Origin of the sequence: Streptomyces chromofuscus (genome assembly GCF_015160875.1) — a bacterium.
In the GTDB taxonomy this organism is placed as follows: domain Bacteria; phylum Actinomycetota; class Actinomycetes; order Streptomycetales; family Streptomycetaceae; genus Streptomyces; species Streptomyces chromofuscus.
The window spans coordinates 2,689,365-2,747,035 of record NZ_CP063374.1 but is presented as its reverse complement, the minus strand read 5'-3'; the positions used below and the strand labels follow the sequence as shown (position 1 = coordinate 2,747,035).

Below are 57,671 nucleotides of genomic sequence, written 5' to 3'. Positions count from 1 at the left end.
GCGCTAGCGTTGCGGGAGCGGATGCCGCTGTGGTTGCAGGCACGCTGCGGCCTGGAGCGCAGGAGCGTGGTGGCGCTCGCCGTGCTGCTCGTCGTCGTCACGGGGTTCGCCGTGCAGCACTTCTGGGCCGGGCGGGCGCAGTCCGTGCGGGCACCCGAGGTGGTCCGCGCGGCGGCGCCGTACGCGTCCGACGCGGCCGAGCCACCGCCCGTGTCGGGCGCGGCGGCCCCTCCGATCGGCGCCGCCGCACGGACGCCGGTCGCCGAGATCGTCGTGGACGTCAGCGGGAAGGTGCGCGAACCCGGTGTTCACCGTCTGCCGGCCGGATCGCGGGTCGCCGACGCGTTGAAGGCGGCCGGTGGAGTGCGGCCGGGCACGGACATCGACGGTCTGAACCGGGCCCGGTTCCTGGTGGACGGGGAGCAGGTGGTCGTCGGGGGCCCCGCGCCCGCCGCGGTCCCGGCTCCCGCCGGGGGAGTCCCGGCCGGCGGGGCGGCCGGGCCCACCGCCCCTGTCTCCCTCAGCACCGCCACCGTCGAGCAGCTCGACACCCTCCCCGGCGTGGGTCCCGTGCTGGCGCAGCACATCATCGACTACCGCACCCGGCACGGCGGTTTCCGCTCCGTGGACGAACTGCGGGAGGTCAACGGCATCGGTGAACGGCGGTTCGCCGACCTGCGGAACCTCGTCCGGCCATGACGCGCACCCCGGACGTCGCGCCCTCGGGTGAGCGCCCCGCCGTGCACAGGGCCTCGGGGGGCCGCCTCGGAGCGGCCCATCCACGGCAGGAGGGGCCGGCGGACCTGCGGCTCGTACCTCTCGCCCTGGCCGCCTGGGCGACGGCGGCGCGGGCGCTGGACGCCTCACCGGGGCTGCTGACCGGCGTGGTCGTGGCATGCCTGGCCGTCGCCTGCGGCCTGCTGCTCGGTGCCGTTCGCCCGGCAGTCCCGGCAGCGCGCGTCGGCGCGGGCTTCTCCGCCGCCGCCGTGTTCCTCTGCGTCGCCGCGGCCGCCACCTCGGCGGGGCTGCACGGGGCCGATCTGCGGCGTGGCCCGGTTCCCGGCCTGGCGGAGCGGTTCGCCATGGTCACTGCCGAGGTGCAGGTCACCTCCGATCCCCGGCTCACCCGGCCGAGAGTCACGGGCAACCACCTGGCGCCGGTGTCCGTGCTGACGAAGGGCGAGGTCCTGGGCGTGGAGGAGGCCTCCGGGGCGAGAACCGTGACGCGCACGCCGGTCCTGGTGATCGTCGACGCGGGGGCGACCGGGCGGCGGGAGTGGCTCGGGCTGCTGCCGTCCACCCGGGTCAGGGTGACCGGGCGGCTCGTCCCCGCCCTGGTGGGCGGGGACCGGATCGCGGCCGTGCTGCGGGTGCGGGACCGGGCCGGGCCGCAGGTGGTGGGGGAACCGTCGGGCGCCCAGCGCTTCGCGGGACGGTTGCGCGCGGGCCTGCGGGGAGCCACCGACGGGCTTCGGGCGGACGCGCGGGCACTGCTGCCGGGGCTCGTCGTCGGTGACACCTCGCGGATCACACCGGACCTGGACGAGGCCTTCAAGGAGACCGACCTCGCGCACACGCTCGCCGTGTCCGGCAGCAACCTCACCATCGTGCTCGCCCTGCTGCTGGGCCCGCCCGGCCTCGCGCAGCGCAGTGAGCGGCGCGGCCTCGCACCCCGGCTCGGTGTCTCGCTGCGGACGACGGCCGTGCTCGGCGGCGCGCTCACCCTGGCGTTCGTGGTCGTGTGCAGACCGGACCCGAGCGTGCTGCGGGCCGCGGCCTGCGGCACCGTCGCGCTGCTCGCCCTCGCGACCGGCCGCCGCAAGTCGCTGATCCCGGCGCTGGCGACCGCGGTGCTGCTGCTGGTGCTCTACGACCCGTGGCTGGCCCGCAGCTACGGCTTTTCGCTCTCGGTCCTGGCCACGGGCGCGCTGCTCACCGTCGCGCCCCGCTGGAGCGGTGCGCTGCGCCGGCGCGGGGTGCCGCCGCGGCTCGCGGAGGCACTGGCGGCGGCGGGCGCGGCACAGGCGCTGTGCGCGCCGGTGGTGGCCGTGCTGTCGTCGCGGGTGAGTCTGGTGGCGGTGCCGTGCAATCTGCTCGTGGAGGTCGCGGTCGCGCCGGCCACCGTGCTGGGCTTCGCGGCGCTGGCGGTGGCGCCGGTGGCGATGCCGGTCGCCAAGGGCCTGGCGTGGTGCGCCGGTTGGCCGGCCGGGTGGATCGCGGACGTCGCCCGGGCCGGGGCGGCGCTGCCCGGTGCCGGGGTGGACTGGCCGGGCGGCTGGGGCGGGGCGGCTCTCCTCGCCCTCGTCACGGTGGTCGTCCTGGTCGCCGGCCGGCGGCTGCTCGGGCACCCGTGGCTGTGCGCGGGCTGCGGGGTGCTGCTCGTGCTGGCGGTGGTGCAGCCCCCGCCGCTGGCCAGAGTGGTCACGGGCTGGCCGCCGCCCGGTTGGCGGCTGGCGATGTGCGACGTGGGACAGGGTGACGCGACGGTGCTCGCGGCGGGCGAGGGCACGGGGGTCGTCGTGGACGCCGGACCCGACCCGGAACTGGTCGACCGGTGCCTGCGCGACCTCGGCATCACCCGCGTGCCGCTGGTGGTCCTGACCCACTTCCACGCCGACCATGTGGCGGGGCTGCCCGGTGTACTGCGGGGCCGTGCCGTGGGGGCGATCGAGACGACCGGCTACGAAGAACCGGCGGACCAGGCGGAGTTCGTCCGCAGGCAGGCCGCCGCCCGGGGGATCGGGGTCACGCACGCCCGGGCCGGGGAGCAGCGGCGCACCGGGGACCTGACCTGGCAGGTGCTGTGGCCTCCCCCGAGCCCTCCGCCGCGTTCCGACGGGGAGGTGTCGCCGCCCGGACCGGTACCGGCGCCGGAGGGCCCGAACGACGCCAGCGTCGCGCTGCTCGTCCGCTCGGCGGGCGTGCGGATGCTGCTGCTCGGGGACCTGGAACCCCCGGCACAGCGGGCACTGTTGCGGACACCGGCGGCCGCGCTGATGGGCGGCGTGGACGTGCTGAAGGTGGCCCACCACGGCTCCGCCTACCAGGACCCGGAGCTGATACGCCGGGCCGCGCCGCGCCTCGCGCTGATCTCCTGCGGTGCGGACAACCCGTACGGTCACCCGGCTCCCGCCACGGTCGCGGCGTTGCGGGACGGGGGCGCGACCGTGCTGCGGACGGATGTGGACGGGGCACTGGCTGTCGTCGGTGCGGGCGCGGGCTTGCGCGTGGCGCGAGACTGAAGGCATGAAAGCCGCACAGGTCGATGCCTACCTCCGCCGCATGGGCGTCCCACAACCCGCCTGGCCCACCGTCGACGTCCTGCGCGAACTGCAGCTGCGCCATCTGCAGACGATCCCCTTCGAGAACCTCTCGATCCACCTCGGCGAGGAGATCGTGCTGGAGGAGAAGCGGCTGCTGGACAAGGTGGTGGGGGCGCGGCGTGGCGGCTTCTGCTACGAACTGAACGGGGCCTTCGGCGCGCTGCTCGCCGCGCTGGGGTACGACGTCTCGTTGCTGGCGGCGCGCGTCTACGGGGAGGGCGGGCGGCTGGGCATACCGTACGACCACCTCGCGCTGCGGGTGCGGACGGTGGACGCGGGCGAGTGGCTGGCCGACGTCGGCTTCGGCGCGCTCAGCCACTACCCGCTGGCCTTCCAGGAGCGGCGCGAACAGCTCGATCCGGGGGGAGTGTTCCGCATCGCCGAGGCGGGGCCGGACGCGGCGGGCGTGCGGGGTGCGCCGGCGTCCGGGGGCGGGACCGGCGTGCCCGACCTGGACCTGGTCAGGGACGGCAAGCCCGTGTACCGGCTGGACCAGCGGCCGCGGGTGCTCGGGGACTTCGTGAGCGGGGCCTGGTGGCACAGCACCTCGGCGGAGTCGCACTTCGTGCAGTCGCTGGTGTGCTCCCGGATCACGGAGGACGGCGGGCGGATCACGCTCAGCGGGCGGCAGCTGAAGGTGACGGCGGCGGACGGGACGCGGGACCAGCGGGAGCTGGGGACGGACGAGGAGGTGCTGGAGGTGTACCGCAAGCGGTTCGGGATCGAGCTGGACCGCGTGCCGGTCGTGCGGGGAGCCGCGGGGTGGGCCGGGGCCGCGGGTGAGGTCGGCTGACCTGCTGGGTCGCCGGCCGGGACGGTGCCGGAAAATGGCGCCGTGAGCGAAGTGAGACATGTACTGGTGCTGCCCGACCGCGACGCGGCGGAGGAGGTCGCGGAAGCGCTCGGGGAGCGGTTCGGGCTGGACGAGGAGCCGCGATTGGTGCGGGACGCGCTGGCCGGTGAGGACGACGCCGAGGACGCGCAGTGGCTGGTCGTGCTGCGGGACGACGACGGGCGGCTGGACGCGGGCGCGCTGGACGAGTTCGTGGCGGAGTGGGAGGGGTGGCGGGAGGACCCGTAGGGGAGGTGTCCGTGTCGGCGGGAGGGTCCGTAGGGGAGGTGTCCGTGTCGGCGGGAGGGCCCGTAGGGGAGGTGTCCGTGTCGGCGGGAGGGCCCGTAGGGGAGGTGTCCGTGTCGGCGGGAGGGTCCGTGGGGGTGCGTTCGTGTCGGCGGGAGGGTCCGTGGGGGTGCGTTCGTGTCGGCGGGAGGGGTCCGTAAGGGAGGTGCCCGTGTCGGCGGGGACGGCCCGTAAGGGAGGTGCCCGTGTCGGCGGGGACGGCCCGTAAGGGGGCGTCCATGCGGCGAGAGGTTCCGAAGGGGACGTCCGTGCGGCGGGCACTTCGCTCGACGAGCTGCGTCTGTGCAGGCGGGAGGCGCTATTTGGGGCGGGGCGGAGGCGGTGACGGGGGGCCTTGTCAGTGCTCCATGGGATGCTGTCCGGGATGGCCAGGAAGACTGCTCAAGACGACCCTCTCGCCCCCGTGACGCTTGCCGTGGGCCAGGAGGATCTCCTGCTCGACCGTGCCGTGCGGGAGGTGGTGGTCGCCGCCAGGGCCGCCGACGCCGACACGGACGTGCGCGACCTCACGCCGGACCAGCTCCAGCCGGGCACGCTCGCGGAGTTGACCAGCCCGTCGCTGTTCGCGGAGCGCAAGGTCGTCGTCGTGCGCAACGCGCAAGACCTGTCGGCCGACACGATCAAGGACGTGAAGGCGTATCTGGGGGCGCCCGCCGAGGAGATCACGCTCGTGCTGCTGCACGCGGGCGGGGCCAAGGGCAAGGGGCTGCTGGATGCCGCGCGCAAGGCGGGGGCGCGGGAGGTGGCGTGCCCGAAGATGACGAAGCCGGCGGACCGGCTGGCGTTCGTCCGGGGAGAGTTCCGCACGCTGGGGCGGTCGGCCACACCGGAGGCCTGCCAGGCGCTGTGCGACGCCATCGGAAGCGACCTGCGGGAGCTGGCGTCGGCGGTGTCCCAGTTGTGCGCGGACGTCGAGGGCACCGTCGACGAGGCGGTCGTCGGGCGGTACTACACCGGGCGGGCCGAGGCGTCGAGCTTCACGGTCGCCGACCGGGCGGTCGAGGGGCGGGCGGCGGAGGCGCTGGAGGCGCTGCGGTGGTCGCTGGCGACCGGGGTGGCGCCGGTGCTGATCACCAGTGCGCTGGCGCAGGGCGTGCGGGCGATCGGGAAGCTGTCCGCCGCGCGGGGCGGGCGGCCGGCCGATCTGGCGCGGGAGCTGGGGATGCCGCCGTGGAAGATCGACCGGGTGCGGCAGCAGATGCGTGGGTGGACACCGGACGGGGTGGCCGTGGCGTTGCGGGCGGTCGCCGAGGCCGACGCGGGCGTGAAGGGCGGCGGGGACGACGCCGAGTACGCCCTGGAGAAGGCGGTCGTGACCATCGCGCGGGCGGCGCGGTCCCGCGGGCGGGGTTAGCGCGTCGAAGCGCCGGACGGACCGTCGGCCACCGGCCTGAGTCGAAGCGGCGAGCGCATGCCGAAGGCCCCGGCGTCCGCCCTGGGGAAGGGCGGGGCGCCGGGGCCTTCGGTTGAGGCTGTTGGACTCGCACCCGCGTGGCGAACGCAGGCCGCGTGCGAATCCGGGGTGCCGGTCGGGAGCGGATGAGAGAGGGCCCGCTCGGGGTCCTTCCGGCGGCTGGATCCGGCGGGCCGGATCCGGTCAGACCAGACAGGGGGTTCAGCCCTGGAGGGAAGCGACCTTCGCAGCCAGCGCCGACTTCTTGTTGGCGGCCTGGTTCTTGTGGATGACGCCCTTGGAGACGGCCTTGTCGAGCTGACGCGCGGCAGCGCGCTGGTACTCGGTGGCCTTCTCGACGTCACCCGCGGCAGCAGCCTCGCGGGCCTTGCGGATCGCGGTCTTCAGGGAGGACTTGACGGCCTTGTTGCGCAGCCGAGCCTTCTCGTTGGTCTTGATCCGCTTGATCTGGGACTTGATGTTCGCCACGAATGAGCCTTTTCAGGTTCAGGCACGGGGCCAGAAGGGATTCCGGGTCCCGTACCAGGTGATTTCTTGAAGGCGCGCCTCGCGCTGAGAGGGCATGAGGCACAGCCACCCAGGCTACCAGTGGCGCTCCAGGTGGCCCAAACCGGTCCCCGGTCGCCGCCCGTGGGACCATGGAGGCTACGTAACGATCCGACCCGAGGCATAAGGCGCCTCAAGAGACAGGACCCTGCGTGCCCGCGACCCCTAACCATGTGCCCGAGCCGAGCCGTACCGACCCGGCTCTGATCCGCAATTTCTGCATCATCGCGCACATCGACCACGGCAAGTCCACGCTCGCCGACCGGATGCTCCAGCTGACCGGTGTGGTCGAGCAGCGGCAGATGCGTGCTCAGTACCTCGACCGGATGGACATCGAGCGCGAGCGCGGCATCACGATCAAGTCCCAGGCCGTGCGCCTGCCCTGGGCTCCCACCCAGGACCCGGGCAACACGCACATCCTCAACATGATCGACACCCCGGGGCACGTCGACTTCACCTACGAGGTCTCGAGGTCGCTCGCCGCCTGCGAGGGGACCATCCTCCTCGTCGACGCCGCCCAGGGCATTGAGGCCCAGACCCTCGCCAACCTGTACCTGGCGATGGAGAACGACCTCACCATCATTCCCGTGCTGAACAAGATCGACCTGCCGGCCGCGCAGCCGGAGAAGTTCGCCGAGGAACTGGCGAACCTGGTCGGGTGTGAGCCGGACGACGTGCTGAAGGTGTCCGCGAAGACCGGACTCGGCGTGGAGGCCCTGCTCGACAAGGTCGTCGCCGAGATCCCGCCGCCGGTCGGCGTGAAGGACGCGCCCGCGCGCGCCATGATCTTCGACTCCGTCTACGACTCCTACCGCGGCGTCGTGACGTACGTCCGTGTCATCGACGGCCAGCTCAACAAGCGTGAGCGGATCCGGATGATGTCCACGAACGCGACGCACGAGCTGCTGGAGATCGGCTGCAACTCGCCCGAGATGCTCCCCGCCGACGGGCTCGGCGTCGGTGAGGTGGGCTACCTGATCACCGGTGTGAAGGACGTCCGGCAGTCCAAGGTCGGTGACACGATCACCAGCCAGGCCAAGGGGGCCACGGAGGCGCTCGGCGGGTACAAGGACCCCAAGCCCATGGTCTTCTCCGGGCTGTATCCGCTGGACGGCTCCGACTATCCGGAACTGCGCGAGGCGCTGGACAAGCTCCAGCTCAACGACGCCGCGCTGGTGTACGAGCCGGAGACCTCCGCCGCCCTCGGCTTCGGTTTCCGCGTCGGCTTCCTCGGCCTGCTCCACCTCGACGTGGTGCGGGAGCGGCTGGAGCGGGAGTTCGGGCTCGACCTGATCGCCACCGCGCCCAACGTGGTCTACCGCGTGATCATGGAGGACGGCATCGAGCACACCGTCACCAACCCGAGCGAGTTCCCCGAGGGCAAGCTCGCCGAGGTGTACGAGCCGGTGGTGCGGGCGACGATCCTGGCGCCCACCGAGTTCATCGGCGCGATCATGGAGCTGTGCCAGACCCGGCGCGGCACCCTGCTCGGCATGGACTACCTCTCCGAGGACCGCGTCGAGATCCGCTACACCCTGCCGCTCGCCGAGATCGTCTTCGACTTCTTCGACCAGCTGAAGTCCAAGACCCGCGGCTACGCCTCGCTGGACTACGAGCCCACCGGCGAGCAGTCCTCCAGCCTGGTCAAGGTCGACATCCTGCTGCACGGCGACAAGGTGGACGCCTTCTCGGCGATCACGCACAAGGACCAGGCGTACGCGTACGGCGTGCGGCTCGTCGCCAAGCTCAAGGAACTGATCCCGCGGCAGAACTTCGAGGTGCCGGTGCAGGCCGCCATCGGCTCCCGGGTGATCGCCCGCGAGACCATCCGCGCCATCCGCAAGGACGTCCTCGCCAAGTGCTACGGCGGTGACATCTCCCGTAAGCGGAAGCTGCTGGAGAAGCAGAAGGAAGGCAAGAAGCGGATGAAGATGGTGGGTTCCGTGGAGGTTCCGCAGGAGGCCTTCATCGCGGTGCTGTCCAGCGACGACAGCGCGGGGCCGGCCAAGGGCAAGAAGTAGCCGCGGCCTACCGGGGGTAACTTCGCGAATCGTGCCCAACAGGGGCCTGCCGTCCAGGACGGCAGGCCCCTGTCGCATGCGTAGGGCCGCCCTTATCGAGGAAGTGACACAGCACGAAGTCTTACGCAGTGGCCGGTCGGCCTCTACCCTGATCCCTGCTCGATAGTTACTCGCGAGTTAAGCAACGGCGCGCGAGTGCACCCTGCCGCACTGAAGGCGCAAGACGCCCTGAGCCAGCCGCACCGTCGCGGGCCCCGGAGGATGTCGTGACCGACACACAGACTTTGATCGAGAACCGTCCGCCGTCCGTCGCGGGCCTCTTCCTGGAGCGCGTTTCGGCCACCCCGGACGCCGAGGCGTTCCGTCACCCCGTCCCGTCGGCCTCGGGGCAGGGCCCGGACGAGTGGAAGTCGCTGAGCTGGGCGCAGACCGCCGAGCGGGTGAACGCCATCGCGGCCGGCCTGATCGAGCTGGGGGTCGAGCCGGAGCAGCGGGTCGCGCTGGCCTCCGCCACCCGGATCGAGTGGATCCTCGCCGACCTCGGCATCATGTGCGCCGGCGCCGCCACCACCACGATCTACCCGCAGACCAACGCCGACGAGTCGGCGTACATCCTCGCCGACTCGGGCAGCCGCGTGCTCATCGCGGAGGACGCCGAGCAGCTGGCCAAGGCGCTGGAGAAGCGCGCGGAGCTGCCCGACCTGACGCATGTCGTCGTCATCGACGCCACGGGCGTGGAGACCGACGACCGGGTGCTCAGCCTCACCGAGCTGGAGGAGCGCGGCGCGGCCCGGCTCAAGACGGAGCCGGGTCTGGTCAAGGAGCGGGTCGGTGCGATCACCAAGGACCAGCTGGCCACCCTGATCTACACCTCCGGCACGACCGGCCGTCCCAAGGGTGTCCGGCTCCCGCACGACAACTGGTCGTACATGGCGAAGGCGATCGCCGCGACCGGGCTGCTCGGCCCGGACGACGTGCAGTACCTGTGGCTGCCGCTCGCGCACGTCTTCGGCAAGGTGCTGATCTCCGGGCACCTCGAGGTCGGTCACATCACCGCCGTCGACGGCCGGGTGGACAAGATCATCGAGAATCTGCCGGTGGTGCAGCCGACGTACATGGCGGCCGTGCCGCGGATCTTCGAGAAGGTCTACAACGGCGTCGCCGCCAAGGCCCGTGCCGGTGGCCCCGCCAAGTACAAGATCTTCCAGTGGGCGGCGGGCGTCGCGCGCGAGTACGCCAAGGTCACCCAGGACAACTTCCGGCGCACCGGGACCGCCTCGGCGCCGTTCGGGCTGGCCGTGCAGCACAAGGCGGCCGACGCGCTCGTGTACTCCAAGCTGCGCGAGGCCTTCGGCGGGCGCCTGCGGGCCTGCGTGTCCGGGTCGGTGGCGCTGGCCCCCGAGATCGGATACTTCTTCTCCGGCGCCGGCATCCACATCCTGGAGGGGTACGGGCTGACCGAGTCCTCCGCGGCGTCGTTCGTCAACCCCGGTGAGGCGTACCGGACCGGCACGGTCGGCAAGCCGCTGCCCGGGACCGAGGTGCGGATCGCGGAGGACGGCGAGATCCTGCTGCGCGGGCCCGGGATCATGGAGGGGTACCACGGGCTGCCCGAGAAGACCGCCGAGGTGCTGGAGCCGGACGGCTGGTTCCACACCGGGGACATCGGGGAACTGTCGCCCGACGGGTACCTGCGGATCACCGACCGGAAGAAGGACCTGTTCAAGACCTCGGGCGGCAAGTACGTCGCGCCGACCGAGATCGAGGGCGCGTTCAAGTCGGTGTGCCCGTACGTGTCCAACATCCTGGTGCACGGGGCCGACCGGAACTTCTGCACCGCGCTCATCGCGCTCGACGAGCCGTCGATCATGCAGTGGGCGAAGGAGAACGGGCTGGACGGCAAGCCGTACGCCGACGTGGTGGCGGCGCCGGCGACCGTGGAGATGGTCCAGGGGTACGTGCAGGAGCTGAACGCGGGGCTCCAGCGGTGGCAGACGATCAAGAAGTTCCGGCTGCTGCCCCGGGACCTCGACGTGGAGCACGGGGAGATCACGCCGAGTCTGAAGCTGAAGCGGCCCGTGGTGGAGCGGGAGTACCAGCACCTGCTGGACGAGATGTACGCCGGGGCGCGGGAGGCCTAGGGAGGCCGGGGCCGGGGCCCGGGGAGCGCGGGCGGCTGCGGGTTCGCAGCAGTCGCTCGCGCAGTTCCCCGTGCCCCGTCGGTCGGTGCAGGCATCCTGCGTCGACTACTTGGCGTTTTCCGGTCGAGTTTGGCCACTTCGGTAACTCACCGCTTATGTGTGGGGTCTGTCTGTCACCCTGTCGGACGTGATCGAGGCGTACTGGTCCGAGCCGCTCGGAGAGCTGGACATCGGGGCCCTACCGGCGCAGAGGGAGTCCCCGCCCCTGGCCCCCGTGCCCCCCGGTGCACAGGTGCGCGCCGCCCTCAGTGGAAGCCCTCTCGCTCCGGGTGCCGCCCGGGGACTGCTGCGCTCGGCGTTCCAGGAGTGGACCGCCCTCGCGGTGCCCGGCGCCGAGCGGCTCACCGGCCGGCTGGCCCACGACGCCATGGTCGTCCTGAGCGAGCTGGTCACGAACGCCGTCGTGCACGCCGGCACCGACGTCGAGCTGGCCTGCCGGCTGGAGCCCGAGTCCGGTGCGGTCGTCGTCGAGGTCTGCGACCACCATCCCTCGCGGCCACCCCGGAACGGGGAGAGCGAGGCGGCGCGGGAGACGCCGGAGTACGGGCGCGGGCTGCGGCTGGTCGCCGCGCTCTCCGAGTCCTGGGGCGTGACCTACCGGCGGGGCGCCAAGACCGTCTGGGCGCGGGTGACCGCCGAGGTGTGCCCGGGCGCCGAGGGGCACGACCTCGAGCGCACGGGTTTCCCCGGCGCCGAGCTGCTCGCCCCCGAACCTTCCTCCGACGCGCCCGAGCGGGGGCGGCTCCCTCGGTCCGTGCGCGACCGGGACTGGCTCGGCCGGGGCGCGCTGTCCTTCCTCGCCGAGGCCTCCGACCTGCTCGCCGGGCAGCTCGACGAGGACCTGGTCGCCGCGCTCACCGGCCAGCTGATCGTGCCGAGGCTTGCCGACTGGTGCGCGGTGTGGCTGGAGGACGAGGCCCTGGGCGGCCGGGCCGGGTGGGGCGAGGGCGGCGGGGCGGGCGGGCCGCGGCCGGCGCGGGTGTGGCACACGAACGAGGAGCGGACCGAGGAGCTGCGGCGGTGCCTGGAGAAGGAGCCGCCGCGGGTGGGGGACGGGCTGACGGCCTCCGGCCCGGTGCCGTACCCGTGGCCCGGCGACGCGTGGCACCCGGAGGCGTGGCCCGACGACTCGTGCCCCGGGGGCTCGCCGGCGGGCGATGCGCTGCCCACCGGTCCGTCGCCCGACGATGGGCTGCCCCAGGACTCATCGCAGGCTCAGAAGGGCGACGGCACGGGCCCCGGCGCCCCCGCCACGCAAGGCGCCTCCGCCGGGCCCGGCGGCCCCACCGCGTCCGCCGCCCCCGCCGCCGGTACGGCCCTGTCGTACCGGCTCGTCGCCGGTGGGCGGCCGCTCGGCACGCTCGTCATCGGGCGGGCCGGACCTGCGGGGTTCCCGGACGAGATCACCGGACTCGTCGAGGACCTCAGCCGCCGGGTCGCGCTGGCCATCGGGGCGGCCCGGCAGTACGCCCGGCAGGCCACCATCAGCGCCGTACTCCAGCGGGGCCTGCTGCCCGGGGCGGTCGCGCAGATCCCCGGAATGCGCAGCGCCCTCGTGTACGAGCCCTGCGACAAGGGCGGGCCCAGCGGCGACTTCTACGACCTCTTCCCGGCCGGCGACGGGCGCTGGTGCTTCGCCGTCGGCGACGTCCAGGGCAAGGGGCCCGAGGCGGCCGTCGTCATCGGGCTGGCCCGCCCCTGGCTGCGGTTGCTCGCCCGCGAGGGCTACCGCGTCGCCGACGTCCTGGACCGCCTCAACCAGCTCCTCCTCGACGACGCCACCGAGGCCGCCGACGCCGCCGCCCGCGCGCTGGTCGGCCCCGTCGGACCCGGAGACGGTCCCCAGACCCGCTTCCTGTCCCTCCTGTACGGCGAACTCGCCCCCTTCGACGGCGGCGTCCGCTGCACCGTCGCCTCCGCCGGGCATCCGCTGCCGCTGCTCCTCGGGCCGGACGGCGACGTCCGTACCGTCGCGCGGCCGCAGACCCTGCTCGGGGTCGTCGAGGACGAGACGTACACCAGCGAGAGCTTCGAGCTGAGGTCCGGTGACACCCTGCTGTGCGTCACGGACGGGGTGACCGAGCGGCGCAGCGGCTCGCGCCAGTTCGACGACGGGGACGGGCTGGCGGCGGCGCTGGCGGGGTGCGCGGGGATGAGCGCCGAGGCGATCGCCGAGCGGATCAGGCGGCTGGTGCACGACTTCGGCGGGCGTCCGCCGGAAGACGATCTGGCGCTGCTGGTGCTCCAGGCCGAGTGACGCCCCGCGTACGGGACAATGGGGGACATGCCTTCCGCACTTCCCGACGGCGAGCCCGTCCCCGACGACGGCGCGCTGCCCCCCGCCGCGCTCGCCGGGGCGGCCGACCGACCCCTCGGGTTCTACCTGCACGTCCCCTACTGCGCGACCCGCTGCGGCTACTGCGACTTCAACACCTACACGGCGACCGAGCTGCGCGGCACGGGCGGCGTGCTCGCCTCGCGCGACAACTACGCCGACACGCTGATCCACGAGATCCGGCTGGCCCGCAAGGTGCTCGGGGACGACCCGCGCGAGGTGCGGACGGTCTTCGTCGGGGGCGGTACGCCGACACTGCTGGCCGCCGACGATCTCGTACGGATGCTGGGGGCGATCCGGGAAGAGTTCGGGCTGGCGGCGGACGCCGAGGTCACGACGGAGGCGAACCCGGAGTCGGTTGACCCGGCGTACCTCGCGGCGCTGCGGCAGGGCGGCTTCAACCGGGTGTCCTTCGGAATGCAGAGCGCGAAGCAGCACGTGCTGAAGATTCTCGACCGCACGCACACCCCCGGCCGCCCCGAGGCGTGCGTCGCGGAGGCCCGGGCAGCCGGGTTCGACCATGTGAACCTGGACCTGATCTACGGCACGCCGGGGGAGTCCGACGACGACTGGCGGGCCTCGCTGGACGCGGCGCTGGGAGCGGGGCCGGACCACATCAGTGCCTACGCGCTGATCGTGGAGGAGGGCACGCAGCTGGCCCGGCGGATCCGCCGGGGCGAGGTCCCGATGACCGACGACGACGTGCACGCCGACCGGTACCTGATCGCGGAGGAGCGGCTGTCCCAGGCCGGTTTCGACTGGTACGAGGTGTCCAACTGGGCCACCTCGGACGCCGCCCGCTGCCTGCACAACGAGCTGTACTGGCGGGGCGCCGACTGGTGGGGCGCGGGGCCGGGCGCGCACAGCCACGTCGGCGGTGTGCGCTGGTGGAACGTGAAACACCCCGGCGCCTACGCCGCCGCCCTGGCGGCCGGCCGCTCACCCGGCGCCGGCCGCGAACTGCTCTCGGACGAGGACCGCCGCGTGGAGCGCGTCCTGCTGGAGCTGCGGCTGCGCGACGGCGTGCCGCTGAGCCTGTTGCGCGCGGACGGTCTGCGGGCCGCGCGCCGGGCCCTGTCCGAGGGCCTGCTCCAGCAGGGCCCGTACGAACAGGGCCGTGCGGCCCTCACCCTGCGCGGGCGACTGCTGGCGGACGCCGTGGTGCGGGACCTCGTGGACTGATCACTCCGGCGGGTGAATCGGTGCGGAACGCGGGTTCGGTCCCTAACCTGGTTCGTAGGCTGCCGCCGACAGTGCGCGGCGGATGCGGAGGGCCACGGAGATGACCGCTGTGGATGATCGCCGGGTGCATGAGGCGTTCGAGAACCTTGTCGTTCCCGAGGGCTTCAAGGCCGAGCTCATCCGGGGGGAAATCGTGATGATGGCCGGACCCGACAAGGTCCACAACCGCATCGTGCAGTTCGTGCAGGACCAGATTCCCTCGGATCGCTGGGAACGGCTTCAGACCCAGGACGTGGCCTTTCCGCGCGAGGAGAGCGAGCCCCAGCCCGATCTGGTGGTCATGGAGGCGGGCGCCGACGACAGCCCCGGACGGCTGGTGCCCGCACCGGCGGTGACCATGCTGGTCGAGGTCGTTTCCCGAACCAGCGTGCATCGGGACTACGTGGAGAAGCGGTCGATCTACGCCGCCGGTGGCGTGCCGGTCTACCTGATCATCGACCCCTTCGAAGCGAGGTGCCTGGTGCTGACGGAGCCGACGGGGACCGGGTTGTCGGCGGACTACCAGAGCAACCGCACACGCAAGTTCGGGGACCGAGTGCACCTGCCGATCATCGGCGTCGACCTGGACACGAGCCGGTTCGGCACTCTTCCATCGCTCAAGGCGCCGTGACGAAGTCGATCAGTTCCTCCACGCGGCCGAGCAGCTCGGGTTCCAGGTCCTTGTAGGAGCGCACCCGCGACAGGATCGCCTGCCAGGCCGCGCCGGTGTTCTCCGGCCACCCCAGAGCCCGGCACACCCCCGTCTTCCAGTCCTGCCCGCGTGGTACGCGGGGCCACGCCGCGATGCCCAGCGACGCCGGCTTCACCGCCTCCCAGATGTCGATGTACGGGTGGCCCACCACCAGGGCGTGCTCGCTGGTCACCGACTCCGCGATGCGCCACTCCTTCGTGCCCGGCACCAGGTGGTCCACCAGGACGCCCAGCCGCGCGTCCGGGCCCGGCGCGAAGGACTCCACGATCGCCGGGAGGTCGTCGACACCCTCCAGGTACTCCACGACCACGCCCTCGACGCGCAGGTCGTCGCCCCAGACCTTCTCCACGAGCTCGGCGTCGTGCCGGCCCTCGACGTAGATGCGGCCGGCGCGGGCCACCCGGGCACGGGCGCCGGGGACGGCGACCGAGCCGGAGGCGGTACGGGTCGGACGCACCGGACCGGAGGACGGCCGCACGAGCGTCACCACCCGGCCCTCCAGCAGGAAGCCCCGTGGCTCCAGCGGGAACACCCGCTGCTTGCCGAACCGGTCCTCCAGGGTCACCGTGCCCGCCTCGCAGCGGATCACCGCGCCGCAGAAACCGGTGCCGGGCTCCTCGACGACCAGGCCGGGCTCCGCGGCGACCTCCGGGACGGGCCGGGGCTTCTTCCACGGAGGGGTCAGATCCGGAGAGTACTGGCGCATTCGCATGACGATATGGACAGGCCCTTGCGTCATCCGTGCGACACGCCGAACCGGACGGCGAGGGCGTCGCGCTGGCGCCGCACGAACGCCGCGTCCACCACCGCTCCGTGACCGGGCACGTACAGTGCGTCCTCACCCCCCAGGTCGAGCAGCCGGTCGAGGGCGGCGGGCCAGTGCGACGCCACGGCGTCGGGACCCGCCTGCGGCTCCCCCGACTCCTCGACCAGATCGCCGCAGAAGACCACCTCCGGCTCGCCCGGACGCTCCCCGGGGACCAGCACCACCAGGTCGTACGCGGTGTGCGCCGGGCCCACGTTCGCCAGCAGCACCTGCCGGCCGGGGCCCAGGTCGAGGGTCCACTCGCCGCAGACGTGATGGCGGGGCGGGACCAGCGTGTCGGCCGCCTCCTGCGCCGCCGCAGCGTCCAGACCGTGGTGGACGGCGTCCGCGCGGAGTTCCTCACGTCCGCGCCGGCCGCCGAGCACGGAGTCGATGCCGACCGCGCCGAACACCTCGACCCCGGCGAACGCCGCCGCGCCCAGCACGTGGTCGAAGTGGGGGTGGGTCAACGCGAGATGGGTCACACGGTGACCGGCCAGCGCCTCCGCCCGCGCCCGCAGCGCCGCCCCCTCCGCGAGGCTCGACCCCGCGTCGATCAGCAGCGCCGCGCCCCGGCCGACCACCAGCCCCACCGTGCAGTCCCAGCCGGGCAGCCGGCAGCGCCCGACGCCGTCCGCGAGCCGCTCCCAGCCCACCTCTTCCCAAGTCACGCTCATACCGCGACGCTAGGCCCTGTCGCCGTGTTCGCGCCTGCCCGGCCGCGCGAACGGCTTGATCGCGGCGACAGGGCGTGCGGTACGCCCCCACCCGGCACGACCTCCGGGGACCGGCCTTGCCGGAGGCGTACCCGGCGGCCGTACACTGGGCCGGTAAGGCTGGCACTCGCCTGCGTCGAGTGCCAGGGGGAAGCGCCAAGGGGACGACGTGCTGGAGGTGTGCGCGGATGCTCAGTGAACGAAGGCTGCAGGTACTGCGCGCGATCGTCCAGGACTACGTCGGCACCGAGGAGCCGGTCGGTTCCAAGGCGCTCACCGAGCGGCACGGCCTCGGCGTCTCCCCGGCGACCGTGCGCAACGACATGGCCGCCCTGGAGGACGAGGGATACATCGCCCAGCCGCACACCAGCGCCGGGCGCATCCCCACCGACAAGGGCTACCGGCTCTTCGTCGACAAGCTCGCCGAGGTCAAGCCGCTGACCGCGCCGGAGCGGCGCGCGATCCAGAACTTCCTCGATGGCGCCGTCGACCTGGACGACGTGGTGGCCCGCACCGTGCGGCTCCTCGCGCAGCTGACGCGGCAGGTCGCCGTCGTGCAGTACCCGTCACTGACCCGGTCCACCGTGCGGCACGTGGAGTTGCTCTCGCTGGCGCCGGCGCGCGTGATGCTGGTGCTGATCACCGACACCGGGCGGGTCGAGCAGCGGATGGTCGACTGCCCGGCGCCGTTCGGCGAGGCGTCGCTGGCGGATCTGCGGGCGCGGCTGAACAGCCGGGTCGCGGGCCGCCGTTTCGCGGACGTGCCACAGTTGGTGCAGGATCTGCCGGAAGCCTTCGAGCTGGAGGACCGCGGCACGGTCCAGACGGTGCTCTCCACCCTCCTGGAGACGCTCGTCGAACAGACCGAGGAGCGGCTGATGATCGGCGGCACCGCCAATCTGACCCGCTTCGGACATGACTTCCCCCTCACCATCCGCCCCGTCCTGGAGGCGCTCGAGGAGCAGGTCGTGCTCCTCAAGCTCCTGGGCGAGGCGAAGGATTCGGGCATGACCGTGCGCATCGGGCACGAGAACGCCCATGAGGGACTCAACTCCACGTCGGTGGTGTCGGTCGGCTACGGTTCGGGCGGCGAGGCAGTCGCCAAGCTCGGCGTGGTCGGACCGACCCGCATGGATTACCCGGGAACGATGGGAGCGGTACGCGCAGTGGCACGGTACGTCGGACAGATCCTGGCGGAGTCGTAAGTGGCCACGGACTACTACGCCGTTCTCGGCGTGCGCCGCGACGCGTCGCAGGAAGAGATCAAGAAGGCCTTCCGGCGGCTCGCACGCGAGCTGCACCCGGACGTCAATCCCGATCCGAAGACGCAGGAGCGGTTCAAGGAGATCAACGCCGCTTACGAGGTGCTGTCGGACCCGCAGAAGAAGCAGGTCTACGACCTCGGCGGCGACCCGCTGTCGCAGGCCGGCGCGGGCGCCGCGGGCGGCTTCGGCGCGGGTGGCTTCGGGAACTTCTCGGACATCATGGACGCGTTCTTCGGCACGGCGTCGCAGCGCGGGCCGCGCTCGCGCACCCGCCGGGGCCAGGACGCGATGATCCGTATCGAGGTCGAGCTGGACGAGGCGGCCTTCGGCACGACGAAGGACATCCAGGTCGACACGGCCATCGTCTGCTCCACGTGCAGCGGCGAGGGAGCGGCGCCGGGGACCTCGGCGCAGACGTGCGACATGTGCCGCGGGCGCGGTGAGGTGTCGCAGGTCACTCGGTCCTTCCTGGGCCAGGTCATGACCTCGCGCCCCTGCCCGCAGTGCCAGGGCTTCGGCACCGTCGTGCCGAACCCGTGCCCGGAGTGCGCGGGCGACGGCCGGGTGCGTTCCCGGCGCACGCTGACGGTGAAGATTCCGGCCGGTGTCGACAACGGCACGCGCATCCAGCTCGCCGGTGAGGGCGAGGTCGGGCCCGGTGGCGGTCCGGCCGGCGACCTCTACGTCGAGATCCACGAGCTGCCGCACTCGACCTTCCAGCGGCGCGGCGACGACCTGCACTGCACGGTCACGATCCCGATGACGGCGGCGGCCCTCGGCACGAAGGTGCCGCTGGAGACCCTGGACGGCCTGGAGGAGGTCGACATCCGGCCCGGCACCCAGTCCGGCCAGTCGATCCCGCTGCACGGCCGGGGCGTCACGCACCTGCGCGGCGGCGGCCGCGGCGACCTCGTCGTCCACGTCGAGGTCCAGACCCCGACCAAGCTGGACGTGGAGCAGGAACGACTCCTGCGGGAGCTGGCCAAGCTCCGCGGCGAGGAACGACCTCAGGGACAGTTCCAGCCCGGGCAGCAGGGGCTGTTCTCGCGGCTGAAGGACGCGTTCAACGGGCGCTGACGGCTGCTGACGGATGGTGCCGAGGCTGCGCCGAGACGCGGCCGGGGGACCGGCGGGTGTCCCCGGGCAGGCACCGTCAGCCGGGCAGCGGGGGCTGTTTCCCGCGGCCGAAGAACGCGTTCGACGGGGTGCCGTCGGCATATGCCGGACGGCAGCCCGGATTCGGACTTGTTCGGAGGACGTGACAACATGCCGTCATGTCCTCCGCACTGACCGATCTCTTTCCGCTTCCGATCGTGCAGGCCCCCATGGCGGGCGGCGTCTCCGTGCCGCGGCTCGCCGCGGCCGTGTCCGAGGCCGGCGGGCTCGGATTCCTCGCGGCCGGTTACAAGACGGCCGACGGCATGTACCAGGAGATCAAGCAGGTGCGGGGGCTGACCGCCCGCCCCTTCGGCGTGAACCTGTTCATGCCGCAGCCCGACGTCGCGGAGCCCGCCGCCGTCGACGTCTACGCCCATCAGCTGGCCGGAGAGGCCGCCTGGTACGAGACCGAGCTCGGCGACCCCGACAGCGGCCGGGACGACGGTTACGACACCAAGCTCGCGGTGCTGCTGGACAACCCGGTGCCGGTGGTCTCCTTCCACTTCGGCGTGCCCAGCCGTGAGGTCCTGGACTCCCTCCGCCGCGTCGGCACCCTCACCCTCGTCACCGCCACCACGCCCGACGAGGCCCGGGCCGTCGAGCAGGCCGGCGCCGACGCCGTGATCGTGCAGGGTGCCGAGGCCGGCGGCCACCAGGGCACGCACCGGGACATCCCCGAGAACGACGGCTCCGCCATCGGCCTGCTCTCCCTGATCGGCCAGATCCGCGAGGCGGTCGGCCTGCCGCTCGTCGCCGCCGGCGGCATCATGCGCGGCAGCCAGATCGCCGCCGTCCTGGCGGCCGGCGCGAGCGCCGCGCAGCTCGGCACGGCGTTCCTGCCCACCCCCGAGTCCGGCGCGAGCGCCGTGCACAAGCAGGCGCTGACCAACCCGCTGTTCGTCCGTACGGCACTCACCCGCGCCTTCTCCGGCCGCCCGGCCCGCGGCCTGGTCAACCGCTTCCTGCGCGAGCACGGCCCGTACGCCCCCGCCGCCTACCCCGAGGTCCACCACCTCACCTCCCCGATCCGCAAGGCCGCGGCGCGGGCGGGCGACGCGCAGGGCATGGCGCTGTGGGCCGGCCAGGGCCACGGGATGGCGCGTGAGCTGCCCGCCGGGGAGCTGGTGCAGGTGCTGGCGGCCGAGCTCACCGCGGCCACGACGGCGTTGTCCTCCGGGAGCGCCGGATGACCGCTCCGGTCTTCGTCGTCGAGCACTTCCGCGCGGGCGACGGCGGACGGTACGTCCTCGACGGGCCCGAGGGCCGGCACGCGGTCTCCGTGAAGCGGCTGCGGCCCGGCGAGGACGTGGTCCTCACCGACGGGGCCGGGCGCTGGGCGGAGTGCGTGGTCGTGGACACCGAGGGCAAGGACCGGCTGATCGTCCACATGGACTCGGTGTCCGAGGAACCGGTGCCCGAACCTCGCATCACGGTCGTCCAGGCCCTGCCCAAGGGGGACCGGGGCGAGCTGGCCGTGGAGACCATGACCGAGGTCGGGGTCGACGCGATCGTGCCCTGGCAGGCCGCCCGCTGCATCACCCAGTGGAAGGGCGACCGCGGAGCGAAGTCCCTGGCCAAGTGGCGGGCCACCGCCCGCGAGGCCGGCAAGCAGTCCCGCCGGGTGCGCTTCCCCGAGGTCGCGGACGCGGCGACGGGCAAGCAGGTCGCCGCGCTGCTCGCCGGGGCCGGCTTCGCCGCCGTACTGCACGAGAGCGGTGAGGAACCGCTGGCCGCCGCCGAACTGCCCACCGAGGGCGAGATCGTGCTGGTCGTCGGACCCGAAGGAGGCGTCTCCCCGGAGGAGTTGTCGCTCTTCGCGCAGGCCGGGGCGCGTGCCTACCGGCTCGGGCCGACCGTGCTGCGCACCTCGACGGCCGGTACCGCGGCGGCGGCGCTGCTGCTCGGCCGTACCGGACGCTGGTCCTGATCCCCGCGCGGGAGGACGTCATGGAACTCGCCCAAGTCAGGCTCCTGGTCAGCGACTTCGCCGCCTGCTACCGCTTCTACGCCGATGTCCTCGGCCTGAAGCCGCAGTCGGGTGCGACCGAGGGACCGTACGAGAGGTTCAGCCCCGCGACGGGCTCGGCGGGCATCGCGCTGCAGGACCGCGCGATGATGGCGGACCTGATCGGCGAGGTGAACGACACCGCGACGGGCCACCGTTCGCTGGTGGTCCTGCGCGTCGACGACCTCGACACCTACTGCGAGCGCATCACGGCCCGCGGCGCGACCCTCCTGCACGGCCCGGCCCCCACGACGGACCGCATGCGCACCGCCCACCTCAAGGACCCGGAGGGCAACCTGGTGGAACTCCAGGAGTGGCAACTCCTCAACATCTGACGGCGACGGCCTCCCGCCGGCGTACCGGGTGGCCGTATGCGCCCTACCGCGGTGGCCGGGGTGGTGGCAGGCTGCCGTTCATGGGGGTATCGCGGTGGGTCGGGAGCCGTCCTCGCATGCGGCGGGCGGCCGGGGTGGCGGTGGTCGTGGTGGCCGGTGCGGGCGGGCTGGTGGCGTGTGAGCCGGGTGCCCTGAGTTCCATGACCGTGGCCTACACGACGGACGAGCTGGTGACCCGGGAACTCGAGCGGCGCGAGGCGGATGTGCAGTGGCTCAGCTGCACCGCCCACTACGGCGACCGCGGCGGGCCGGCACCGTCCGCGAGCGCCGGCACCGTCGCGGACGTCGACTGCGAGGGGCAGACCTCCGACGGCAGGGAGATCACCGTCACCGGCAGGGTGACCCGCGCGGTCGGCGGCGCCTGCGTGCGCGGCGACCTCACCGCGCGGATCGACGGCAAGCAGTGGTTCCGGGTCAGCGGACTGGGCGACTGCGACGCCACCTCCGCCCCGCCCGTCGGCACCCCGCCCGGAGGTGGCCCCACCACCACGGTGACCGTCACCAGGACCGTGTACTGCCGCAGCGCTCCCACGTGCTGGCCCGAGGGCAAATAGCAGGTGGGGCAAGTGATCCAAACCCCTGTGCGCGGGCCCCGCGCCTGCGTAGGGTGACCTGGTGACCCAGTCCGCAGTGCCCGCGTATCTCCGGTTTCCGCATGTCCAGGGCGAGTTGGTGACCTTCACCGCCGAGGACGACGTCTGGCTCGCGCCGCTCGACGGTGGGCGGGCCTGGCGGGTCAGCGCCGACAACGTGCCGGTGACCCAGCCGCGTATCTCGCCCGACGGCACCACCGTCGCCTGGACCTCAACCCGTGACGGCGCGCCCGAGGTGCACGTCGCGCCCGTCGACGGCGGTCCCGCCAGACGCCTGACCCACTGGGGCAGTTGGACGACCCGGGTGCGCGGCTGGACCCCCGACGGGCAGGTGCTCGCCCTCACCACCCACGGCCAGGCCACCCTCCGCCGCACCTGGGCGCACGCCGTGCCGCTCGACGGCGGACCCCCGACCCGGCTGCCGTACGGCCCGGTCGGCGGGGTCGCCCACGGCCCGCACACCGTGCTGCTGTCCGCGCCGATGGGCCGGGAGGCCGCCGCCTGGAAGCGGTACCGGGGCGGTACGGCGGGCAAGCTGTGGATCGACCGGGACGGCGACGGCGAGTTCGTACGGCTGCACGAGGAGCTGGACGGCAACGTCGAGTACCCGGCCTGGGCCGGCGACCGTATCGCGTTCCTGTCCGACCACGAGGGCACGGGCGCTCTGTACTCCTCCCTCGCCGACGGCTCGGACCTGCGGCGGCACACGCCGCTCGACGGCTTCTACGCCCGGCACGCGGCGAGCGACGGCACCCGGGTCGTGTACTGCAGTGCCGGTGAGCTGTGGCTGCTGGACGACCTCGACGGCGCCGAGCCGCGCCGCCTCGACGTCCGGCTCGGCGGGCAGCGCACCGACCGTCAGCCGTACCCGGTGAACGCCTCCCGCTGGTTCGGGTCGGCGTCCCCCGACCACACCGCGCGCGGCAGCGCGGTCGCCGTGCGCGGCGGGGTGCACTGGGTGACCCACCGCTCCGGCCCCGCCCGCGCGCTGGCCGCCGAACCCGGCGTCCGGGCCCGGCTGCCGCGCACCTTCCGCGCCGAGGGCGAGGAATGGGTGGTGTGGGTGACGGACGCCGAGGGCGAGGACGCCCTGGAGTTCGCGCCCGCCACCGGGCTGACGCCGGGCTCGATCCCGCGCCGGCTCGCCGCGGGCCGGCTCGGCCGGGTCCTCGGGCTCGCCATGGCTCCCGACGGCAGCCGGGCCGCGGTCGCCGCGCACGACGGACGGCTGCTGCTCGTCGAGCGGGAGACCGGCGAGGTGCGCGAGGTCGACCGCAGCGAGAACGGCGACGTGCGCGGGCTGGTCTTCTCGCCCGACTCCGCCTGGATCGCCTGGTCCCACCCGGGCCCGCGCCCGCTGTGCCAGCTGAAGCTCGCCAACACCACCGACCTGTCGGTCACCGAGGCGACGCCGCTGCGTTTCCAGGACTACGCCCCCGCCTTCACCGCCGACGGCAAGCACCTGGCGTTCCTGTCCAACCGCTCCTTCGACCCGGTCTACGACGAGCACGTCTTCGACCTGGCGTTCGTGGTGGGCGACCGGCCGCACCTGATCACGCTGTCCGCGACCACCCCGTCCCCGTTCGGTCCGCAGCGGCACGGCCGTCCCTTCGAGACGCCGGACAAGGACGAGACGCCCGACAGCGAGGGCACGCCGACCACGCGGATCGACCTGGAAGGGCTCGCCGACCGGATCGTGCCGTTCCCCGTGGAGGCCGGGCGCTACTCCAACCTGCGCGCCGCGAAGGACGGCGTGCTGTGGCTGCGCCACCCCGTCCAGGGCGTCCTCGGCTCCTCCCGGGCCACCCCGGACGACCCCGACCCCAAGACCGAGCTGGAGCGCTACGACCTCGCCCAGCAGCGTCTGGAGCACCTCGCGGCCGACGCCGACCACTTCGAGGTCAGCGGCGACGGCAAGCGGGTGCTGCTGTGGACCGACGGCCGGCTGAAGGTCGTACCGAGCGACCGGCGCGCCTCGGGCGACGAGGACAGCGACACCAACGTCACCGTCGACCTCACCCGGGTACGCCAGACCGTCGACCCGGCCGCCGAGTGGCGGCAGATGTACGACGAGACCGGCCGCATCATGCGCGACCACTTCTGGCGGCCGGACATGAGCGGCGTCGACTGGGACGGCGTCCTCGACCGCTACCGGCCCGTCCTGGACCGGGTCGCCACCCACGACGACCTGGTGGACCTGCTGTGGGAGGTGCAGGGCGAGCTGGGCACCTCGCACGCCTACGTGGTCCCGCGTGGCGCGGGCGGCAACGGAGCCCGGCAGGGACTGCTCGGCGCGGACATCTCCCGGCATCCGGACGGCAGTTGGCGCATCGACCGCATCCTGCCCTCGGAGACCTCCGACCCGGACGCCCGCTCGCCGCTGGCCGCGCCCGGCGTCGCCGTGCGTGCCGGGGACGCGATCGTGGCGGTTGCCGGACGGGCCGTGGATCCGGTGACCGGCCCGGGCCCGCTGCTGGTCGGTACGGCGGACAAGGCGGTCGAGCTGACCATCTCTCCGTCGGGGGGCGGTGAAGTGCGGCACGCCGTCGTCGTACCGATCGAGGACGAGGAACCGCTGCGCTACCACGCGTGGGTCGCGGACCGGCGGGCGTACGTGCACGAGCGGTCCGGCGGGCGGCTGGGCTACCTCCATGTGCCCGACATGCAGGCGCCGGGGTGGGCGCAGATCCACCGCGACCTGCGCGTCGAGGTGGCCCGGGAGGGCCTCGTCGTGGACGTCCGGGAGAACCGGGGCGGGCACACCTCCCAGCTGGTGGTGGAGAAGCTGGCCCGGCGGATCGTCGGCTGGGCCGTGCCGCGCGGGATGCGGCCGTACAGCTATCCGCAGGACGCACCGCGCGGACCCGTCGTCGCCGTCGCCAACGAGTTCTCCGGGTCGGACGGCGACATCGTCAACGCGGCGATCAAGGCGCTCGGCCTCGGGCCGGTCGTCGGAGTGCGCACCTGGGGCGGTGTGATCGGCATCGACAGCCGGTACCGGCTGGTGGACGGCACGCTGATCACCCAGCCGAAGTACGCCTTCTGGCTGGAGGGCTACGGCTGGGGCGTGGAGAACCACGGGGTCGACCCGGACGTGGAGGTGGTCCAGCGGCCGCAGGACCACGCGGCAGGGCGGGACCCCCAACTGGACGAGGCGATACGGCTCGCGCTGGAGGCACTGGAGGAACGTCCGGCTGAGACTCCGCCCGCTCTGCCGACGTAAAGGGGGTGCGGGGCTGGGCCGGCATGCGGCTCCGCCGCGTGGGCGCCACCAGCCCCCGACCACCCGCACCCGGCGACGATACGATGCCCCAAAACGCACCGACCCCGGAGGGAAAATGGCAGGGGAGCCGCAGGACGACTGCCTGTTCTGCAAGATCGTCGGGGGGCATGTCCCGGCGACGATCGTCCGCGAGACGGAAACCACCGTCGCCTTCCGGGACATCAACCCCCAGGCGCCCACCCACGTCCTGGTGATCCCCAAGGCGCACTACCCGGACGCCGCCGCGCTCGCCGCCGCCGCGCCCGGCATCGCCGCCGACCTGCTGCGCGAGACGCAGGCGGTCGCCGACGAGGACAAGCTGGAGAGCTACCGCATCGTCTTCAACAAGGGCCCCGGCGCCGGCCAGACCGTCTGGCACGCGCACGCCCACGTCCTGGGCGGGCGCGGCCTGGAATGGCCGCCCGGGTAAGTCGTCGTGTCCGTCCGTGAATTGGTGGTCCTCGGCACCGCCAGCCAGGTCCCGACCCGGCACCGCAACCACAACGGCTACCTGCTGCGCTGGGACGGCGAGGGCATCCTGTTCGACCCCGGAGAGGGCACCCAGCGCCAGATGCTGCGCGCCGGGGTCGCCGCCCACGACCTGAACCGGATCTGCGTCACGCACTTCCACGGGGACCACTCGCTGGGCCTGGCCGGCGTCATCCAGCGGATCAACCTCGACCAGGTGCCCCACCCCATCACCGCGCACTACCCCCGCTCCGGCCAGCGCTTCTTCGACCGGCTGCGGTACGCCACCGCCTACCGCGAGACCGTCCGGCTCACGGAGTCCCCGGTGGACAGCGACGGGGTGCTCTCCTCGTCTCGGTCGTACGCCCTGCACGCCCACAAGCTCTCCCATCCCGTCGAGTCCTACGGCTATCGCCTCGTCGAGCCCGACGGGCGCCGGATGCTGCCCGAGCGGCTCGCCGCGCACGGCATCAAGGGACCGGACGTCGGCCGGATCCAGCGGGAGGGGGCGCTCGGCGGGGTCGCCCTCGAGGAGGTCAGCGAGGTGCGGCGCGGTCAGCGGTTCGCGTTCGTCATGGACACCCGCCTGTGCGACGGCGTGTACGCGCTCGCCGAGGGCTGCGACATGCTCGTCATCGAGTCCACGTTCCTCGACGAGGACGAGAAACTCGCCGTCGAGCACGGCCACCTGACGGCCGGACAGGCGGCGCGGGTGGCCAGGGAGAGCGGCGTACGGCACCTCGTGCTCACCCACTTCAGCCAGCGCTACACGGAGCCTGGGGGCACCTCCCGCTCGGGCGGAGCCGAGAGTGGGGGAGAGTTCGAGCGGCAGGCCCGGGCCGCCGGGTTCGCGGGGGAGCTGAGCGTCGCGCACGATCTCCAGAGAGTGCCGCTTCCGAAACGACGGTGAAACGCCCCTACGATGAACTATGCCCCTCCCGAAAGCTGAACTGCACCTCCATATCGAAGGCACCCTGGAGCCGGAGCTCGCTTTCGAGCTCGCCGCGCGCAACGGCGTGGAACTGCCCTACGCGGACACCGAAGCGCTGCGCACGGCGTACCGGTTCGAGGATCTGCAGTCCTTCCTGGACCTGTACTACGAGCTGATGGCCGTACTGCGCACCGAGCAGGACTTCGCGGACCTCGCGAACGCCTACCTCGCCCGGGCAGCCGCGCAGGGCGTACGGCACGCGGAGATCTTCTTCGACCCGCAGGCGCACCTGACCCGGGGGGTCGGCATGGGCACCGTGGTCGAGGGCCTGTGGCGGGCGCTGGAGCACAGCGAGCGCGAGCACGGCGTCTCCACCCTGCTGATCATGTGCTTCCTGCGGGACGAGTCCGCCGAGTCGGCGACGGCGACGCTGGACGCGGCGAAGCCGTACCTGGACCGGATCACCGGGATCGGGCTGGACTCCGCCGAGGTCGGGCATCCGCCGGCGAAGTTCCGCGAGGTGTACGAGGCCGCCGCCGCCCTCGGGCTGCGGCGGGTCGCGCACGCCGGGGAGGAAGGGCCACCGGAGTACGTCACCGAGGCCCTCGACGTGCTCGGCGTGGAGCGCGTCGACCACGGGCTGCGCTGCATGGAGGACCCGGCGCTGGTGCAGCGGCTGGTGCGCGAGCGGATCCCGCTGACGCTGTGCCCGCTGTCCAACGTCCGGCTGCGCGCCGTCGACGTCCTCGCCGAGCACCCGCTGCCCGCGATGCTCGACGCCGGGCTGCTGTGCACGGTCAACTCCGACGACCCGGCCTACTTCGGCGGGTACGCCGGCGACAACTTCGACGCCGTGCGCGCGGCGCTGGGGCTGGGCGAGGAGCGGCTGCGCGAGCTGGCCCGCAACTCCTTCGTCGCGTCCTTCCTGGAGCACGACGAGGAGCGGCGGGCTCGGTACCTCGCGGAGGTCGAGGCGTACGAGTTCTAGGGCCTGTCGTGCACCGGGGCCTGTCGTTGGGATCAGGCCCCGGGCGCTCGTCCGGGGCGCCTACGCTGCCGTCGCCCTGTCGTAGGCAGGTGTCTCCACCGGGATCTCCACCACCGGGAGCGAGCGCCTGCCCGCGCCGAGCGCGACCGCCGTCATCGGCACGGCGATCACCAGCAGCCCGGCGGCGAGGACGGTGCCCATCGCCGGGAAGCCGGCCTGCGCCGACAGCAGGCTGCCGGTGAGCGGGCCCGCCGCGGTGCCCAGCGAGGACGCCGAGCCGACCAGCACCGCCCAGCGGCCGCGCGGGTCGAGGGAGGCGGCGAGGCCGATGACGTAGGACAGGACGATCGGGTAGAGCGTGTTCCAGGCGATCTCGCCGGCCGCGAAGGTCGTCAGGCCGGTCGCGGAGGCGCTGAGCACGATGCAGCCGGCGATGAGGACGGTACCGACGCCGATGGGGGCGGCGTGCCCGAGCCGTGGGCCGAGGGCCCCGGCGCCGACGACCCCCAGCAGTCCCGCGCCGAGCGCGACGGCGAAGACCGCGCCGACGGCCGCCTCGCCCAGGTGGGCCTGGGTGACGCCGATCCGGCCGCTGACGCCCCACAGGGCGTTCTGCGCCATCGACCAGCAGGGCATCGTGGCGGCGAGGAGCAGGCCGGCGCGCAGGTGGGGGAGGGGCTCGCGGGGGCGGCGCACGGCGGGCGCCGGGGTGCGGGGGTGCAGGCGGGCGGTCAGCGGCCAGACGGCGAGCGCGGTGAGGCCGATCGCGGCCAGCGGCAGACCGTGGCCGGCGCCGAGGTGCGGGACCGTCAGATAGACGGCCCCGGCGAGGGCGGAGACGCCGAGCAGCCCGAGTGTGGTGACGCGGTGCGGATCCCTCTGGGCGGCGATGCCGGTGGCGGCGACCGCGGTGGCCGTGCCCGAGCCGAAGCCGCCGATCACCGCGCCGGCGACGACCGCGGGAACGGCGGTGGTGAGGGCGGCGCCGCCGTAGCCGAGGACGGCGAGCACCAGGCCGGCCCGGGCGAGGGTGCGCGGGCCGATCCGGTCGACGCGGGAGGCCAGCAGGAAACCGGCCGTCGCCGAACTCAGCAGCAGCGCGCTGCCGATGGCGCCCGCCTGCGTGGCGGAGACGGGGAGTCCGGAGTCCAGCCTGCCGACGACGGTCGGGAGGAGGTACGGGGCGAGATACCCGGCCGTGAAAAGGGCGACGAGGGGCCAGGGCGGGGTGGTGCGGGGGGCGGACACGGGCGTTCCCAGGGCATGCGAAAGGAGCGGCACAGAAGGGGGGATGGGCGACGACCGTCGACGGACAGGAACGCGCGGGCAATTTGTATCAAGCGGGGGAGGGCCGACGGGGGGCCGGGGTGGGTGATCCGGGTCACCTTCTGTTTGGGGCCGCCCCGGCCGGGTAGACGAGCGCCCTTCGGCCGGCTAGCGCCACTGCACCGAGCCCCCGCCGACGGGCACCGTCGTCTCGATCTTGGCCCGGATCTCCCGCATCACGGCGACGATCCGCTCCTCGTGCCCCGGCGTCAGCCGGGCCACCGGCACCGAGCAGCTGATCGCGTCCTGGGCGGGAGTGTCGTACCGCAGCGCCAAGCCGAAGCCGACGATGCCGAGGACGCCCTCCTCGCGGTCCACCGCGTAGCCGCGTGAGCGCACCTCGGCCAGATCGGCGGCGAGGGAGGCGCGGGTGGTGCGGGTGTTGGGGGTGAGCGCCTCGTACGGTCCGTCGGGCAGCTCGGCGTCGGGACGCTCCGCGAGCAGGGCCTTGCCCAGACCGCCCACATGGGCGGGCAGCCGGCGCCCGACCCGGCTGATGGTGCGCAGGTACTCGTGCGACTCGCGGGTCGCCAGGTACGCCACGTCCCGGCCGTCCAGCCGGCCCATGTGGATGGTCTCGCCGAGCGCCTCGGACGCCTCGTCGAGGTAGGGACGCACGAGCCGTACGCGCGGGTCGGAGTCGAGGTAGGCGGTGCCGGTGAGCAGGGCGCGGATGCCGATGCCGTACAGGGAGCCGGTGACGTCGATGCGGACCCAGCCGCGGGCGGCGAGCGTCCGCAGCAGGGCGTACATGGAGCTGCGGGGCACGCCGAGCTCGTCCGCCAGCTCCTGAAGCCGTGCCGGTCGGTCGCCGCGCGCGGCCAGCAGCTCCAGCAACTCCACCGTCCGCGCCGCCGATTTCACCTCGCGGACGCCGCCTGTCTCCGACATGTGCTGATCGTAGGCAGGGGGCCGCCCTCCGGTGCCCGGCGGTGGGCTTTCGGTGAGCGCGAACCATTGACGGGCGTTGTTCGCCTATCTAATCTCTGTCCCCATACGTGGATGATCCTGCTCGCCGCCGGACTCGACCTCGTAGGAGCCGCCCTGTGAACCTCACCGTCACGGACGTACGACTGACCCCCGTCCTGATCGCCGACCCGCCGTTGCTGAACACGCAGGGCGTCCACCAGCCGTACACGCCCCGGCTGGTCGTGGAGGTCGTGACGGCGGACGGCGTGACCGGCGTCGGGGAGACCTACGGCGACACCAAGTACCTGGAACTGGCGCGGCCCTTCGCGGAGAAGCTGAAGGGCCGGCGGGTCAGCGACCTCAACGGGCTGTTCACCCTCGCCGACGAGGTCGCCGTGGACGCCTCGCGGGTCTCCGAGGCGGTGGACGTCGGCGGACTGCGCGGCGTGCAGACCGCGGACAAGCTCCGGCTGTCCGTCGTCTCCGGCTTCGAGGTGGCCTGCCTCGACGCGCTGGGCAAGTCGCTCGGCCTGCCCGTGCACGCACTGCTCGGGGGCAAGGTGCGGGACGCGGTGGAGTACAGCGCGTACCTGTTCTACAAGTGGGCCGAGCACCCGGCCGGCGTCCGCGCCGAGCGGGACGACTGGGGGGCCGCGCTCGACCCGGCCGGGGTCGTGGAGCAGGCGCGCAAGTTCAAGGAGCGGTACGGGTTCTCGTCGTTCAAGCTCAAGGGCGGGGTGTTCCCGCCGGACGAGGAGATCGCGGCCGTACGGGCGCTGGCGGAGGCCTTCCCCGGGCATCCGCTGCGGCTCGACCCCAACGGCGCCTGGTCGGTGGCGACGTCGCTGAAGGTGGCCGGGGACCTCGGTGACGTCCTGGAGTACCTGGAGGACCCGGCGCTCGGCACGCCCGCCATGGCCGAGGTCGCCGAGCGGACCGGCGTGCCGCTCGCCACCAACATGTGCGTGACGACCTTCGCCGAGATCAGGGAGGCGTTCACCCGGGGCGCCGTCCAGGTCGTCCTGTCCGACCACCACTACTGGGGCGGGCTGCGCAACACCCAGCAACTCGCCGCCGTCTGCCGCACCTTCGGCGTCGGGGTGTCCATGCACTCCAACACCCACCTGGGGATCAGCCTGGCCGCGATGACCCACGTGGCGGCCACCGTCCCCGGCCTCCACCACGCCTGCGACTCCCACTACCCCTGGCAGTCCGAGGACGTGCTCACCGAGCGGCTGGTCTTCGAGAACGGGGCCGTACGGGTCCCGGACGCCCCCGGCCTGGGCGTCGAACTCGACCGGGACCGGCTCGCCGCCCTGCACCGGCGCTGGCTCGACGACGACGGCACGCTGCGCGACCGCGACGACGCGGCCGCGATGCGGATCGCCGACCCGGAGTGGGTCACCCCCGCCATGCCCCGCTGGTAACTCCCTGCCGCACCCGGTCGTTGCGTCCGCCGCGCCGCACCAGCAGCACGTCCGGCGCCCCGACCGCGGCGGCGGACAGACCGACGGGCCCCACGTGCCGGACTGTACGGCGGGCGGGTGCGCCCGGGGCAGGGGTTGGGCCGGTGGCGCTGCGGACACGAGCGGCTGGGATCGTGGGCAGGGTGAGGAAGGACGCCACAGGGGGCGGCTGCCACGGCGCCCCGAAGGCGTCGCCCGGCGCCGCGCGACCGGGTCCGGCGACGGCGTGACGCGGCGGACCGGACGGGCCCGAGGCTTCCGCAGTGACTGGGCGCCCGCTGTCAGTGACGTGGTGCACACTGGCGAGGTCAGCACCACGTCAGGGAGCGCACTGTGACCGCGTCCACCGGAAAGGGGCCGCAGCCCACCGTCATGGCGGAACCGCCGATCCGAGAAGGCCGGTACTGCCACGCCCACGTCGACCCCTTGGCCGCCCTGCGCGGGCCGGCCGACCCGCCGTGGGACGTCTATCTCACCGGCACCGTCTTCCTCGACATCATCTTCACCGGGCTCGACTCCGCCCCGGTGCGCGGGACCGAGTCCTGGGCGCGCGGGATGGGATCGAGCCCCGGCGGCGTCGCCAACATGGCCACCGCGCTGGCCCGGCTCGGCCTGAAGACCTCCCTCGCGGCGGCCTTCGGCGACGACCACTACGGCGACTACTGCTGGGACGCCCTGGAACAGGGCGAGGGCATCGACCTCGCCCCGTCGCGCAGGGAGGCCGGCTGGCACTCACCGGTCACCGTCTCCATGGCGTACGAGGGCGAGCGCACCATGGTCTCCCACGGCCACGAGCCGCCCCCCGAGGAGCCCGCCCCCGACTGCCCCCCGCACGCCCGTGCCGCCGTCGCCTCGCTCACCCCCGGCAAGAGCGCCCCCTGGGTCGCGCAGGCCGCGCGCAAGGGCACCCGCGTCTTCGCCGACGTCGGCTGGGACGACAGCGGCGCCTGGGACCTGGCCGGCCTCGCCGACCTCGAACACTGCGAGGCGTTCCTGCCCAACGCCGACGAGGCGATGCGCTACACCGGCGCCACCTGCCCCCGCGCCGCCGCGCACGCCCTCACCGAGCACGTGCCGCTCGCCGTGGTCACGCTCGGCGCGGAGGGCGCGTACGCCGTGGACCGGCGCACCGGCGAGAGCGCCGAGGTCCCGGCGATCGAGGTCGAGGCCCTGGACCCCACCGGCGCGGGCGACGTCTTCGTCGCCGGCTTCGTCACCGGCACCCTGGCCGGCTGGCCGCTCGCCGACCGCCTGGCCTTCGCCGGGCTCACGGCCGCTCTGTCCGTGCAGGAGTTCGGCGGCTCCCTCTCGGCCCCGGGCTGGTCCGAGATCGGGGCCTGGTGGCGCAAGGTGCAGTCCTACGACGACCAGGACCCCGCGGCCCTGCTCCGGTACGCCTTCCTCGAGGACCTCATCCCCGCCACGGCCCGCCCCTGGCCGCTGCGCCGCGCGGTCCCGACGATCGGCTTCGGGCGCTCCGCCTGACCCCCGGCGCCCGGGCGGCGTGTGCGGTACGGCGCATCGAAAAGGCCTACGGGGTTGTCACCCCCCGGGCGTACTCTGGAAATCGCCAGGCCGCCCTCGTGGCAGGCGAGTCGTATCAAGGAGGACGTGCAGGCCTTCAGCGCCGGCCCATGACTCAGACACCCACAGCTCACACCCCCGCGCAGGGGCAGGCGAGAGCACAGTTCACCGTCCCCGCCCAGCACCCCATGGTGACCGTCCTGGGGTCCGGCGACTCTCTGCTGCGCGTGATCGAGAAGGCCTTCCCGGCGGCCGACATCCACGTCCGGGGCAATGAGATCAGCGCGGTCGGGCCCGCGGCGGAAGTCGCCCTCATCCAGCGCCTGTTCGACGAGATGATGCTGGTGCTCCGCACCGGGCAGCCGATGACGGAGGACGCAGTGGAACGCTCGATCGCCATGCTCCGGGCGACTGAGAACGGCGAGGGCCCGCAGGAGACCCCGGCCCAGGTGCTCACCCAGAACATCCTGTCCTCGCGCGGCCGCACGATCCGTCCCAAGACCCTCAACCAGAAGCGGTACGTCGACGCGATCGACAAGCACACGATCGTCTTCGGCATCGGCCCCGCCGGCACGGGCAAGACCTACCTGGCCATGGCCAAGGCGGTGCAGGCCCTGCAGTCCAAGCAGGTCAACCGCATCATCCTGACCCGTCCCGCGGTCGAGGCCGGCGAGCGCCTCGGCTTCCTGCCGGGCACGCTCTACGAGAAGATCGACCCCTATCTGCGCCCGCTCTACGACGCGCTGCACGACATGATCGACCCGGACTCCATCCCCCGCCTGATGGCCGCCGGGACGATCGAGGTCGCGCCGCTCGCGTACATGCGCGGCAGAGCACAACCCGTGTTCACGAAGGTTCTGACGCCGGATGGCTGGCGCCCCATCGGCGACCTCCAGGTCGGTGACCTGGTCATCGGCTCCAACGGTGAGCCGACCCCGGTCCTGGGTGTTTACCCGCAGGGCAAGAAGGACATCTACCGCGTCACAGCGCAGGACGGCTCCTGGACGCTGTGCTGCGGCGAGCACCTGTGGACGGTCCGGACACGTGACGACAGGCGCCGCAACAAGCCGTGGCGGGTCCTGGAGACCCAGGAGATGATCGGCAACCTGCGGGCGGGGCACGCGCGGCGGTACGAGCTGCCGCTCCTCACGGCGCCAGTGTGCTTCCCGGAGCGCGATGTCCCCATGGACCCGTACGCGCTGGGACTGCTGCTTGGTGACGGTTGTCTCACGGGCTCTGCCACTCCCTCCTTCGCGACGGAGGATCCGGAGCTGGCCGAGGCGCTGGGAACCGCGCTGCCCGGTGTCGTGGTACGCCACAAGGGCGGGCCCGACTACACCCTCAATCGCGTCAAGTCCCCGGGGGACGTAGTCACCCTGGAGAACCCTGTCACACGGGTTGTCCGAGAGCTGGACCTGCTGCGCACTCGCTCGCACAGCAAGTTCGTCCCGGACGACTACCTGTACAACTCCGCCGAGGTCCGGCTGGCCGTGCTCCAGGGTCTGCTCGACTCCGACGGCGGGCCGGTCACCCAGGCCGACCGCACGTGCCGGATCCAGTACACGACGACATCGATCATGTTGCGGGACGACGTGATGTCGCTCGTGCAGTCACTGGGCGGTGTCGCGTACTCCCGTCGCCGCGTGGCCAAGGGCCGCAAGCCCGGTCTCGCGAAGGGCCGGGAGATCGCACACCGGAACGACACGCACGTCGTCGACATCCGTCTCCCCGAGGGCATCGAACCCTTCCGCCTCGCCCGCAAGCGCGACAAGTACCACGCGGCCGGAGGCGGCGGACGCCCGATGCGGTTCATCGACCGCATCGAGCCCGCGGGCAGCGAGGAGACCGTCTGCATCCAGGTGGCGGCCGAGGACTCCCTCTACGTCACCCAGGACTATCTGCTGACGCACAACACCCTCAACGACGCCTTCATCATCCTGGACGAGGCCCAGAACACGAGCCCCGAGCAGATGAAGATGTTCCTCACCCGCCTCGGCTTCGACTCGAAGATCGTGATCACGGGTGACGTGACCCAGGTCGACCTGCCCGGCGGCACCAAGTCCGGTCTGCGCCAGGTGCAGGAGATCCTGGAGGGCGTCGAGGACGTCCACTTCTCCCGGCTGTCGTCCCACGATGTCGTCCGGCACAAGCTGGTGGGCCGTATCGTCGACGCGTACGAGGAGTACGACAGCAAGAACGGCACGGAGAACGGCACCCACAAGGGCGGCCGTGGCAGGACCGGCGCCAAGGGTTCCCAGGGGAAGTAGACCAGCACGACCATGTCGATCGACGTCAACAACGAGTCCGGAACCGAGGTCGACGAGCAGGCGATCCTCGACGTCGCCCGCTACGCGCTCGCACGGATGCGCATCCACCCGCTCTCCGAGCTCTCGGTGATCGTCGTGGACGCCGACGCCATGGAGCAGCTGCACATCCAGTGGATGGACCTGCCGGGACCGACCGACGTCATGTCGTTCCCGATGGACGAGCTGCGCCCGCCGTCGAAGGACGACGACGAGCCACCGCACGGACTGCTCGGCGACATCGTGCTGTGCCCGGAGGTCGCGGCCAAGCAGGGCGCCGAGGCGCCGACGCGGCACTCCATGGACGAGGAGCTCCAGCTGCTCACCGTCCACGGAGTGCTGCACCTGCTGGGGTACGACCACGAGGAACCCGACGAGAAGGCCGAGATGTTCGGCCTGCAGGCGGCCATCGTGGACGGCTGGCGTGCCGAGAAGGGCCTCACCGGTCCCTCCCCGGCCCCCACCGTGTCATGAGCATCCCGCTGGTCACCGGCGCCGTCGCCCTGGTCGTCGTCGCCTGGCTCGCCGCCTGCGCGGAAGCCGGACTCGCCCGCGTCTCCAGCTTCCGTGCCGAGGAGGCCGTGCGCTCCGGCCGGCGCGGCAGCGCCAAGCTCGCCCAGGTCGCCGCCGACCCCACCCGCTACCTCAATGTGGCGCTGCTGGTCCGCGTCGCCTGCGAGATGGCCGCCGCCGCCCTGGTCACGTACGCCTGCCTGAACGAGTTCGCCAGCACCACCGAGGCGCTGCTGATCGCCATCGCGGTCATGGTCCTCGTCTCGTACGTCGCGGTCGGTGTCTCCCCGCGCACCATCGGCCGCCAGCACCCCCTCAGCACGGCCACCGCGGCGGCGTACGTGCTCCTTCCGCTCGCCCGGATCATGGGCCCGGTCCCGTCCCTGCTGATCCTCATCGGCAACGCGCTCACCCCCGGCAAGGGCTTCCGGCGCGGCCCCTTCGCCTCCGAGGCGGAGCTGCGCGCGCTGGTCGACCTCGCCGAGAAGGAGTCCCTCATCGAGGACGAGGAGCGCCGCATGGTGCACTCGGTCTTCGAGCTGGGCGACACCCTCGTGCGGGAGGTGATGGTCCCGCGCACCGACCTCGTGGTCATCGAACGCTACAAGACCATCCGCCAGGCCCTGACCCTCGCGCTCCGGTCCGGTTTCTCGCGCATCCCGGTCACCGGCGAGAGCGAGGACGACATCGTGGGGATCGTGTACCTGAAGGACCTGGTCCGCAAGACGCACATCAGCCGGGAGGCCGAGAGCGAGCTGGTCTCGACGGCCATGCGGCCGGCCGTCTTCGTGCCGGACACCAAGAACGCCGGTGACCTGCTGCGCGAGATGCAGAAGCAGCGCAACCACGTCGCGGTCGTCATCGACGAGTACGGCGGCACGGCCGGGATCGTCACCATCGAGGACATCCTGGAGGAGATCGTCGGCGAGATCACCGACGAGTACGATCGCGAGCTGCCGCCCGTCGAGCCCCTCGGCGAGGACCGCTACCGGGTCACCGCCCGTCTGGACATCGGCGACCTGGGCGAGCTGTACGGGCTGGAGTCGTACGACGACGAGGACGTGGAGACCGTCGGCGGGCTGCTGGCGAAGGCGCTGGGCCGGGTGCCCATCGCGGGCGCGACGTCCGTGGTCGAGCTGCCCGACAGCCGGGAGCTGCGGCTGACGGCCGAGGCCGCCGCCGGCCGCCGGAACAAGATCGTGACCGTCCTGGTGGAGCCGGTGGCCCCCGCCGCTCCGCCGGAGGAGGATCCGAAGCCGGAGTGACGCCGGAGGAGCGGGAGTGACGCCGGAGGAGCGGGAGTGACGCCGGAGGAGCGGGAGTGACGTCGGAGGAGCGGGAGTGAGGCTCAAGGAGCGGAGTGACGTCCGAGGAGCCGGTGTGACGTCGGAGGAGCGGGAGTGAGGCTCAAGGAGCGGAGTGACGTCCGAGGAGCCGGTGTGACGCCGGAGGAGCCGGAGTGAGGCTCAAGGAGCGGAGTGACGTCCGAGGAGCCGGTGTGATGCCACAGGAGTCGGTGTGACGCCCCAGGAGCTGCGGGTCTTCTGCCTGTCCTTCAACGCGGCCGTCGAGGACTTCCCCTTCGGCCCGGAGGCCTCGGTGTTCAAGGTGCTGGGCAAGATGTTCGCGCTGAGCGTCCTGGACGCCCGCCCCCTCACCGTGAACCTCAAGTGCGACCCCGAGGACGCGGTACGCCTGCGCGCCGACCACCCCGGCCTGATCACCCCCGGCTGGCACATGAACAAGCGGCACTGGAACACCGTCACGGTGGACGGCCCGCTGCCCGACCGGCTGGTCCGGGAGCTGATCGAGGACTCCTACGACCTGGTCGTGGCCGGGCTGCCGCGCGCCGAGCGGCTCCGCCTGGACCGGCCCTGAACCGGGGCACCGGGCTCCGTATGCTCGGGGCATGACCGACAGCAACGCGCTCGACCCCGAGGACCGCAAGATCGTCACCCTGGCCCGTTCGGCCCGGGCCCGCAACGGTGTGCCCGAGGGGGCCGCCGTACGGGACGAGACGGGGCGCACGTACGTCGCCGGGACCGTCGACCTGGACTCGCTGAAGCTCAGCGCCCTACGGACGGCGGTGGCCATGGCGGTCGCGTCCGGGGCGAAGTCGCTGGAGGCGGCGGCGGTCGTCACCGAGGCGGAGGAGGCGTCGGCCGAGGACCGGGCGGCCGTGCGGGATCTGGGCGGCCCGCGGACGCCGGTGCTGGTGGCCGGGCCGGACGGCGTGGTGCGGCTCACCGTCTCCGCAGGCTGAGGCGGCGCCGGGGCCGTCCTCGGCGGCACCTCACCCCGTCTGTACGGCGGGGCTTCGGCGATCAGGGAGAATGGGCGCCATGAGCGTTCGTACCCCGTCATCCGAGCAGCCGGCCGAGACTGTCCACCGGGCCGGCTTCGCCTGCTTCGTGGGCCGCCCCAACGCGGGCAAGTCCACCCTTACGAACGCACTGGTCGGGCAGAAGGTCGCGATCACCGCGAACCAGCCGCAGACCACGCGGCACACGGTGCGCGGCATCGTCCACCGGCCCGACGCCCAGCTGATCCTGGTGGACACCCCGGGCCTGCACAAGCCGCGCACCCTGCTCGGCGAGCGGCTGAACGACGTGGTGCGCACCACGTGGGCCGAGGTCGACGTGATCGGCTTCTGTCTGCCGGCGAACGAGAAGATCGGCCCCGGCGACCGGTTCATCGCCAAGGAACTCGCCGGGATCAGGAAGACGCCTAAGGTCGCCGTCGTCACGAAGACCGACCTGGTCGACAGCAAGGCGCTGGCCGAGCAGCTGATCGCCATCGACCAGCTCGGCAAGGAGCTCGGCATCGAATGGGCGGAGATCGTCCCGGTGTCGGCGGTGGGGGACAAGCAGGTGAACCTGCTCGCGGACCTCCTCGTCCCGCTGCTCCCCGAGGGCCCGGCCCTCTACCCCGAGGGCGATCTGACCGACGAGCCCGAGCAGGTCATGATCGCGGAACTGATCCGGGAGGCCGCGCTGGAGGGCGTACGCGACGAGCTGCCGCACTCCATCGCCGTCGTCGTGGAGGAGATGCTGCCGCGCGAGGACCGCCCCGCCGACAAGCCCCTGCTCGACATCCACGCCAACGTCTACATCGAACGCCCCAGCCAGAAGGGCATCATCATCGGCCCCAAGGGCAAGCGCCTGAAGGAGGTCGGCATCAAGTCCCGCCGCCAGATCGAGGCGCTGCTCGGCACGCCCGTCTTCCTGGACCTGCACGTGAAGGTGGCGAAGGACTGGCAGCGGGATCCGAAGCAGCTGCGCAAGCTGGGCTTCTAGTGCCGCGACAGGCAACGTTCACCCCGTCCCGACGCCCGGCACGCCCTCTCGCCGCACCGGCCGGAAGCCCAAGTACATCCCGTACGAGGGCTTCCGGCCGGCACGTCGAGAGCACGCACCGGACGCCGCTCCTTGCCGGGCAAACGTTGCCTGCCGCGGCACTGGTGCCTGTCGCGCGGACCGGGCGGCCCGACCCGGACGACAGGCCCTAGTCGACGCCCCGGATCCGGCCCACCAGCACCGCCCCCGCCAGCCCCACGGCCGCCGCCACCAGGTACAGCACCCGGTATCCGCCCAGGTGGACGACGATCGGCGCGGCCAGCGCGGGGGCCGCGACCTGCGGCAGGGCGTTGGCCACGTTGATGACGCCGAGGTCCTTGCCGCGGTCCAGGGCCTTCGGCAGGACGTCGGTCATCAGCGCGAAGTCGACCGACATGAAGACCCCGAGGCCGACGCCGAGCAGCGCCGCCACGACGATCGCGCCCGGCCAGGTCTGCCACGCGGCGAGCAGGGCGGTGGCCGCCGCCATCAGCACCCCGGACCAGTGCACGAACGGCTTGCGGCGGCCGACCCGGTCCGACCAGACGCCGCCCACCACGACCGTGGCCAGCAGCGCCACGCCGTGCACGGCGGTCAGGACGAGGACGCCCTGCTCGGGGTCGTCGTGGTGCAGGCGGTCGCGCAGGTAGTACAGCAGGTAGAGGATCACCAGCGCGTTGCTGAGGTTGATCAGGAAGCGGGTCAGCCAGGCCCAGCCGAAGTCCGGGTGGCGGCGCGGGCTCAGCCAGAAGCCCGTGACGAACGCCCTCGCGGACCACGGCCGCCGGTCCCCGTCCCCGAGCCGCAGGTCCGGGTACCGGAGCACGTACGGCAGCACGCCCGCCACGGCGAACACCGCGCACGCCGCGTACCCCGCCGCGATCCCGCCCGCCGCCGTCGCCAGTCCCGTGCCGGCGACCGCCCCGAGGATCTGCGCCGCGCCCAGCCAGCCGCCCACGGCCCCGCGTTGCCGCCGCGGCACCCGGTCCGGCACCGCCGCCGTCACCGCCGCGAAGGCCGCGTTCAGGGTCAGCTGGACCAGACACCAGCCGGCCGCCACGGTCCACGGCCCGCCCGCCCCGGCGAGCAGCAGCAGCGACAGCGCGCCGCCCACCGCACCGGCCACGATCCACGGGCTGCGGCGGCCCCGGCGCGCCGTGGTGCGGTCCGACAGCGCGCCGAAGAACGGGTTGGCCAGCAGGGACACGGCCGCCCCCGCGCCCGTCACCCAGGCCAGCAGCGTCTCCTTCGACATCCCGGTGCCGGGCGCGAAGTCCTCCGCCTGCTGGGCCAGCAGGATCTGCAACGGGCCGTACCAGCCCACCCAGATCGCCACGTTGGCCAGCGCGAGCGATGCCGTCCAGCCACGGCCGACCCGTTCGACGGGCTCGCCCGGGGCGGTCGCCCCGCCCTTCATCTCTGGGCCCGCAGCATGTCCCGGAACCAGTGGTACGAGGCCTTCGGAGTCCGCTGCAGCGTCTCGAAGTCCACGTGCACGAGGCCGAAGCGGCGGGCGTACCCCTCCGCCCACTCGAAGTTGTCCAGCAGTGACCACACGAAGTACCCGCGCACGTCCACCCCCGCCGCCGACGCCGCGTGCAGCGCCCGCACATGACCGTCGAGGTAGGCGATCCGCTCCTGGTCGTCGAGCCCTTCGTACGAGCACCCGTTCTCGGTGATCACCACCGGTGGCAGCCGCTCGCCGTACCGGTCCCGGAAGCCGGTGAGCAGCTCGGTCAGCCCTTCCGGCACCACCGGCCAGCCGAAGTCCGTCACCGGCACGCCCTCGATGTCCCGCACCGAGAACGGCAGCTCGGCCGGCAACCGCACCCCGCCGAACTCGATCTCCGCGCCCTCCGGCGCCCCGACCCGCCTCGGCGCGTAGTAGTTCACGCCGTACCAGTCGACCGGCTCCGCGATGACCTTCAGGTCGGACGCCATGTCCCCCGGCATCGACTCCCCGATGCCCGGCGGGTACTCGCCCAGCAGCACCGGGTCGGCGAACAGCCGGTTCAGCAGGACGTCGTAGAGCTCCGCCGCCTCCACATCGGCGCTTTCCCGCGACGCCGGCCAGGTCGGGCCGTGCGAGTTGGCGATGCCGATGTCCGCCGCGCCGGCCGCGCGCAGGGCCCGGACCGCCAGCCCGTGCGCCAGGAGCTGGTGGTGGGCGACCGGCAGCGCGTCGAACAACAGCCGCCTGCCCGGCGCGTGGACGCCGAGAGCATGGCCGAGCAGGGTGTGCTCGGCGGGCTCGTTGAGCGTGATCCACTTCGTGACGCGGTCGCCGAGGCGCTCCGCCACCACCGACACGTACTCCGCGAACCGCGACGCCGTGTCCCGCTGCAGCCAGTCGAGACCCACCGGCAGGTCCCAGTGGAAGAGCGTCGGGACCGGCCGCACGCCCGCCCCGCACAGCTCGTCCACCAGTCGGTCGTAGAAGTCGAGCCCCTCGGGCGAGCGCACGCGCGGCCAGGAGATCGAGAAGCGGTACGCGTCCACCCCCAGGCCGGCCAGGAGCGCGACGTCCTCGCGATAGCGGTGGTAGTGGTCGCAGGCCACCGCCGCCGTGGAGCCGTCCTTCACCCGTCCCGGCTCGGCCGTGAAGGCGTCCCAGACAGACGGCTCGCGCACCCGCGCCGCGCCCTCGATCTGGTGCGCGGACGTCGAGACGCCCCACAGGAAGCCGGCCGGGAACGGGGGTATGGGGTTCGTCGCCATGCGCGGATCATCGGTACCGCCGGTAACGGAAGTCAACGCCCCGGTCGCAAACGGTAGTTACGCTCCCTCCTTCAGCACTCTCGAGACCAGCCTGCGCTGTTCCTCGGTCAGCCGGGGGTCCGCGCAGTACACCGTTTCCCCGTCCACGGTGATCCGATAGCTGAAGCCGTCCGGAACGCCGACGGGGGGCACGCCCCGCCCCGCCGTGAGCGCCTTCTCGGCCAGGGCGTGCCACTCGTGCGCGTCGGGCCGCCCCGCGGTGTCCACCTCGGCGTGCCGTTCGATGCCCGCGAAACCGCCCGTGCGCCGTACCTGGATACGCATGGGTCCCTGTCTAGTACGAAGCGGTCCGGCACGAAACGGGGTACGGGACTACAGCGTCCGCACGCCGACCTGCTCCCAGGCCTTCGACACCGCCCGCAGTTCCTCGCTGCCGTCCCCGAACCGTGCCCTCGCGGCGGCGACGGTCAGCGTCGCGAAGTCCGCGAACATCGCGTCCTCCTTCAGCTCACCGCCGGTCAGCACGTCGTACCAGATCTGCCCCGCCCGTTCCCAGGCGTTGCCGCCGAGGGCGGTGGCGGCGAGGTAGAAGGCGTGGTTGGGGATGCCGGAGTTGATGTGGACACCGCCGTTGTCGCGGCCGGTGCGGACGTAGTCCTCCATCGTCGCGGGCTGCGGGTCCTTGCCGAGCACGTCGTCGTCGTACGCCGTGCCGGGCGCCTTCATCGAGCGCAGGGCCACCCCGCTCACGCGCGGGGCGAGGAGGCCGGCGCCGATCAGCCAGTCCGCCTCGGCGGCGGTCTGGCCGAGCGTGTACTGCTTGATCAGCGCGCCGAAGACGTCGGAGACGGACTCGTTCAGGGCGCCGGGCTGGCCGAAGTAGGTGAGGTTGGCCGTGTACTGGGTGACGCCGTGGGCCAGTTCGTGGCCGATGACGTCGATGGGGATCGTGAAGTCGAGGAAGATCTCGCCGTCCCCGTCGCCGAAGACCATCTGCTCGCCGTTCCAGAAGGCGTTGTTGTACTGCTCGTCGTAGTGCACGGTCGCGTCGAGCGGGAGGCCGCCCGCGTCGATCGAGTCGCGTCCGTAGGCCCGCAGGAACAGCTCGAACGTGGCGCCGAGGCCCGCGTAGGCACGGTTGACCGTGGCGTCCCTGCCGGGACCGTCGCCCTCGCCGCGGACCTGCTCGCCGGGCAGGCTCGTACCGTGCCGGGCGTCGTAGATCGTGCGGTGCGGTGTGCCCTCGGCGGCCGGGGCGGGCCGGGTCACGGCCGGTGCGCCGAGGACCGTGGTGAGGCGACGGTGCGTGCGCTCGTAGGCGTCGCGCTGGAGGGTGCGGCGCGCGGGGCCGGCCAGAACGGGGTCCTCGGAGCGGGCGAGCCGGTCGAGGACGTGCGGCGGGACGATCGTGCAGAAGACGGCGGTCATGCCCGCACCATGGCACCCGGTGAGCAGAATGTCACTATCCGCAACCGTGATAGGTGAAATGTGGGGATGCGGGAAGCGTCGACGGTCGCGCTGTGTTAACAGGAGCGGGGTTGCGGGGGTCGCCCGCGCGGTTCCCGCGCCCCCTGCCGGCGAGCGGTCCCGCATACTGATACAGGACCGCGCGTTTCGGGACGGCTCGGCTAGCATGCTGTGCATCATGCGTTTCGGGCTGCTTCTTCTTAGCTGCCGCGGCGAGGGCCTGTAGTCGAGGCCGACTCCCTCCCCGCGGAGCTTGGCGTTGCGTCGTCGGCCGTCCTGCCGGACACCGGAATCCACCGGATTTCTCGAGGAGCCCACGCCACCATGGCACATCGCCAGCAGCCCAGTTCCATGCCCGTCCACAAGTACGGCCGCTACGAGCAGGTCGACATCCCGGACCGCACCTGGCCGCAGAACCGGATCACCGCCGCCCCCCGCTGGCTCTCCACCGACCTGCGCGACGGCAACCAGGCCCTGATCGACCCCATGTCACCGGTGCGCAAGCGGGCGATGTTCGACCTGCTGGTGAGGATGGGCTACAAGGAGATCGAGGTCGGTTTCCCGGCGTCGGGCCAGACCGACTTCGACTTCGTGCGGTCGATCGTCGAGGACGAGAGCGCCATTCCCGAGGACGTGACGATCTCCGTCCTCACCCAGGCCCGTGAGGACCTGATCGAGCGGACCGTCGAGTCCCTGAAGGGCGCCCGCCGCGCCACCGTGCACCTGTACAACGCGACCGCGCCGGTCTTCCGCCGGGTCGTCTTCCGCGGCTCCAAGGACGACATCAGGCAGATCGCCGTCGACGGCACGCGGCTGGTGATGGAGTACGCCGAGAAGCTGCTGGGGCCGGAGACCGAGTTCGGCTACCAGTACTCGCCGGAGATCTTCACCGACACCGAGCTGGACTTCGCGCTGGAGGTCTGCGAGGGCGTCATGGACGTCTGGCAGCCCGGCCCGGACCGCGAGATCATCCTCAACCTGCCGGCGACCGTGGAGCGCTCGACGCCGTCCACCCACGCCGACCGTTTCGAGTGGATGGGCCGCCACCTCTCCCGCCGCGAGTACGTGTGCCTGTCCGTCCACCCGCACAACGACCGGGGTACGGCCGTGGCCGCCGCCGAGCTGGCGCTGATGGCAGGCGCCGACCGTGTCGAGGGCTGCCTGTTCGGGCAGGGCGAGCGCACCGGCAACGTCGACCTGGTCACCCTGGGCATGAACCTGTTCTCGCAGGGCGTCGACCCGCAGATCGACTTCTCCGACATCGACGAGATCCGTCGTACGTGGGAGTACTGCAACCAGATGGAGGTCCACCCGCGCCACCCGTACGTGGGCGACCTGGTCTACACGTCCTTCTCCGGCTCCCACCAGGACGCCATCAAGAAGGGCTTCGACGCCATGGAGGCCGACGCGGCCGCCCGGGGCGTCACCGTCGACGACATCGAGTGGGCGGTGCCGTACCTGCCGATCGACCCGAAGGACGTCGGCCGCTCCTACGAGGCGGTCATCCGGGTCAACTCGCAGTCCGGCAAGGGCGGTGTGGCGTACGTGCTGAAGAACGAGCACAAGCTGGACCTCCCCCGCCGGATGCAGATCGAGTTCTCCAAGATCATCCAGGCGAAGACGGACGCCGAGGGCGGCGAGGTCACGCCGAAGGACATCTGGGCGATCTTCGAGGACGAGTACCTGCCGAACCCGGACAACCCCTGGGGCCGGATCCAGGTCAGGACGGGACAGTCGACGACGGACACGGACGGCGTGGACAAGCTCACCGTCGAGGCCACCGTCGACGGCGAGGACACCGTCCTGTCCGGCACCGGCAACGGTCCGATCTCGGCGTTCTTCGACGCCCTGCAGTCCATCGGCATCGACGTACGGCTGCTCGACTACCAGGAGCACACGATGAGCGAGGGCGCCTCCGCGCAGGCCGCCTCGTACATCGAATGCGCGATCGACGGCAAGGTCCTGTGGGGGATCGGCATCGATGCGAACACGACACGTGCGTCGCTGAAGGCGGTCGTCTCGGCCGTCAACCGGGCGGCCCGCTGACCCCTCTGACCGGGTGTTTCGGGTCCCGTCCGCCGTTGACCGGCGGGCGGGACCCCGTCCTTTACCGGCCAGGTCACGGAGAGGTCTCGTCAGGGGTACTGACTCCACCTCCTGGATGTGGCTAACATCACGCCAGCGCGGCGATGTTGCCGTGGGGTTACGGAGGTGCGACGTGCTGCCAGTCCGGGGACGAAACGGCCATGTCACCAGGCGTTCGCGCGTTCTGGGCACCCGTACCGCATGGACGGTCGTCGGCGACGGCGAGTTCTTCTGCCCCGGCTGCGGGGGCGACCGCAACTACCAGCGGCTGACCGGGCGCCGCCGCTTCACCCTGCTCGGCCTGCCCGTGCTGCCGCGCGGCGACACCGGGCCCGTCGTGGAGTGCGCGGCCTGCCGCCGGCACTTCGGCACCGACGTCCTCGACCACCCCACCACCAGCCGCTTCGCCGCGATGCTCCGCGACGCCGTGCACACCGTCGCCCTCGCGGTGCTGGCCGCGGGCGGCACCCGGACCCGCACCTCGCTGACCGTGGCCGCCGGCACGGTCCGCGCGGCCGGCTTCGACGACTGCACGGAGGAGCAGCTCGACGCCCTCGTCGAGGCGCTGGCCGCGGACACCGGCCGCGTCTTCGGCGCGCCCCGCGGCCCCGGCCTGGCCATAGAGCTGCACGAGGCCCTCGACCCGCTCGCCCCGCACCTCGCCCCGGCCGGCCGCGAGTCGATCCTTCTCCAGGGCGCCCGCATCGCCCTCGCCGACGGCCCGTACACCGCCGCCGAACGGGAGGTCCTCGCCACCGTGGGCGCCGCGCTCACCATCACGGCGGACGAGGTGACCCGCCTGCTGGCGACGGTCCGTACGCCGTCCTGACACCCCGACGGCCCAGGGGCGCCGGACCGGACGGGATCGGTGATCGTGGCGTGCGGGAGGGGGCGGGGATGCCAGGGACGATGTGACTGACACCCGGTCACCGACCCTGAGGGGCCCGCCCGATGAGACGTCCCAGACGCGCCTTCCTGACCGCCGCCACCCTCCTCGTGCCGCTCGTCTTCAGCCCGTTCACCGTCACCCTGCCCGCCTCGGCCGCCCGCTGCACGTCCTCCGTGCCGTACACCGCCGGGACGGGCGGCTACGACACGTACCGCATCCCGGCTGCCGTCAGGACCGGCACCGGCGCCGTCCTCGCCTTCGCGGAGGGCCGGCGCGGCGGCGCGTCCGACTCCGGCGACATCGACGTCGTGGTGCGCCGCTCCACCGACGGTGGCTGCACCTGGGGACCGCTCACGGTCGTGGCCGCGGGCGAGGGGAACACCCGCGGCAACCCGGCACCCGTGGTCGACCCGCGCACCGGCGCCGTCGTGCTGCTCACCTCGTACAACAGCGGTGCCGTGACGGAGGCGCAGATCATGCGCGGCGACGTCACGCCGGAGCAGAGCCGCCGGGTGTTCGTGCAGCGCAGCACGGACGACGGGATCCGCTTCACGCCGCCGCGGGACATCACGGCGGCGGTGAAGCGGACCGGCTGGCGCTGGTACGCCACCGGCCCCGGCCATGCCGTCGCCCTCACCCACGGCCCGCACGCCGGCCGCCTCGTGGTCCCGGCCAACCACTCCGCCGCCCCGCCCGCGGGGTCCCCCGACACCGGGCAGGAACCCAAGTACTACGGCGCGCACGCCTTCTACAGCGACGACGGCGGCGCCACCTGGCGGCTGGGCTTCGTCGACGACTCCTACGACGGCCTGGCCAACGCCAACGAGAGCAGCGCCGCCCAACTCCCCGACGGCACGCTCTACTTCTCCGCCCGCGACCAGCACGGCACCGGCGCCGGCCACCGTCTCGACAGCCGCTCCGGCGACGGCGGCCGGACCCTCGACCGGCCCTACGCCGTCCAGCCCACCCTCGGCGACGTGCCCATCGTCCAGGCGAGCGTTCTCCAACCCGGCGCCGACAGCGCCCCGTTGTTCTTCTCCGGTCCCTCCGTCCCCACCGCCCGCGAGGCCCTGGCGGTGTGGCGCAGCACCGACGCCGGCGCGACCTTCACCAAGGCGTTGACGCTGTCCCGGCAGCCGGCGGCCTACTCCGACCTGGTGCAGGCCGGCACGGACACCCTCGGCGTGCTGTACGAGACCGGGGTGACGGGGACGTACGAGAGGATCGAGTTCCGGCTGATCCCGCTGGCCGAGGTCTCCTAGGGCCGGCTCAGAGCAGCCCCGCCGCCGCCAGGAACTTGCCCACCTGCTCCACCTCGTCCGGCGACAGCGGCACCTGCGGCTCCGCCGTCGCCGGGCAGTCGATGACCCCGCGCAGGTGCAGCGCCGCCTTGAACGCGCCCAGGCCCGAGGAACTGCCGCCCATCCGGGTGGGGGCGCCGACGCCGACCAGGCCGAACAGGTCGCACAGCCGCTCCTGCTCGGCGCGGGCGCGGTGCCAGTCACCCGCCCGGCACAGCGTGTGGAGCCGGACGTAGCCGTGCGGGTCGACGTTGGCCAGGCCGGGCACCGCCCCGTCCGCGCCCAGCGCGAGGGCCGCGTCCACGAGGACCTCGGAGCCGGTCAGCACGCTGAAGCCCGAGGCGCCCGGGTGGGCGTGCAAGCCGGTGACGACCCGGCGGAAGCCGGCCAGGTCCCCGCTGGAGTCCTTCAGCCCGGCCAGCACCCCCTCGGCGGCCAGCTCCAGGACCAGGTCGGCGGGGAGCTTGGTGTGGACGGCGACCGGGATGTCGTAGGCCAGCACGGGGACCGGGGAGGCGGCGGCGACGAGCCGGTAGTGGCGGGCGATCTCCGCCGGGTGGGTGCGCGTGTAGAAGGGCGCGGTGACGACGACCGCGTCGGCGCCCGCCGCGGTGACGGCCGTGACGTGGTCCAGGACGCGTGGGGTCGTCATGTCGATCGCGCCGGCGATCAGCGGGAGCCGCCCGCCGAGGTGACCGGCCACGGTTTCCACGACCAGGGCGCGCTGCCGGTCGGTGAGGTAGGCCGCCTCCGAGGTCGAGCCGAGCACGAACAGCCCGTGCACGCCCGCGGAGACCAGATGGTCGACCAGCCTGAGCAGCGAGCGGACGTCCACCTCGCGCTCCGGCGTCAGGGGGGTGCAGACGGGCGGGACGACACCGGTCACGATCTTCGCGCCCCCGGCACGGGCGGGCCCCCGCGGCTCACTGGAGGTGGGGAGGTTCATGCGGGTTCCTTCGGTGCCTGGGCCTGGCCGACGAGTTCACGGGTCGACTCTTCCTCTTCCACCGGATGGTGACAGCGGAAACGGTGCGTCGGAGTGGACGCGACGCAGAACGCGGGCATCGACTCGGCGCACACCGCGTCGGCCTTCCAGCAGCGGGTGCGGAACGGGCAGCCGCTCGGCGGCCGGGTCGCCGACGGGACGGGACCGGCCAGCGGGATCGGGTCGACGGGGTCGAGCAGGCCGGGGGTCGCGGAGAACAGGGCGCGGGTGTACGGGTGCCGGGCCCGGTCGGTCACCCGGTCGGCCGGGCTCACCTCCACGATCCGGCCGAGGTACATGGTGATCACCCGGTCGCTCATCCGCCGCACCGTCTGGATGTCGTGCGACACGAACACCAGCGCCAGCCCCAGCCGCTCCTTCAGGTCGAGCAGCAGGTTGAGGATCTGGGCCCGCACCGACACGTCCAGCGCGCTGGTCGGCTCGTCGGCCACCACCAGGTCGGGGTCGAGGGCGAGCGCGCGGGCGATGGCGACGCGCTGCCGCTGCCCGCCGGAGAGCTGGCCGGGCAGCCCGTCGGCGAGCGCCCCCGGCAGTCCGACGAGCGCCATCAGCTCCCGCACCCGCTCCTCCCGCCGGGCCGGCGTGCCGCGCCCGTGCACGTCCAGCGGGTCGCGCACGATCTGTCGTACCGTCAGACGCCGGTTCAGGGCGGTCGACGGGTCCTGGAAGATCATGCCGGTGTGGCTGCCGACGGCCCTGCGGCGTTCTGCGGGCGGCATGGCCCACAGGTCCCGGCCCCGGAAGGACACCGTCCCGGACGTCGGCGGCTGCACGCCCACCAGCACCTTCGCCAGCGTCGACTTGCCGCAGCCGGACTCGCCGACCACCCCGACCGTCTCGCCGGGCGCGATCGTGAGGTCGGCGCCGGTCAGCGCGTACACCTTGTCCCGGGTGAACACCCCGCCGCTGCGGGCCTTGTGCACGACGTGCACGTCGGCGAGTTCCACCAGTGCGCTCATGTGACGACCTCGCTCTCCGCCTCGCCGCTGTTGACCAGCAGGACCGCCGGATGGTGGCAGGCCGCCGAGTGCTCCGGTGTGCCCAGCAGGCCGGGGGCCGTGGTCCGGCAGACCTCGCTCGCCATCGGGCAGCGGTCCGCGAACCGGCAGCCCGCCGGGAAGTCGGCCGGGGACGGTACGACGCCCTTGATCTGCGTCATCCGCTCGGCCGCACCCTCCAGGGACAGCACGCTGCCGAGCAGTCCGCGCGTGTAGTGGTGGGCCGGCGCCTCGACCAGGTCGGCGGTCACGCCCGTCTCCACGATCTGCCCGCCGTACATCACCACCACGCGGTCGGTGACGGCCGCGACCAGCGCCAGGTCGTGCGAGACCAGGATCAGCGCGAAGCCCAGTTCCTCGCGCAGCCCGAGCAGCAGTTCCATGATCTGCGCCTGCACGGTCACGTCGAGCGCGGTGGTCGGCTCGTCGGCGACGATCAGCCTCGGGTCGCGGGAGAGGGCCATGGCGATCAGGACGCGCTGGCGCTGGCCGCCGGAGAGTTCGTGCGGGTAGCTGCGCAGGGTGCGGTCGGGATCGAGGCCGACCAGGGAGAGCAGTTCGGCGGGACTGCGGCGGCCTCCGCGCCGGACGACCTGCTTGAGCTGGGCGCGGATGGTCATCGCCGGGTTCAGGGAGGACAGCGCGTCCTGGTAGATCATCGCCATCTCGTGGCCGAGCAGCTTGCGGCGGGCCCGCGCCGGCTCGGCGAGCAGGTCCCGCCCCTGGAAGCGGACCCGACCGCGCACCCGGGCGCCCTTCGGCTGCAGGCCCATGACGGTGAGCGAGGTCAGCGACTTGCCGCAGCCCGACTCGCCCACCAGGCCGAGCACTTCACCGGGGCGCACCGCGAAGCTGATGCCGTCGACGATGTCCACGCCGCGGTGCCGGCTGGGGAAGCCGATGGCGAGGTTCTCCACGGCGAGCACCGGCTGCCCGCCGGGCAGCGGGCGGGCGCGGGAGCGCAGGCGCAGGGCGGCCCGGGCCAGGCCGGGAAGCGGGGTGACCTCGCCGCTGCCGGGCGCGGGGGCCTCCAGGCGGTCTTGGGGGGCCTCGACCTCGCGGGGGGCCGGAGCGGCCCACGCGTCCGACACGCCCTCCGACAGGATGTTCAGCGACAGCACGGTCACCAGCATCAGCAGCCCGGGGAACACGGTCGCCCACCAGCCGCCGGTCAGCACCATGTTCTTGCCGTCCGCGATGACACTGCCCCACGAGGGGTCCGGCGGACGTACGCCCGCGCCGATGAAGGACAGCGACGCCTCGAAGACGACGGCCTCGGCGACCTGCACCGTGCAGAACACCAGCACGGGCGCCAGGCAGTTGATCGCCACGTGCCGGACGACGATGTGCGGGGTGCGGGCGCCGATGACCCGTTCGGCCGTCACGTAGTCCTCGCCGTACTGGTCGAGGATGTTCGCCCGCACGACACGGGCGACCGGCGGTGTGAACAGGAACGCGATCGCGCAGATCAGCACCGTGATCCCGCCGCCGAACACGGCGACCAGGACGGCGGCCAGCGCGATCCCCGGGAACGCCATCACCACGTCCAGGCAGCGCATCAGCGTCTCGTCCACCGCCTTGCGGGAGGTCGCCGCGACCGCGCCGATCAGCGAGCCCGCCAGCAGCGCGAGCGCGGTGGCGCCGAGGCCGATGGCGAGGGACCAGCGGGCGCCGTACATCAGCCGGCTGAGGATGTCCCGGCCGAGGCTGTCCTGGCCCATCCAGTGCCCGGCGGACGGATGGCCGGTGCCGTCGACGGGCGGCAGCTGCTCCAGCGGGTCGTACGGCGCGAGCAGCGGCGCGAACACCGCGACCAGCGCCACCAGGGCCAGGAAGCAGAGGGCGACCTTCGACAGCGGCGGCAGCCGCCGCAGGCCGCGCAGCCGGACGCCGGGGCGGCTCAGGGCCTCGGTGAGGCGCTTGCGCGAGAACATCAGGCGGCGTCCCTCAGTCGCGGGTTGACCAGCAGGTAGAGGATGTCGATGACGAGGTTGACGACCACGAACCCGATCGCGGTGGTCAGCACGACGCCCTGGACGACGGCCGGGTCGCCGTTCTTCACGGCGTCGATCATCAGCTTGCCCATGCCGGGCAGCGAGAAGATCGTCTCGATGACGACCGCGCCGCCGAGCAGGTAACCCACGCGCAGCCCGAGCACGGTCAGCGGGTTGATCAGCGCGTTGCGCAGCACGTTCCGGCCGACCACCACCGTCGGCGGCAGCCCGCTGCCGATCGCGGTGCGGACGTAGTCCTTGTCCAGCTCCTCGACGACGGCCGTGCGCACGATGCGGGTGAGCTGCGCGGCGACCGGCAGGGACAGGGCGAGGGCGGGCAGGGCCATGGTCCACAGCCAGCCGGTGACGGAGTCCCTGGGGTTGATGTAGCCGCCGGTGGGGAACCAGCCCAGGTCGACGGCCAGGTACTGGATCATCAGCAGCGCCAGCCAGAAGCCGGGCGCGGCCACGCCGGTCAGGGACACCACGCGGATGATCTGGTCGGGCAGGCGGTCCCGGTGGATCGCGGCGGTCACGCCGCCGGCCAGCGACAGCACCACCGCGATGCCCAGGCCCAGGAAGGTGAGCTGCACGGTGAGCGGCAGCGCGGTCATCACCTGGTCGACCACCTCGCCCCGGGTGAGCGCGCTGGTGCCCAGGTCGCCGTGGAGCAGATCGCCGACGAAGGCGACGTAGCGCACCGGCAGCGGGTCGAGCAGGCCGTGCTCCTCGCGGAAGTCGTGCAGCTGCCGGGGCGTCGGGTTGGCGCCCTGGAAGAACGCGGACGCCGGGTCGACGTCGGAGAAGCGCATGACCAGGAACACGAACAGCACGATGCCGAGCATCAGCGGCACGAGGAGCAGCACACGGCGGGCCAGGATCCTGGCGACGGCGACCACCGGCTAGGCCCACCTGGCTCGGAGGACGTTGATGCCGGGATACGGCTGGGCCCTCATCCCGGCGAGCTCCCTCGGGTCCCAGGCGGTCATCAGCTCGTTGTGCACGACCGGGTAGAGCACGGCCTGTTCGGCGACGACGTCGACGCAGTCCTGGATCATCGCCTTCTTGCGGACCGGGTCCGGCTCCCGGGTGGCCCGGTCCATGTCGGCGAACAGCTGTCTGGCGACCGGGTCGTCGGCCCAGCGGGCGTAGCGCATCCAGAGGTTGTCCGGGCCGTAGTTGTACCGCAGGATCAGGTCGGCGTCGAGGCCGAACTGGTTGGGGTTCGAGGCCGCGGCCACCACCTGGTAGTCCTGCCTCTGGTCCATCTTGGTGAAGACGGCCGTGGTCTCCTGGGGCGACAGCGTCGTGCGCACGCCGATCGCGTCCCAGGAGGACTTGATGGTCGGCAGGCAGTCGACGATCCAGCTGACGTTCACGGCGAGGATGTCGATCCGCAGCCCGCCGACCCCGGCCTCCTTCAGCAGCGCCCTCGCCCGGTCCGGGTCGTGGTCGTAGACGGTCCTCGCCCGCCGGTACGCCGGATTGGCCTCGTCGAGGAACGACGACGACGGCTTGCCGTGGCCCTTGAGGGCGACCTCGACGAGCTTGCCGGTGTCGATGGCGTAGTGCAGCGCCTGCCGCACCCGCACGTCGTCGAACGGCTTGCGGCGAGTGTTGAACATCAGGAACAGGTTGTTCATCCCGGCGCCGCCGGCCACCGTCAGCCCGCCGCTCTCCAGCCGGCCGATGTTGGCGTACGGGATGTTGTCCGCGATCTGCGCGCCCGCGTTGCCGCCGGAGATCCTGGCGACGCGCGGCGCGGCGTCCACGACGGACAGCCAGTTCATCTTCTCGAAGGCGGGCGGGCGCGGGCCGTTGTAGCCGGCGTACGCCTCGAAGGTGGTGTTGGACTTCGGGTGGTGTGCGGTCTGCCGGTACGGGCCCGAGCCCACCGCCAGGCCCTTGATCGCGTCGTTCCAGGCGCCCGGCCGGGAGAACACGTGCTGGGGCATGATCTTCGCCAGGGTGAGCCGGGAGAGCCCCTCCGGGAAGGGGAACCTCAGCACGAGTTCGACGGTCCGCTCGGCGACCTTGCGCACGTCCTTCAGCCAGGGCTCGAAGAACCCCTTGGCCAGGGTCTGGGTGCCGGGGTCGAGGATCCGGTCGAAGACGAAGAGCACGTCGTCGGCGGTGACCGGCCTGCCGTCGTGGAAGGTGGCGCCCGGGCGCAGGGTGAACGTCCAGGAGGTGCCGGCGCGGTCCGCGGGCACCCTGGTCGCCAGCGCGGGGTAGGGCTCCCGGGAGATCGGGTCGGTGTCGAGCAAGCCCTCGTAGATGTGGTTGTTGGCGGCCATGCAGAACGCCGAGGCGGTCTGCGTCGGGTCCCAGGTCCCGTCGTTCCCGTAGCCGATGACCGCCGTCAGCGTCCGGTGCGCGCCCCGGCCCCCGTCGCCGGTGTCGATCGTGGACTCCGGACCCGCCAGGCAGGCCGTCAGCGACGCCGGGACGGCGCCGGCCGCGCCCAGCGCGCCGGAGTACTTCAGGAACGACCGGCGGTGCGGCGCCGGCACGTCGTGGGTCACGTCGCGCACGGGTCCTCCGAAAGCAGTCGGATGATGAGGAGATACGACGTCCTACGTCCTGCGGTCAGCGCGACGATAGGAGCGGCCGTGGGGGCGGTCAAGAGATCGCGTGCGAATGGCGTATCCGCCACGGGCCGCGCCGATGACCGTACGAAACGGCGGAGTTGACGCATGGCGACGCCGACGCGGACGCCGACGCCTGAGGCGGGACGCCCCCGCCGCGTACGGTGCGGCGCATGCCCGGGGCGTCGAGCGACCGCCGGACGCGGCGCACGGTCGCCCGGCTGTTCCCGGGCCGCGGACTCCCGGCCGCCACGCCGCTGCCCACCGCGCCCGAGCCGATGCGGGCGCCCGGGACCTGCCGCGACTCCCCGCGCGACGCTCTCCCGGCGGCGGTGGGGGGACGCGTGGGGCGGTCCCTCGGAGGGCTCCAGCCGCGCACGCACCCGCCGCTGTGCGTGTCGCCGGCAGCGCGTTCGTGCCCGAAGGGCTCGGTGCCTTCCGGACGGTCCCGCCTCGCGTCGCCGGCGTCCGTGACCGCCCGGACGGACCGTCCCCCGAGCTCACCGTTCACCGTCACCGCGCCATCATCACCGCACCGCGCACCCGTGCCGCGCAGGGCGCGCAGCGTGCGACGGCACGTCACTTCCGTGGCTCAGAGGGCCGACTGAGGGCGCGGAAGCCGTCACGGCGGAGTCGTCCCCCGGTTCGGTCCGCGGCGAGCATCCCCCCGCCGTCCTGGCCACCGGTTCGCGGGATTCGGTTGCCCCGGCGCGGCGGGCACGTTGGAATGACTCCATGGCGACGATCGACGGATGGGACGAGCAGGGGCCGGGCGTGCTCCGGCTGCCGTCGGGCCGTCTGGTCCGCGGCCGGGGCCTGCGCCGCCCCCTGGACGCGGCGGCGCCCGCCCCGTCGTACGGCGTCTACCTCCTGGGCAGGCCGCCCGAGGCCTTCCCCTGGGAGTTCCGCTGGATCCCATGGCCCGACTTCCGCCTCCCGAAGGACCGGGCCGACGCCCGGGCGGCGCTGACCGAGGCCTGGGAGCGGGCCGCCGAGGAACCGGTGGAGATCGCGTGCGGGGGAGGGCGCGGACGGACGGGGACGGCGCTGGCCTGCCTCGCGGTCCTGGACGGCGTTCCGCCGCGGGAGGCCGTGACGTACGTCCGGGCGCGCTATGACCGGCGGGCGGTCGAGACACCGTGGCAGCACCGGTACGTCCGCGGGTTCGGCGTCGGGTGAGGTCCGGCGCCGACGGGTGAGCGGACGGCGAGCCGCAGGCCGCGGTCGTGTACCGGCCCCCGCGCACGTCCGCCGCGGTCGACGGGCGCGGCCCGCACCGCCGGGCGATCATGGCCGAGGAGGTGCGCGTATGGAATGGACCCTGGAGGTGATCGCCGTGCCGGTCGCCGACCTGGACCGGGCCAAGGCCTTCTACGAGGACCGGTGCGGTTTCCACACCGACATCGACGCGGCGTACTTCGCGGGCGGCCGCTTCGTCCAGCTCACCCCGCCCGGCTCGCGCTGCTCCATCGTGCTGGAGTCCGGCCTGCCGGACTCGCCGGGCCGGTCCCGGATGGTCCCCGGCTCCTTCCAGGGCCTGCAGCTGTGTGTCACGGACATCGAGGCGGCCCGCGCCGAGCTGGTCGGTCGCGGGGTCGAGGTCACCCCCGTCCTGCACGTCGACGCGTCCGGCTGGGCGGAGGGCCGGGGCGAGGAGAAGTGGAACTCCTTCCTCTTCTTCCAGGACCCCGACGGCAACGGCTGGACGGTCCAGGAGGCCCCGGCGCCCCTGTCCGAACGCTGACCCGGGACCGGTCGCGCCGGGGCCCGCGACGCCGGCCCGTCCGAACGGCGGACCCCGGGTGATCCGCACGGACGGCTCCTTCGGCGGGAAGGGCCGGGCGGCGCACAGCATCACGGTGCGGGGCATGCCGTCGGTCAGCGGGTACCTGGCCGGGCTCGGCGCGCCCTTCTCGTACGGAGGACGGCCGCCCGGACGCCGAGGCGGTGCGGGGTGTGGCGAGGCCGAGGGTTCACCCCCGCAGCGCTCCCTGCGCGGCCCCGTCCGCGGGCCGGACTCCCGCCGAGTGTAGAGGCAGCGCGTGGCCGGGGGGTCGCGAAGAGTGAAACACGAAGGGGCCGGGGAACCACACGGTGATGCAATTGCACGCCGCACTGGAAAAGGCCGGAAGCCGATGAAGTCGAAGAAGCCGCCGAAGCCGCCGATCGGCTCGTACGTCGTGGACGCCCACAGCGGGAAGGTGGGGATCGTCATGGGCCACGAGGGGCCGTACGTGCAGCTGAGAGCCGTCGGCGGCGGAAAGGAGTGGGACTGCGACCCGGAGGCCCTGCGCAAGGCCACCGCGGCGGAGCGGCTGAGCGCGGCGACCGCGTACGCGAACGCCCGCAGCCGGGGCGAGGTTCCTTGAAGGACGCGCCGCCCGCGTAGGAGAGAATGGCGGCATGAGCCTGTCCCGCGCCGACGTCCCCGTGCCGCGCACCCGGAAGCCGGGTGAGGCGGAGCGGACCGTGCCGCGGTCCCGCGGGGAACGGCCCGCGCACCCCCGGCGGCCGCACGGCGGTGCGCGATGAGCCTGTTCCGGGACGACGGCGTCGTCCTGCGCACCCAGAAGCTGGGTGAGGCCGACCGGATCATCACGCTGCTCACGCGGGGGCACGGGCGGGTGCGGGCGGTGGCGCGCGGCGTGCGGCGGACGAAGTCCAAGTTCGGGGCCCGGCTGGAGCCGTTCTCCCACGTCGACGTGCAGTTCTTCGCGCGCGGCAGTGAGCTGGTGGGCCGCGGGCTGCCGCTGTGCACGCAGAGCGAGACCATCGCGCCGTACGGCGGCGGCATCGTCACCGACTACGCGCGGTACACCGCCGGGACGGCGATGCTGGAGACGGCGGAGCGGTTCACGGACCACGAGGGCGAGCCGGCCGTGCAGCAGTACCTGCTGCTGGTCGGCGCCCTGCGCACCCTCGCCCGCGGCGAGCACGCCCCGCACCTCGTCCTCGACGCCTTCCTGCTGCGCTCCCTCGCCGTCAACGGCTACGCGCCCAGCTTCAGCGACTGCGTGAAGTGCGGTCTGCCCGGCCCGAACCGGTTCTTCTCGGTGTCGTCCGGCGGCTCGGTCTGCGGGGACTGCCGGGTGCCGGGGAGCGTCGTCCCCTCGCCCCGGACCCTGGAACTCCTCGGGGCGCTGCTTACGGGAGACTGGGAGACCGCGGACGCGTGCGAGCCGCGGTACGTGCGGGAGGGCAGCGGGCTGGTGTCCGCGTATCTGCACTGGCACCTGGAGCGCGGGCTGCGCTCACTTCGGTACGTCGAGAAGTAAGAGCTGAGGGAGACGAGAAGCACATGGCCGTACGCGGGTTCCTGGGGCGCCAGCGGCGCGAGTACAAGACGCCGGAGCCGCACCCGTCCGGTGCCCGCGCGCCGAAGCTGCCGGGGGAGCTGGTCCCCCGCCACGTGGCGATCGTCATGGACGGCAACGGACGCTGGGCCAAGGAGCGCGGGCTGCCGCGCACCGAGGGGCACAAGGTCGGCGCCGAGCGGGTGCTGGACGTGCTCCAGGGCGCGATCGAGATGGGCGTCGGGGCGATCTCGCTGTACGCCTTCTCCACCGAGAACTGGAAGCGGTCGCCGGACGAGGTGCGCTTCCTGATGAACTTCAACCGCGACTTCATCCGCAAGACCCGCGACCAGCTCGACGAACTCGGCGTGCGGGTGCGCTGGGTGGGCCGGATGCCCAAGCTGTGGAAGTCGGTCGCCAAGGAGCTCCAGGTCGCGCAGGAGCAGACCAAGGGCAACG

The 57,671-nt window shown here is 72.8% G+C and carries 50 protein-coding genes (2 of these 50 cut by a window edge); 36 read left to right on the top strand and 14 right to left on the bottom strand.

Features of this window, described 5'->3' with window-relative positions:
- The 5 genes from IPT68_RS12320 to holA form a co-directional block, all read left to right on the top strand.
- Positions 1–699, top strand: partial view of a ComEA family DNA-binding protein gene (locus tag IPT68_RS12320; protein ID WP_189698379.1) — the 3' portion only. 282 nt of this gene lie to the left of the window's left edge; the window shows 699 of its 981 coding nt (coding positions 283–981); its start codon lies off the left edge, out of view; the stop codon is at positions 697–699.
- Complete coding sequence (locus IPT68_RS12315) at positions 696–3,242, top strand: ComEC/Rec2 family competence protein (protein ID WP_189698378.1); 2,547 nt, start codon at positions 696–698, stop codon at positions 3,240–3,242. Before IPT68_RS12320 ends, IPT68_RS12315 begins: the two co-directional genes overlap by 4 nt.
- A gap of 4 nt (positions 3,243–3,246) precedes the next feature.
- On the top strand, positions 3,247–4,116 hold the full coding sequence (locus tag IPT68_RS12310; protein WP_189698377.1) for an arylamine N-acetyltransferase family protein: 870 nt from the start codon (positions 3,247–3,249) through the stop codon (positions 4,114–4,116).
- Between the two features lie 42 nt (positions 4,117–4,158).
- Positions 4,159–4,404, top strand: coding sequence for a hypothetical protein (locus IPT68_RS12305; protein WP_189698376.1), 246 nt, complete (start codon positions 4,159–4,161; stop codon positions 4,402–4,404).
- A gap of 421 nt (positions 4,405–4,825) precedes the next feature.
- A complete protein-coding gene (gene holA / locus IPT68_RS12300; RefSeq protein ID WP_189698375.1) occupies positions 4,826–5,815 on the top strand; it encodes a DNA polymerase III subunit delta in 990 nt (329 codons plus the stop codon).
- A gap of 261 nt (positions 5,816–6,076) precedes the next feature.
- On the opposite strand, the gene rpsT is transcribed toward holA, so the two are convergent.
- Positions 6,077–6,343 carry a 30S ribosomal protein S20 gene (rpsT, locus tag IPT68_RS12295; protein WP_043500789.1) on the bottom strand — a complete coding sequence of 89 codons (267 nt, stop codon included), beginning with the start codon at positions 6,341–6,343 and terminating at the stop codon, positions 6,077–6,079.
- A 230-nt stretch (positions 6,344–6,573) separates the two neighbouring features.
- On the opposite strand from rpsT, the gene lepA reads away from it, so the two are divergent.
- The 5 genes from lepA (at position 6,574) to IPT68_RS12270 (ending at position 14,830) form a co-directional block, all read left to right on the top strand.
- Positions 6,574–8,442, top strand: coding sequence for a translation elongation factor 4 (lepA, locus tag IPT68_RS12290; RefSeq protein WP_189698374.1), 1,869 nt, complete (start codon positions 6,574–6,576; stop codon positions 8,440–8,442).
- A gap of 266 nt (positions 8,443–8,708) precedes the next feature.
- On the top strand, positions 8,709–10,583 hold the full coding sequence (locus IPT68_RS12285) for an AMP-dependent synthetase/ligase (protein ID WP_189698373.1): 1,875 nt from the start codon (positions 8,709–8,711) through the stop codon (positions 10,581–10,583).
- A gap of 187 nt (positions 10,584–10,770) precedes the next feature.
- On the top strand, positions 10,771–12,900 hold the full coding sequence (locus tag IPT68_RS12280) for a SpoIIE family protein phosphatase (protein WP_373300577.1): 2,130 nt from the start codon (positions 10,771–10,773) through the stop codon (positions 12,898–12,900).
- A 27-nt stretch (positions 12,901–12,927) separates the two neighbouring features.
- Positions 12,928–14,160 (top strand): radical SAM family heme chaperone HemW, encoded by a 1,233-nt coding sequence (gene hemW, locus IPT68_RS12275; protein WP_189698372.1) that lies wholly within the window; start codon positions 12,928–12,930, stop codon positions 14,158–14,160.
- 100 nt (positions 14,161–14,260) lie between these two features.
- Complete coding sequence (locus tag IPT68_RS12270; RefSeq protein WP_189698371.1) at positions 14,261–14,830, top strand: Uma2 family endonuclease; 570 nt, start codon at positions 14,261–14,263, stop codon at positions 14,828–14,830.
- Here the strand turns inward: IPT68_RS12270 and IPT68_RS12265 are convergent.
- A complete protein-coding gene (locus tag IPT68_RS12265) occupies positions 14,817–15,617 on the bottom strand; it encodes a DUF3097 domain-containing protein (protein ID WP_189698370.1) in 801 nt (266 codons plus the stop codon). The genes IPT68_RS12270 and IPT68_RS12265 overlap by 14 nt on opposite strands.
- A gap of 29 nt (positions 15,618–15,646) precedes the next feature.
- Positions 15,647–16,393, bottom strand: a complete 747-nt coding sequence (locus tag IPT68_RS12260) for an MBL fold metallo-hydrolase (protein WP_189698369.1) — start codon at positions 16,391–16,393, stop codon at positions 15,647–15,649.
- A gap of 227 nt (positions 16,394–16,620) precedes the next feature.
- Here IPT68_RS12260 and hrcA point away from each other — a divergent pair, with 227 nt between their 5' ends.
- From hrcA to IPT68_RS12210, 10 genes are all read left to right on the top strand, one after another.
- Positions 16,621–17,637, top strand: coding sequence for a heat-inducible transcriptional repressor HrcA (gene hrcA / locus IPT68_RS12255; protein ID WP_189698368.1), 1,017 nt, complete (start codon positions 16,621–16,623; stop codon positions 17,635–17,637).
- On the top strand, positions 17,638–18,774 hold the full coding sequence (gene dnaJ / locus IPT68_RS12250; RefSeq protein ID WP_189698367.1) for a molecular chaperone DnaJ: 1,137 nt from the start codon (positions 17,638–17,640) through the stop codon (positions 18,772–18,774).
- A gap of 197 nt (positions 18,775–18,971) precedes the next feature.
- Positions 18,972–20,045 carry a nitronate monooxygenase gene (locus IPT68_RS12245; protein ID WP_189698366.1) on the top strand — a complete coding sequence of 358 codons (1,074 nt, stop codon included), beginning with the start codon at positions 18,972–18,974 and terminating at the stop codon, positions 20,043–20,045.
- Positions 20,042–20,782, top strand: a complete 741-nt coding sequence (locus IPT68_RS12240) for a 16S rRNA (uracil(1498)-N(3))-methyltransferase (protein ID WP_189698365.1) — start codon at positions 20,042–20,044, stop codon at positions 20,780–20,782. The genes IPT68_RS12245 and IPT68_RS12240 overlap by 4 nt, the downstream gene beginning before the upstream one ends.
- A 20-nt stretch (positions 20,783–20,802) precedes the next feature.
- Positions 20,803–21,195 carry a VOC family protein gene (locus IPT68_RS12235; protein WP_189698364.1) on the top strand — a complete coding sequence of 131 codons (393 nt, stop codon included), beginning with the start codon at positions 20,803–20,805 and terminating at the stop codon, positions 21,193–21,195.
- Between the two features lie 200 nt (positions 21,196–21,395).
- Positions 21,396–21,809 carry a hypothetical protein gene (locus IPT68_RS12230; protein WP_373300574.1) on the top strand — a complete coding sequence of 138 codons (414 nt, stop codon included), beginning with the start codon at positions 21,396–21,398 and terminating at the stop codon, positions 21,807–21,809.
- A gap of 61 nt (positions 21,810–21,870) precedes the next feature.
- Positions 21,871–25,071 (top strand): S41 family peptidase, encoded by a 3,201-nt coding sequence (locus IPT68_RS12225; protein ID WP_189698362.1) that lies wholly within the window; start codon positions 21,871–21,873, stop codon positions 25,069–25,071.
- Positions 25,072–25,186: 115 nt separating this feature from the next.
- Positions 25,187–25,540: an HIT domain-containing protein gene (locus IPT68_RS12220; protein WP_189698361.1), complete on the top strand. Its 354-nt coding sequence runs from the start codon at positions 25,187–25,189 to the stop codon at positions 25,538–25,540.
- Positions 25,541–25,546: 6 nt separating this feature from the next.
- On the top strand, positions 25,547–26,488 hold the full coding sequence (locus IPT68_RS12215; protein ID WP_189698360.1) for a ribonuclease Z: 942 nt from the start codon (positions 25,547–25,549) through the stop codon (positions 26,486–26,488).
- Positions 26,489–26,507: 19 nt separating this feature from the next.
- Positions 26,508–27,497, top strand: a complete 990-nt coding sequence (locus IPT68_RS12210) for an adenosine deaminase (protein ID WP_189698359.1) — start codon at positions 26,508–26,510, stop codon at positions 27,495–27,497.
- A gap of 60 nt (positions 27,498–27,557) precedes the next feature.
- Here the strand turns inward: IPT68_RS12210 and IPT68_RS12205 are convergent, their stop codons facing one another.
- Both IPT68_RS12205 and IPT68_RS12200 read right to left on the bottom strand, forming a co-directional pair.
- Positions 27,558–28,745: an MFS transporter gene (locus tag IPT68_RS12205; RefSeq protein ID WP_189698358.1), complete on the bottom strand. Its 1,188-nt coding sequence runs from the start codon at positions 28,743–28,745 to the stop codon at positions 27,558–27,560.
- Between the two features lie 186 nt (positions 28,746–28,931).
- Entirely contained in the window at positions 28,932–29,714 is a 783-nt protein-coding gene (locus IPT68_RS12200) for an IclR family transcriptional regulator (RefSeq protein ID WP_189698357.1), read from the bottom strand.
- A gap of 155 nt (positions 29,715–29,869) precedes the next feature.
- Here IPT68_RS12200 and IPT68_RS12195 point away from each other — a divergent pair, with 155 nt between their 5' ends.
- The 8 genes from IPT68_RS12195 to era all read left to right on the top strand — a co-directional run bounded on the left by IPT68_RS12195 (position 29,870) and on the right by era (position 38,834).
- Positions 29,870–31,159 carry a glucarate dehydratase family protein gene (locus tag IPT68_RS12195; protein ID WP_189698356.1) on the top strand — a complete coding sequence of 430 codons (1,290 nt, stop codon included), beginning with the start codon at positions 29,870–29,872 and terminating at the stop codon, positions 31,157–31,159.
- A gap of 411 nt (positions 31,160–31,570) precedes the next feature.
- The gene (locus tag IPT68_RS12190) at positions 31,571–32,683 is read left to right on the top strand and encodes a carbohydrate kinase family protein (protein ID WP_189698497.1); all 1,113 of its coding nucleotides are present in this window, start codon (positions 31,571–31,573) and stop codon (positions 32,681–32,683) included.
- 149 nt (positions 32,684–32,832) lie between these two features.
- On the top strand, positions 32,833–34,989 hold the full coding sequence (locus IPT68_RS12185; protein WP_189698355.1) for a PhoH family protein: 2,157 nt from the start codon (positions 32,833–32,835) through the stop codon (positions 34,987–34,989).
- Positions 34,990–35,001: 12 nt separating this feature from the next.
- Entirely contained in the window at positions 35,002–35,499 is a 498-nt protein-coding gene (gene ybeY / locus IPT68_RS12180) for an rRNA maturation RNase YbeY (protein ID WP_189698354.1), read from the top strand.
- The gene (locus IPT68_RS12175) at positions 35,496–36,803 is read left to right on the top strand and encodes a hemolysin family protein (RefSeq protein ID WP_189698353.1); all 1,308 of its coding nucleotides are present in this window, start codon (positions 35,496–35,498) and stop codon (positions 36,801–36,803) included. The genes ybeY and IPT68_RS12175 overlap by 4 nt, the downstream gene beginning before the upstream one ends.
- A 253-nt stretch (positions 36,804–37,056) precedes the next feature.
- The gene (locus IPT68_RS12170; protein ID WP_189698352.1) at positions 37,057–37,416 is read left to right on the top strand and encodes an MmcQ/YjbR family DNA-binding protein; all 360 of its coding nucleotides are present in this window, start codon (positions 37,057–37,059) and stop codon (positions 37,414–37,416) included.
- Positions 37,417–37,447: 31 nt separating this feature from the next.
- Positions 37,448–37,801, top strand: a complete 354-nt coding sequence (locus IPT68_RS12165; RefSeq protein ID WP_189698351.1) for a cytidine/deoxycytidylate deaminase family protein — start codon at positions 37,448–37,450, stop codon at positions 37,799–37,801.
- 79 nt (positions 37,802–37,880) lie between these two features.
- Positions 37,881–38,834: a GTPase Era gene (gene era / locus IPT68_RS12160; protein WP_189698350.1), complete on the top strand. Its 954-nt coding sequence runs from the start codon at positions 37,881–37,883 to the stop codon at positions 38,832–38,834.
- 208 nt (positions 38,835–39,042) lie between these two features.
- On the opposite strand, the gene IPT68_RS12155 is transcribed toward era, so the two are convergent.
- The 4 genes from IPT68_RS12155 to IPT68_RS12140 are packed head-to-tail and all read right to left on the bottom strand — an operon-like array spanning position 39,043 to position 43,019.
- Complete coding sequence (locus IPT68_RS12155) at positions 39,043–40,290, bottom strand: MFS transporter (protein WP_189698349.1); 1,248 nt, start codon at positions 40,288–40,290, stop codon at positions 39,043–39,045.
- The gene (locus IPT68_RS12150) at positions 40,287–41,591 is read right to left on the bottom strand and encodes a GH1 family beta-glucosidase (RefSeq protein WP_189698348.1); all 1,305 of its coding nucleotides are present in this window, start codon (positions 41,589–41,591) and stop codon (positions 40,287–40,289) included. The genes IPT68_RS12155 and IPT68_RS12150 overlap by 4 nt, the downstream gene beginning before the upstream one ends.
- A 57-nt stretch (positions 41,592–41,648) precedes the next feature.
- Positions 41,649–41,915, bottom strand: a complete 267-nt coding sequence (locus tag IPT68_RS12145; RefSeq protein WP_189698347.1) for a protealysin inhibitor emfourin — start codon at positions 41,913–41,915, stop codon at positions 41,649–41,651.
- 48 nt (positions 41,916–41,963) lie between these two features.
- Entirely contained in the window at positions 41,964–43,019 is a 1,056-nt protein-coding gene (locus tag IPT68_RS12140) for a M4 family metallopeptidase (RefSeq protein WP_189698346.1), read from the bottom strand.
- Positions 43,020–43,382: 363 nt separating this feature from the next.
- Here IPT68_RS12140 and leuA point away from each other — a divergent pair, with 363 nt between their 5' ends.
- The 3 genes from leuA to IPT68_RS12125 all read left to right on the top strand — a co-directional run bounded on the left by leuA (position 43,383) and on the right by IPT68_RS12125 (position 47,294).
- Positions 43,383–45,104 carry a 2-isopropylmalate synthase gene (gene leuA, locus IPT68_RS12135; RefSeq protein WP_189698345.1) on the top strand — a complete coding sequence of 574 codons (1,722 nt, stop codon included), beginning with the start codon at positions 43,383–43,385 and terminating at the stop codon, positions 45,102–45,104.
- Positions 45,105–45,276: 172 nt separating this feature from the next.
- A complete protein-coding gene (locus tag IPT68_RS12130; protein ID WP_189698344.1) occupies positions 45,277–45,972 on the top strand; it encodes a tellurite resistance TerB family protein in 696 nt (231 codons plus the stop codon).
- A gap of 122 nt (positions 45,973–46,094) precedes the next feature.
- Entirely contained in the window at positions 46,095–47,294 is a 1,200-nt protein-coding gene (locus tag IPT68_RS12125; RefSeq protein WP_189698343.1) for a sialidase family protein, read from the top strand.
- 7 nt (positions 47,295–47,301) lie between these two features.
- On the opposite strand, the gene IPT68_RS12120 is transcribed toward IPT68_RS12125, so the two are convergent.
- The 5 genes from IPT68_RS12120 to IPT68_RS12100 are packed head-to-tail and all read right to left on the bottom strand — an operon-like array spanning position 47,302 to position 53,865.
- Positions 47,302–48,279, bottom strand: coding sequence for a dihydrodipicolinate synthase family protein (locus IPT68_RS12120; protein ID WP_189698342.1), 978 nt, complete (start codon positions 48,277–48,279; stop codon positions 47,302–47,304).
- Positions 48,276–49,298 carry an oligopeptide/dipeptide ABC transporter ATP-binding protein gene (locus tag IPT68_RS12115; protein ID WP_189698341.1) on the bottom strand — a complete coding sequence of 341 codons (1,023 nt, stop codon included), beginning with the start codon at positions 49,296–49,298 and terminating at the stop codon, positions 48,276–48,278. Before IPT68_RS12115 ends, IPT68_RS12120 begins: the two co-directional genes overlap by 4 nt.
- Entirely contained in the window at positions 49,295–51,271 is a 1,977-nt protein-coding gene (locus tag IPT68_RS12110; RefSeq protein WP_189698340.1) for a dipeptide/oligopeptide/nickel ABC transporter permease/ATP-binding protein, read from the bottom strand. The genes IPT68_RS12115 and IPT68_RS12110 overlap by 4 nt, the downstream gene beginning before the upstream one ends.
- The gene (locus IPT68_RS12105) at positions 51,271–52,230 is read right to left on the bottom strand and encodes an ABC transporter permease (protein ID WP_189698339.1); all 960 of its coding nucleotides are present in this window, start codon (positions 52,228–52,230) and stop codon (positions 51,271–51,273) included. Before IPT68_RS12105 ends, IPT68_RS12110 begins: the two co-directional genes overlap by 1 nt.
- Before the next feature lie 3 nt (positions 52,231–52,233).
- Positions 52,234–53,865 carry an ABC transporter substrate-binding protein gene (locus tag IPT68_RS12100; RefSeq protein ID WP_189698338.1) on the bottom strand — a complete coding sequence of 544 codons (1,632 nt, stop codon included), beginning with the start codon at positions 53,863–53,865 and terminating at the stop codon, positions 52,234–52,236.
- A 789-nt stretch (positions 53,866–54,654) separates the two neighbouring features.
- On the opposite strand from IPT68_RS12100, the gene IPT68_RS12095 reads away from it, so the two are divergent.
- The 5 genes from IPT68_RS12095 to IPT68_RS12075 all read left to right on the top strand — a co-directional run.
- Positions 54,655–55,098 carry a protein-tyrosine phosphatase family protein gene (locus IPT68_RS12095; RefSeq protein WP_189698337.1) on the top strand — a complete coding sequence of 148 codons (444 nt, stop codon included), beginning with the start codon at positions 54,655–54,657 and terminating at the stop codon, positions 55,096–55,098.
- Between the two features lie 130 nt (positions 55,099–55,228).
- Positions 55,229–55,663 carry a VOC family protein gene (locus tag IPT68_RS12090; RefSeq protein WP_189698336.1) on the top strand — a complete coding sequence of 145 codons (435 nt, stop codon included), beginning with the start codon at positions 55,229–55,231 and terminating at the stop codon, positions 55,661–55,663.
- A gap of 391 nt (positions 55,664–56,054) precedes the next feature.
- The gene (locus IPT68_RS12085; RefSeq protein WP_189698335.1) at positions 56,055–56,288 is read left to right on the top strand and encodes a hypothetical protein; all 234 of its coding nucleotides are present in this window, start codon (positions 56,055–56,057) and stop codon (positions 56,286–56,288) included.
- 159 nt (positions 56,289–56,447) lie between these two features.
- Entirely contained in the window at positions 56,448–57,194 is a 747-nt protein-coding gene (gene recO / locus IPT68_RS12080; protein ID WP_189698334.1) for a DNA repair protein RecO, read from the top strand.
- A gap of 23 nt (positions 57,195–57,217) precedes the next feature.
- A protein-coding gene (locus IPT68_RS12075) for an isoprenyl transferase (protein ID WP_189698333.1) crosses the window boundary here: on the top strand, positions 57,218–57,671 show its 5' portion. 383 nt of this gene lie beyond the right edge of the window; 454 of the gene's 837 nt are visible here — the first part of the coding sequence; it begins with the start codon at positions 57,218–57,220; its stop codon lies off the right edge, out of view.

Coding starts and splice junctions, on each gene's coding strand:
- IPT68_RS12240 (WP_189698365.1), top strand. CDS start 20,042: ATGACCGCTCCGGTCTTCGTCGTCGAGCACTTCCGCGCGGGCGACGGC.
- recO (WP_189698334.1), top strand. CDS start 56,448: ATGAGCCTGTTCCGGGACGACGGCGTCGTCCTGCGCACCCAGAAGCTG.
- IPT68_RS12140 (WP_189698346.1), bottom strand. CDS start 43,019: ATGACCGCCGTCTTCTGCACGATCGTCCCGCCGCACGTCCTCGACCGG.
- IPT68_RS12235 (WP_189698364.1), top strand. CDS start 20,803: ATGGAACTCGCCCAAGTCAGGCTCCTGGTCAGCGACTTCGCCGCCTGC.
- IPT68_RS12115 (WP_189698341.1), bottom strand. CDS start 49,298: ATGAGCGCACTGGTGGAACTCGCCGACGTGCACGTCGTGCACAAGGCC.
- IPT68_RS12220 (WP_189698361.1), top strand. CDS start 25,187: ATGGCAGGGGAGCCGCAGGACGACTGCCTGTTCTGCAAGATCGTCGGG.
- IPT68_RS12200 (WP_189698357.1), bottom strand. CDS start 29,714: ATGTCGGAGACAGGCGGCGTCCGCGAGGTGAAATCGGCGGCGCGGACG.
- era (WP_189698350.1), top strand. CDS start 37,881: ATGAGCGTTCGTACCCCGTCATCCGAGCAGCCGGCCGAGACTGTCCAC.
- IPT68_RS12145 (WP_189698347.1), bottom strand. CDS start 41,915: ATGCGTATCCAGGTACGGCGCACGGGCGGTTTCGCGGGCATCGAACGG.
- IPT68_RS12185 (WP_189698355.1), top strand. CDS start 32,833: ATGACTCAGACACCCACAGCTCACACCCCCGCGCAGGGGCAGGCGAGA.
- IPT68_RS12110 (WP_189698340.1), bottom strand. CDS start 51,271: ATGTTCTCGCGCAAGCGCCTCACCGAGGCCCTGAGCCGCCCCGGCGTC.
- holA (WP_189698375.1), top strand. CDS start 4,826: ATGGCCAGGAAGACTGCTCAAGACGACCCTCTCGCCCCCGTGACGCTT.
- IPT68_RS12125 (WP_189698343.1), top strand. CDS start 46,095: ATGAGACGTCCCAGACGCGCCTTCCTGACCGCCGCCACCCTCCTCGTG.
- IPT68_RS12190 (WP_189698497.1), top strand. CDS start 31,571: ATGGCGGAACCGCCGATCCGAGAAGGCCGGTACTGCCACGCCCACGTC.
- IPT68_RS12155 (WP_189698349.1), bottom strand. CDS start 40,290: ATGAAGGGCGGGGCGACCGCCCCGGGCGAGCCCGTCGAACGGGTCGGC.
- IPT68_RS12230 (WP_373300574.1), top strand. CDS start 21,396: ATGACCGTGGCCTACACGACGGACGAGCTGGTGACCCGGGAACTCGAG.
- IPT68_RS12165 (WP_189698351.1), top strand. CDS start 37,448: ATGACCGACAGCAACGCGCTCGACCCCGAGGACCGCAAGATCGTCACC.
- IPT68_RS12085 (WP_189698335.1), top strand. CDS start 56,055: ATGAAGTCGAAGAAGCCGCCGAAGCCGCCGATCGGCTCGTACGTCGTG.
- IPT68_RS12310 (WP_189698377.1), top strand. CDS start 3,247: ATGAAAGCCGCACAGGTCGATGCCTACCTCCGCCGCATGGGCGTCCCA.
- IPT68_RS12175 (WP_189698353.1), top strand. CDS start 35,496: ATGAGCATCCCGCTGGTCACCGGCGCCGTCGCCCTGGTCGTCGTCGCC.
- IPT68_RS12210 (WP_189698359.1), top strand. CDS start 26,508: ATGCCCCTCCCGAAAGCTGAACTGCACCTCCATATCGAAGGCACCCTG.
- leuA (WP_189698345.1), top strand. CDS start 43,383: ATGGCACATCGCCAGCAGCCCAGTTCCATGCCCGTCCACAAGTACGGC.
- hemW (WP_189698372.1), top strand. CDS start 12,928: ATGCCTTCCGCACTTCCCGACGGCGAGCCCGTCCCCGACGACGGCGCG.
- hrcA (WP_189698368.1), top strand. CDS start 16,621: ATGCTCAGTGAACGAAGGCTGCAGGTACTGCGCGCGATCGTCCAGGAC.
- IPT68_RS12315 (WP_189698378.1), top strand. CDS start 696: ATGACGCGCACCCCGGACGTCGCGCCCTCGGGTGAGCGCCCCGCCGTG.
- IPT68_RS12150 (WP_189698348.1), bottom strand. CDS start 41,591: ATGGCGACGAACCCCATACCCCCGTTCCCGGCCGGCTTCCTGTGGGGC.
- IPT68_RS12120 (WP_189698342.1), bottom strand. CDS start 48,279: ATGAACCTCCCCACCTCCAGTGAGCCGCGGGGGCCCGCCCGTGCCGGG.
- IPT68_RS12095 (WP_189698337.1), top strand. CDS start 54,655: ATGGCGACGATCGACGGATGGGACGAGCAGGGGCCGGGCGTGCTCCGG.
- IPT68_RS12265 (WP_189698370.1), bottom strand. CDS start 15,617: ATGCGCCAGTACTCTCCGGATCTGACCCCTCCGTGGAAGAAGCCCCGG.
- IPT68_RS12245 (WP_189698366.1), top strand. CDS start 18,972: ATGTCCTCCGCACTGACCGATCTCTTTCCGCTTCCGATCGTGCAGGCC.
- ybeY (WP_189698354.1), top strand. CDS start 35,002: ATGTCGATCGACGTCAACAACGAGTCCGGAACCGAGGTCGACGAGCAG.
- IPT68_RS12090 (WP_189698336.1), top strand. CDS start 55,229: ATGGAATGGACCCTGGAGGTGATCGCCGTGCCGGTCGCCGACCTGGAC.
- IPT68_RS12260 (WP_189698369.1), bottom strand. CDS start 16,393: ATGAGCGTGACTTGGGAAGAGGTGGGCTGGGAGCGGCTCGCGGACGGC.
- IPT68_RS12270 (WP_189698371.1), top strand. CDS start 14,261: ATGACCGCTGTGGATGATCGCCGGGTGCATGAGGCGTTCGAGAACCTT.